Origin of the sequence: Chryseobacterium salivictor, from assembly GCF_004359195.1 — a bacterium.
GTDB lineage: Bacteria > Bacteroidota > Bacteroidia > Flavobacteriales > Weeksellaceae > Kaistella > Kaistella salivictor.
The window spans coordinates 3,056,586-3,114,256 of sequence record NZ_CP037954.1; the positions used below are offsets into that span (position 1 = coordinate 3,056,586).

The following is a 57,671-nucleotide window of genomic DNA, read 5'->3' on the forward strand; positions in this document are numbered from 1 at the left end:
TTCCCAGACCTACGATTCCGCAGACGTTTTCTGTTCCTGCCCGTAAGCTTCTTTCCTGGGGACCACCGGTGATAATTCCTTTTAAGCCTGAAGCTTTTCTGATGAATGCAAAACCACTTCCTTTGGGTCCATGGAATTTATGAGCGCTGCATGAAGCAAAATCTACAGGAATATCGGAGAAATCCAAATCCATGTGTGCCATCGACTGCACCGTGTCCGAATGGAATAACGCGTTGTTTTCCTTGCAAAGCTGAGCTACTTTTTTGATGTCAAGCAGATTTCCTATTTCGTTATTGGCATGCATCAAGGTGACCAAAGTTTTCTTGTCAGAACTTTTCAGTAGATTTTCCAGCTGCTCCAAACTCACATCTCCTTTTTTATCAGGACGGAGATAAGCCACTTCCACTCCTCTTCTTTTCTTCATATCTAAGACCGTTTCTGCTACGCATTTGTGCTCCAGAGGCGAGGTAATAATCCGCTCTACTCCCAAATGATCGACACACGATTTTATAATCATGTTATTGGATTCTGTCCCGCAGGAAGTGAAAATTATTTCTGCCGGACTCACTTTCAGATAATCTGCAATCTCTCTTCTCACGTTTTCGATGAGTATTTTGGCTTCCTGACCAAAACTGTGGGTGGATGATGGATTCCCATAATTGTTTTTCAAAACAGACACCATTGCATCGATAACCTCTTCTGAGAGCGGCGTTGTCGCAGCATTATCCAAATAAATTTTATTCATTTTTACTTTTCCTTTTTTTTAGATTTTTCAGACTTTAAAATTAATGAAAAAATTTAAACTGAGCTTCATTTGCCCAATCCATCATTTCCTGATCACCGGAAGTATCACCGAAAGCGATGGTTTTATCGTATTTTTTGTCTGATATTGCTTTTTCTATTCGGTTTACTTTTTCTTTGCCATAGCAGTTGCTTCCTACAAAATCTCCGGTGAAGATTTCATCTTTAAACTCTGCCTGTGTGGACAGCAGATTCATGTTGAATTTTTCTGCAAAAGGTTTCACCCAAATATCGAGTGAAGCAGAAACGATATAACAGTCTGTTTGTGAATGATCGATATTTTCAATGAATTCCAATGCATTTTCCCTAAAGATTTCAGGGTAATACTGATCAAAAAACTGCTGTGATTTTTTTTCAATTTCCTCCCGCTTCTCTCCTTTGAGAACTGAAGAAATAAAACTCTTTTTCACTTTTTCTGCCTCTAAAAGATTTAATTTCAACAAAGTAAAAAGCGGAATATGTTTAATAAACTGTCTTCTGAATTTTGAAGCATTATAGAATTTGAGATACAGAAACATGGTGTCTTTATACGTTAATGTTCCGTCAAAATCAAAGCAATATAATTTTTTCATTTGTTTTTAAAAATACGTTTTCAGTTAATTCTCTCCTAAAATTCAGGCCTGTTTTTTATCGTACTAAAGTTTTAATTTCTTAAAAATAAACTCCGGAATATTTTTGATGATTACCATGATAATACTCCAAACCGGCAGAACATATACCTCATTTTTTTTATTTTTATAGGCGCTGTAAATTTCTTCCGCTGCTTGTTTTGGGCTTGCAGTCAGTTTAGGATTCAGCGGCAGTCCTTCGGTCATTTTCGTGGCCATAAAACCGGGCTTTACGGTAAGAACATGAACTTTCTTGCTGAACAGGTAATTTCTCAATCCACTTAAATAGGCCGTTAAACCGGCTTTTGCACTTCCGTAAATAAAGTTGCTTTGCCGCCCGCGTTCTCCTGCGACCGATGAAAGAACGATCATGGTTCCGGATCTCTGCCGCTCCATTTTATTGGCGAAAAAATTAAGAACAGGAATCAATTTCGCATAATTGATATCGATGATTTTCTCCGTATTCCTGTTATCGTAAAGCCCTTCTTGTGTTCCTTCGCCGAGATATCCGGTTGCGCAAAAGAGCAGATCCGAAGTGATTTCATCAAAAGTGGTATAATCCACTGGCCGCAGCAAATCGAGTTCGATAATCTCTGACTGCTGAACATATTTTACCTCAAGATGTTTGGCAAATTTCTCGGTGGTTTCTTTATCAGAAGTAAAGAGAAATATTTTCGCAAATTTTTCACCCGCACTTAAAGTTTTCTCAACAAAGGCCTGGGCAACTTCTGAATTGCTTCCTAAAACGATCATAGTTTATTGTGTAATTTCTGGATGTGGAGTCTGAATGCTTTTTAAACTTACTTAATTCCGAAGATTATTGATTGTGAATTCTCTTTTGCTGCATGGAAACAAATTTCGGATTCTGAACATTTTGCAGATAATTGGTCAGCGATGATTTGCTCATCGAATCTTTGGTTAAATAAATTCTGCCGCCAAATTCTTCAACAATATGATCGAGCTGAGCGACCAGTTTCTTCAGTTTCGAATTGACTTTAAAATCCAAAGCCAAAGTATAACCTTCCATCGGAAACGAATTATAGGCTTCCGGCTGATCTTTTCCAAATAATTTTAAAACTGCGAGAAAAGATCCGTTTCCACTTTTGGCGATGGTTTCCAGAATTTTCTTCATTCCTTCTTTTCCTCTTTCTTTGGGGATCACCAATTGATACTGGATAAATCCTTTTTTTCCATAGATCCGGTTCCAGTCGCTCACGATATCCAGAGGATAAAAAAATCGTTCATAATGCACGAAATTTTTAACGTCTTTTTTCTTCTGTTTACTGTAATACAAAAAGTTAAAGAACTTCACGGTAAGGCGATTCAGCACAAAATTGGGAAAGTAGAACGGAACTGACGGGCTGCTGATTTTCTTCAGTTTTAAAGGATTGTCCTGTAATTTCTTTGGCAGTTCATGTTTAAAAGCGTGTTCGCCGCGCATCATCACACTTCTGCCCAAGTTTTTATCTTTTTGGAGACAGTCAATCCAGGCCACGTTATAAGTCCAGGATTCACTTTCGTCAAATAATTTAAAAATTTCATCTAAATTTTCTGCCTTAATGCTTTCCTGGCGGATATAAGAACTTTCAATATTTTTCAATTTAAATTTAGCAGAAAGGATAATTCCCGTTAATCCCATTCCGCCTATTGTTGCCCAGAATTTCCCGGGATTTTCACTTCTCGAGCAATTGAGGATTTCTCCTTTTTCGTTCATTAAAGAAAATTCAATTACATATTCTGAGAAACAGCCTTCTGCATGATGGTTTTTACCGTGAACATCAGAAGCAATTGCTCCACCAACCGTAATAAATTTAGTGCCCGGCGTTACAAAAAGAAAGTAACCTTGCGGAACAATGACTTCTAAAACGTCGGAAAGCAGCACGCCGGATTCACATTCGATGATTCCGTTCAAACGGTCGAAACTGATGAACTTATTCAGTCTTTTGGTAGAAAATATATTTTCAGAAAGTGCTGCGTCACCGTAACATCTGCCATTTCCTCTGGCGATGATGTCGTGATTATCGCGGACATATTCTTTAATTTTAGCAGGCGAATCTTCGGACTTCATTTCTTTTTCCACCACGGGAAAATTCCCCCAGTTCGTCACGGTCTGTTTGTAATCTGGTTTCATTTTTTGAAATAAATTTGTAATAAAAACGCCGCCAACCAAAGCATCAAAGTAACCTGGATGTATCGGTCTTTATAAATAATTTTGGTCGGTGATTCGGTTTTGTTATAAACCAGAGTCTGCTGTAAATAACGTAAAAAAGCAAAAACAACAAAGATGACCGTATAAAAAACTCTGGGATGGAACCGCTGCTGAACTTCCGGCGAAAGGGTAAACATCAGATAACAGACGATTGCCAAAGCACAACTGATTGAAAGTGCGATGTCGGCAAACTGCACATTATAGCCGTCCAGTGATTTTCTTGTTCTCCCCGATATTTGAGCGTTGATCAGTTCACCTCTCCGTTTTCCGATTGCTAAAACCAAGGCCAAAACAAAAGTAAGCAAAATGGCCCACTGCGAAATTAAAATTCCGGTAGCATAACCGCCGGCTAATACCCGGAGTACAAAACCAATGGAAATAATCATGACATCTACAATCGCAACGTGCTTTAGTTTAAACGTATATGCCAAATTCATCACGAAATAAAAACCGATAATACTTGCGAATTTCCAGAAGTTATCCAATAAAAAATCCCGGCTTAGGAACATTAAAACAGCTATCAAAGACAGAAGGATGATTAAAATAATCCTGGCAGTTGATTTTGAGATGGCGCCACTTGCCAGCGGACGGTCTTTTTTGTCAGGATGCTTTCGGTCGGATTCGATATCAGAATAATCATTAATGATATAAATGCTGCTGGCGACCAAGGAAAACATGATAAAAGCAAAAATACTTCTGACTAATAAATCAAAATGGGTAATATTGCCCGAAAAAAAGAGCGGCAAAAAAACAAAACTATTTTTGACCCACTGCTCTATGCGAAGCAGTTTTAAGTATTTCTTCATTCATCTAAAATTCTATTGCGAAATTAGTGAATTTTAAATAAAAAAAAATCCGCCGGAGCGGATTATATATCAGTATTTTAAGATGAGCTTATTGTCCTGATTTAGCATCATTAATCATATTTTCATTTGCGGTAATGGCAAATTCCACTCTTCTGTTCTGTGCTCTGCCTGCTTCGGTATCATTGGAAGCAATTGGATCAGCTTCACCCATTCCCATGGTATTCATTCTCATTGAAGACACACCTTTGGAAGATAAATAACTTTTAACCGCTGCCGCTCTTCTGTCGGAAAGGGCAAGGTTATAAGAGTCTGTTCCTTTGCTGTCGGTATAACCGTAGATATTGATATTGGTATCAGGATTATTTGCCAGAATAGTTGCTAATTTATCAAGGTTTATTTTAGCGTCTGAAGTAAGATTAGAGGAGTCAAATCCGAAGTTGACCATATTTTCTTTCATGGTTACTTTAATTCCCTCACCAACTCTTTCGACTTCGGCACCAGGTAAAGTTTCCTTGATTTCTTTGGCTTGTTTATCCATTTTGTTACCGATAACATTACCGGCTACTCCACCAATAACACCACCAAGCACAGCCCCTAACGGTGCGTTTTTACCCTTACCTAAATTATTACCGAGAACGCCACCTAAGACCGCTCCTGCAGCAGCACCGATTACCGTTCCTTTTTGTTGATTGTTTGAGTTTTTTACAGCCTCACAACTGGTCATCACCATTGATGCGGAGATAAATAGTGCTGCAATATTTGTTTTGTTGAAAATTTTCATAATGTTTATTTTAATATTTTTATTTCATTCCTGTTCTTTCGAAATTGTAAACCACTCTTACATTTTCTCCACCTGAAGGAATATTTTGCTCTAAACTAAATTGATCCGCGGTCTGGCTGATTAAATTTAATGAATAACCTACCGTAACTGCTTTGGCTTTTGAGCCTTCCAACAGTTTCTTGAATTTAAATTCATTACCATTAGTTACCTCAAATTTAATAGGCTGAATAACACTTGGGCAGCTTCCACCACCATTGATGGTATAAGAACCGGTCCAGTTATTTGGGATCAGTCTCCAGTGACTTCCAACAAAGCATTGCGCATCAGCACCTTCATCAAAAGGTTTTACTTTGTAGTTCTTGTCATAGTTTACGCTGGTAATCTCCCAGTCGCCTTTCAGTTTCAAAAATTCTGCACGGCTGGACTGCGCAGTTTTTGCGGTGGAACATGAGACAGTAAATGCTGCTCCGATAATTCCTGCTAATAATAAATTTTTCATAGTAGTTACAATTAATTAGTTTAACACTACAAAAAACCGTGCCAAGTAAACATCAAAAACCAAAAAACCCGAATTAACGGGTTCTTTTTTACTATTTAAATAAAGTCTTATTTAATCAACGAATTACCGTTTAACCTTCTTTTTCTTTACTGCAGAAGGTTTCACTTTTGCAGGAGCTGAATGAGGCGACGGTTTATAAAAATTCGAATAGGCATACTCGGCTGCTTTTCTTACATCGATCACACCGCCCGCTTCAGAAATAAGATCAAATCTGTTATTGGTGTTAGAATTAATCATGGCATTTACCGACGATTTATTTGAAGTTTTCACCAATGCTTCGATCATCTGTGCAGGAGTCAGATTCGGCATATACGCAAGTAAAATAGAGGCAGCACCTGCCACAACCGGCGATGCCATAGAAGTACCCTGCAGATATTCGTACTTACCATCCGGAACGGTAGAGTAAATCTTGTCGCCTGGTGCGAATACATTGACCATTTTTTTATTGTAATTGGAGAAGTCGGCTCTCAGGAACTCATTATCGTTGGTAGAAGCTCCCACAACAATCATATTGCTGATGAAGGGCTGGGCATCATCTGCGTTCTTAAAATTTGTCGGAAAATAAACATGCTCCGCAATATTCTCATTTTCATTTCCTGCGGCTTTCACCAAAAGAACTCCTTTTGATTCGGCATATTTAAAGGCATCCCACACGAACTCTTTCCCCGGAGAAACCGGTTTTCCGAAACTCATATTTAATATTTTTGCACCGTTGTCTACGGCATAGCGGATTGCATTGGCAACATCTTTATCTCTTTCATCTCCATTTGGAACTGCACGTACAGTCATGATTTTCGCCGTTTTATAGCCTACTCCATACTGCACTTCACTGCCCTGCGGCATACCCGCAATAATTCCGGCAACGTGGGTTCCGTGCTGTGCATCAGGACCTTTGTAGTGATTATTCCCATATTTTTTTTCTGAATAATCGTCGTACTTATCTCCAACAATTGAAGCTCTGGGATCATAATCCAAATTATACTGTTTCAGGGCCTGTGGTTCGTAGTTATCCAATGCTTCCTTCATTTGAGCAGTTAAAAATTTCTGTACTTCAGCCGGAGATTTACCGGTAACAGAAGGATCTCTGCTGACCTGCGCTAAAACAGAAACCGCCATTGACTGCTCGGGAGTAGCCGGTTTAATTGCTACCACAGCTTCCTGGGTAAGATTCTGACCGTTGAGCATTGCAATCATCGACGGAATCATGTCGGAGATTCTCTTATAGGTTTCGTAATTCTGCTTTGCTTCAATGCTCTTTTTGGTGAAAATTTCTTTCGACTTCATGTACATATCAAAGTCCGCCGGCATTTTCGCCTGATTGGCTTTGTTCTCTACAGAATTAGCACCTTCGAAAATCGGCTGATATTTTTTAACAACACGGGTTACTTCCATATTATCGACATCGGTATCTCCGTTTTTTCCGCCGATGAAATTCCAGCCGTAGATGTCATCGATATATCCGTTTCCGTCATCATCGATTCCATTTCCCGGAACTTCGTTGACGTTAACCCACCTGTTTTTGATCAGACCGGGATGTTCAACATCTACTCCGCTGTCTAAAACCCCAACGATTACTGTTTTTGGTTTTAACCCTTTGGATTCTAAATACTTGTATGCGTTTTGGGTATTGACCCCATAAATATTGCCTGAGGCAATATCCTGATGATACCAGGTCATCAGATTTTTATCCTTGATCGGATCTAGAGGAGCAGCTGCCTGCTGTGCAAATGATACAACGCCTGTTATAAAACAAGCCGCGATTACTATTTTTTTCATATTATTTCTGTTGAATGGTTCTGATATAAGTCATCGATTCCGGGCCTTTGTTACAAATAAGATCAATGATTGACAGGTCTTCTAAAAAACCATATTTATCTGAAAAAGACTGATAGTAGTCTTCCATGTGATAAGCGGTTTCTGATTTTGCTGAAAACTGATCTCTGTAACTGAGCACCAAAGGTTCTTTGAAGAACTCACTATTCAAAGAATATGCCTTTTCTGTTTTCAGAATTTTCTGAATCACTTTTAAAGCATTAAGATTAAATTCTATCAATGAAGTGGACCGGAACTTAAAGATTTCTTCAAGCTGATCTTCATAGTAGTCAAAATAAGGAGAAGTCTGGTAAGCGGTTTTTATGGATTTCCAATGAAGTTGCTGCCATTTTTCCCGGGTAGAAGTCTGTATTTCTTTTAATAGTCTTGTTCCGTTGTGATTCATCGGAATAATCAGAGACAGTTTTCCGTTGGCGCCATAAATATTGGCTCTATTGCGGTAAGTCTGCTTTGGAAAATGTTCATACTGTTCGAAAATGATCCCGGCATCTTCCTGCAAAAAAACAGAAAACCATGAAATTGGAGGAAGGTAAAATATCGGTAATAAAATAGGCATTGCTCAATACTAAATTTTAGATGAAACATGAAAGACCGCTTCGCTTCCTGATAAAAGACAAAACGATGATTCGAAAAATTAAACGTACTCCTTTAAAATCGAAGTCAATTTCTACGATGTACAAATTTTCTGATCGGGAACGGAACCCCTAGCCCCGATGGAAGCGGCATCCCCCGAATCTGCGGCAGCAGTGAGGGGATACAGCGGACAGCGGGAAACAGCTCCCAAAAACATTACTGCTCTTCTTTTTTCTTTTTAAAGAGTTTCACAATGAAATCCCAGCCGAAAAACAATCCAAGAATTAAAGCCGCAACCCACCAGTAAGAGGTTTTGTGCAGCTCGCCGGTATTGGTCGCTTTGAACATTCTGTCCCAGCGGATTTTGGTGTCTGCCTGATAAGAAGAGCCGCTGTCCTTGAACAGTCCCTGCACACTCAGCCAGGTAAACATGGGTGATCCCACGATATTCTCTTCCGGAACAAAGCCGAAAAACCGTGCATCCAGAGACGCATCCCGGTTATCACCGATCATCATGTAATAATCCTGCTGAATGGTATATTGGGTGGCTTCTTTGCCGTCGATAAATATTTTTCCGTTTTTATTTTCTAAATGATGGTGTTCATATTCTGATATAATCCACTGATATTCGGGTAAAGTGTCCTGATTTAAAGTTACGACATCGCCTTTTTTCGGGATTCTCAGCGGACCGTACCAATCCTGATTCCACTTTTTATTAATGGGGAAAATCGATTGGGTAGTATCGATGTTTTTGGTATAGGCATCTCTGGCCGCATTTGCTTTATAAGAAACCGCTGCGGAATCTTTTTCCCAAATATGTTCTTTGAGGTCGATAATCTGTGGAAGGGCTTTTATTTCTCTCGCGGTCTGATCGGTTAATCCCTGAAAATCATACATGAAACCGTTCTGCGTCTGGATTTCCTGAACCGGTAAAAAGCCATAAGTTTTATACAGTGCCGGGATATCCAGCTGGCTCCCGGTGGTCGCGATGTACTTATGCTGCAACTGCTGGTCTCCTAAAATAACTTCGGGTTTTCCATTAATGAAAAGTCGGCCGGCTCTCATCTCAAGCAAGTCTCCGGCGACGGCGACACATCTTTTCACGTAAGGATCTTTCCGGTCAATGGCCGTGTGCACAGAATCCTGGGGATAATTGAACACTACGATATCGTGTCTCTGCGGTTTCTTTAACTGCAAAATCCTGCTGTAAGGAAGTTTGATGGCATCAACATACGATTTGGGATCATCTTTCGGGTTTCCTTTTTGTCCCGTATCCATAATGGTTCCCTGCAGGAATGGCAGTGCTACCGGCCGCATCGGCATTCTGAAACCGTAGGACCATTTATTTACAAATAAGAAATCTCCGACCAGAAGCGTTCTCTCCATAGAACCGGTCGGAATCCCGAACGGTTGGGTAAAGAAGACGTGAATAATGGTGGCAAAAACAACCGCAAAGGTAATAGAACCGGTAAAAGTATCTTTCTTTTTAGATGCTAATTCTTCTTCTGTCAAATACAGATCGTCTTCTTTCTCCACTTCGGGATCTTTCGAATAATTAACCGCCGCCAAATAAATAAACGGAAGCAGGATCGTCAACAAAGTCTGTACAAAAGACTTTTTGCCGAAATGCCTCATTAAAAACAAATGGAAAGCCGTCATCATAATCGGCCCGACAATCGGAACATACGATAAAACCACCCACCATTTTGAATGTTCAGTTTCTTTTAAGATAATGAAGTAATTATAAAACGGAACAAACGCAAAAAGCGGATTGTAACCCATTTTCTTAAAAAGTTTCCACGTAGAAATCCCCATCAGTAAAGAAAGGATGACAACGTAAATCGAATAGGTAAGAAAGTAATTCATAGTTTATTGCTTATCACTATTAGTTTAGTGTATTTCAAAATTGTTACAGGTTCATGAGTAATGAGTGGTAAGTAATGAGTAATTGCTTATCGCGTATTACTATTACTTATTAAAAAGCACATCGTTCATGGTGAAATTTCCCGTTTTACCGATAATCCATTCAGCGGCAACTACAGCTCCTACTGCAAAACCATTCCGGTTGAAAGCAGTGTGCTTGATTTCGATTTCATCAACATCGCTTTTGTAGTAAACGCTGTGTGTACCGGGAACTTCATCCTGACGAATGGCAAAAATACCCAGTTCTTTGTTTTGGGTTTCATCGAGTTTCCAGGCATCGAATCTTTGGTCATTTTTAATGATTCCTTCGGCGAGGGAAATAGCAGTTCCACTAGGTGCGTCTTTTTTGTGGGTATGATGAATTTCTTCCAACTGCACCTTGTATTCGGGAAAATCCTTCATCAGGTTGGCCAGTTTTTCGTTCAGCGCAAAAAACAAATTAACACCCAACGAGAAATTAGATCCGTACAAAAAAGCCGTATCATTCTGAAGCGCAATTTTCTCGATTTCCGGTTTTTGATCGAGCCAGCCGGTTGTTCCGCAAATCACAGGAATTTTATTTTCCAGGCAGATTTTAATATTATTAAAGGCGGCTTCCGGATGAGAAAATTCGATGACCACATCAGGATTATTCAGGTTTTCGGCAGTAGGAGTTTCGCTTAATCTCGCTACAATTTCGTGACCTCTTTTGGTGGCAATCTCATCAATGATATGGCCCATTTTTCCGTAACCAACAAGTGCTATTTTCATATTTATTTATCGCAGTGCGTTTGTTATTAAATGAATGATCTGTTGTAGATCAAACCTTATTTTACTTTAATCAACGGTTAATGTTTTCCACCACCCCGTCACAAAAGATTTCGTAAGAAAAGAGTTAATAAAAGTTCACCAAATGAAAATCTACAGATTTCCCTCCTCTATGGTCTTCATAAATTACGTTTTTACTTCCAGTTCTTTTCCCTAAAATCTTTTATGACTTTGTGGTTTAAAAAACTTTTATTTTCAGTTACCTCCTATTTTATAATGGTGTAATTTACCTTTAATTAAAAATTATAACTTAAACTCAAACCGGCTTTAGAATTCATCTTTCCGAATTCGTCAAAAATCACGGTGGGTTTTAAGGCCAGATCCGGATCATGTCTTCCTTCATACAAGTGTGCATCTACGACTGCATCTACAATATTCAGGATATACACCAAACCGGTAATGGCGATTGCGTAATCACGCTGTCTTTTTGCCCGGTCCTGGGTTCTGCCCAAAACTTCTTTGGTAACGCCGGGAATATCCGAGAATTCATGCTTTTGCCCGTTTAATTCCGCGACAAAAGCATCTCTGTAACGGTTATACTGTTTTTGATTCCAAAGCGTAATCCCAACTCCGGTGCCGATGCCGCCCCAAACGATGGGAATTTTCCAGTATTTCTTATTGTAATACTGCCCTAATCCCGGAAGGATTGCGGAATACAGACCTGCTTTGGTAGGATTAAATTTCATTACACCCGCAGGCGCATTGGCCTTTTCAATATTGGTAAGCACCTCTATTTCAGAAGGTACCTGTTTTGCAGAAACCGAATCTGTTGGATAATTTTCAACACGGATGGTATCTTTCGGACTGATCTGTGCGAAAGTCATCATTGAAAATAAAACCAAAAATAGTACCTTAAGTTTTTGCATTATTTAAAGTGTGCCAGAATTTGTTCTAACTCTTCTTCATTTTTGAAATCGAGAACGATTTTTCCTTTTTTGCCGTTGGCAGCGGTTTTTATTTCTACTTTAACTTCCAGAATATCGGCTAAATTCTTCTCTACTTTTTTGAAATGATTCGGCAGCTGTGTTTTCGGTTTCTTAACTTCCTCGTTGGGATTTTTCAGCAAATGGGCTTCCTGCTCGGTTTGGCGGACACTTAAGTTATTTTTTAAAATCTTATCAAAAAGTTCCTTTTGCTTTTCCTCCTCTTCTACACTGATGATCGCTCTACCATGTCCCGCAGAAATCTCACCACTCCGGATGGCGTTCTGAAAGTCAGGATTCAAACGCAGCAAACGGATGGAATTGGTAATCGTACTTCTTTCCTTGCCCACTCTCTGGCTTAAATTCTCCTGAGTCATTCCGATTTCCTCCAGCAATCTTTGGTAGGTGAGCGCAATTTCGATGGCATCTAAATCTTCTCTCTGAATGTTTTCAACCAAAGCCATCTCGAGCAGTTCCTGATCATTGACCAGACGGATATAAGCCGGAACGCTTTTTAAACCGGCAATTTTACTGGCCCGGAAACGTCTTTCCCCAGAAATGATTTCAAACCTGTTGCCTTCTTTTCTTAAAGTAATCGGCTGAATGACACCCAAAGTTTTGATAGACTGCGCCAGATCATTCAGTGCCTTTTCATCAAAGTAAGTCCGTGGCTGAGTGGTATTTGGATCAATATCTTCTAAAAAGACCTCCATAATATTGCCGACAAATTTGTCTGCACCTTCATCGGTAGCGGAGTTGACCGTGGCTTTCGACTCGGCGCTCAAAATCGCACCCAATCCACGTCCCATTGCTCTTTTCTTGTCTTTCATTGTTAAAATATTTTCTTGATTTTTAAAGTTTAAATCAACCCTTAAAAATCATTGCTTAGTTACTTATTAAATTTTCGTTTTTCAGTAAAACTTCCTCAGCCAACTGAAGATACTGGATGGCGCCTTTACTTTCTGCATCATAATTCAAAATGCTTTCGCCAAAACTCGGTGCTTCACTTAAACGGACATTTCTGCTGATAATTGTTTCAAAAACCATTTCCGGGAAATGCAGGTGAACTTCTTCTACTACCTGATTGGACAATCTTAAACGGGAATCGAACATGGTGAGCAGCAAACCTTCAATATCCAAATCTTTGTTATGAATATTCTGAACGTTTTTTATGGTATTAAGTAATTTACCCAAACCTTCCAGCGCAAAGTATTCGCACTGAATGGGGATAATCACCGAATCTGCCGCTGTGAGGGCATTCACCGTAATCAATCCTAAACTTGGTGCGCAGTCGATAATAATATAATCATAATTCGCTTTGATCGACTGTAATGCTTTTTTGAGCATATACTCCCGGTTTTCACGGTCGACCAACTCAATCTCAGCAGCCACCAAATCAATATGCGACGGAATAATATCCAAATTGGGAGAAGCTGTTTTCTGAATGCATTTTTCAACTTCTACACTGTGTTCCAACAGGTGATAGGTAGAAAAAGTTGCATCTTCAATCCCTAATCCTGAAGTTGCATTTGCTTGAGGATCTGCATCGATAATCAGAATTTTCTTTTCCAAAACTCCCAGTGCTGCAGCGAGATTTACCGCAGTCGTGGTTTTACCTACGCCGCCTTTTTGATTAGCGATCCCTATGATTTTAGCCATTATATAAAAATTTAATGTCCAAAAATACACTTTTTTCTGATTTTTAAATGATTCCCAAACCCCTGAATAAAGTTAAAGTATTATAAATTAATGGTTTAGCCCTAAATAAAATTATCCACAAAACAAGGTATTTTGTGGATAAGTCAGATCTTTTTTTCGGTAACTGCCTGTTTATTCGAACTGCATAGAGATTGGGAACTTGAAATAACTTCTCACATTCTCGCCATTTAACTTTGCAGGCACCCATTTTCCTTTCACGGATTTAATGGTTTTTATTGCTTCGCGGTTGAAATCCGCGTTGGGTCCGGTAGCTTTCACTTCGCTGATAGAACCGTCTTTTTCAACAATGAAAACGATGGTTGTTTTTAAAACTTCACCAGTTCCGTCGATCGCAGAACCGTCAAACTGGTTCACCACTTTATTTCTGAAGACATTGATTCCACCCATAAAATTGGCTTCCACATCAACCGTTGTTTTTGGTGAATTATCGACCGGTTTTAGAATACCGGTTTCCGGATTTTTCACCGGAACATCCTGAACTGCAGGCGGTGTATAAGTAGTGACAGGCGGATCACCAATAATGTCCTGAGTGCCCGGCACGGCATTGATATAGTCTGATTGCTTAGGCATTACTTTCTCCACCGGCGGATTTTTTGCCGGAGTCGGAACTGTCGAATCTAACGTATTCACCGGAGTTTGAACCGGAGGACTTGTGTGTACAGGTACAGGAGGTTTTTCTGCTCTTTCCACCTCTCTCATGATATAAGGTGGCGGGATTTCATCAGTGATTATTTTCCCTGTTGATTTAAAAGCATTGACCATTAAAGGGGAGATCGCCATCATCGCAAAAACGCCTATTCCGATCAACATCGATTTTGTTAAAATATGATCTGCTTCATTTCTTAAAACATAAGCGCCATAGTTCTTGTTTCGGTGTTCGAAAAGAATTTCATCCAGTTGAAACTCTTTGTTTTGGAGTAAATTTCTCATCACAATATTATTTTAAAGGGTTAAAGGTAAAAATCAACTGATAATTATTAGTTTAATATATTATCGTATTCAATGATTAGTTTTTATCAAAATACAAGCCAATTTTTTAACAATAAATAAAAGAAACCATTCAAAACATAACAGATGTATAATTTTAACCTACCAACAGCAAAACCACCCTTTGCAGAGTGGTTTTTACTTTATATTTTTCAGAAATTTCTTTAATGCCCTTAAAATAATTCTTTCCGGATAATATTCTGACTTCTTTCAGGACCGACTGAAACAAGATAAACATTGATTCCCAAATAGTTTTCAATGAATTTAATATACTTTTTGGCATTTTCCGGCAGCTCATCGTAACTGCGGACTTTGGTAATATCTTCGTCCCAACCTTCCAGTTCTTCGTACATCGGTTCATAATTGTACAACTTCGTGGTGGAAGAAGTAAAATAATCGATGATTTTCCCGTCTTCGGTTTTGTACTTCGTTGCAATTTTTATTGGTGAAATCCCGGAAAGAACATCCAGTTTGGTAATCACCAGATTATTGATCCCATTAATCATGGTGGCGTGTTTCAGCGAAACCAGATCGAGCCAGCCCGTTCTTCTCGGTCTTCCTGTGGTCGCCCCAAATTCGAAACCGATCTGTCTGATTTTTTCACCCAATTCATTATCAAGTTCCGTTGGGAAAGGTCCTTCGCCAACTCTTGTGGTATACGCCTTTGCTACTCCGATTAAATTCTGAAGACTTGTTGGCGGCACTCCTGCGCCTGAACAGACTCCTCCCGTTGTTGGCGATGAAGAGGTGACGTACGGATACGTTCCGAAATCAATATCCAACATTGCAGCCTGTGCACCTTCGAACAGAATATTCTTTCCGTCGTGGATCGCCTGATTTAATTCAACTTCGGTATCAACGATCCGGTGTTTCAGCTTTTCTCCCAATTCTAAAAACTCATTATAGATTTCTTCAAATTCTAAAGTTGGTTTTTCAAAATATTTCTCGAAAAGCGAGTTTTTAATTTTTAAATTTTTTCTGATCTTCTCCGCCAGAACTTCAGGATTCAAAAGATCGACCATCCGGATGCCCACTCTTGCAATTTTATCCTCATAACAGGGGCCGATTCCTTTTTTGGTGGTACCGATGTACGTTCCGCCTGTTTCCTCTTCACGGTACGTATCGAGCAAAATATGATATGGCATGATCACATGCGCTCTTCTGCTGATAAAAACGTGATCGGTACGCATGCCTTTTTCTTCGATCTGAGCGATTTCACTCAAAAATGCTTTCGGGTTGACCACGACTCCGTTGGCAATGATACATTTTCCTTTGCACTGCAAAACTCCCGATGGAAGCAGGTGCAGAACAAATTTTTCTTCGCCCGCATATACGGTGTGTCCGGCATTGTCTCCTCCCTGAAAACGCACTACATAGTCCGATTTTGCTGATAAAACGTCTGTGATTTTTCCTTTGCCTTCGTCGCCATACTGAAGACCAACTACAACGTAAGTTGCCATATTTTACTTTTTATTTAGATTTCTACAAAAATAGTTTTTATAATAATCTTGAACAAAATTTAGACATGAAATATTCACCGCCTTTATCGATGGTCTGGATTTACACCATTCTCTTTCAAATTATTTCCTTAAATTTGCACTTTAGAAAAAACATATGAATATAGTTAAAATTCACGATAAAGAATTCGTCCCCTACTTAAAAAACGACGAAATTCAGTCCATCATTAAAGAACTTGCCCTAAAAGTATATGAAGATTACAAAGATGAAGTCCCGGTTTTTATAGGGGTTCTCAACGGAGTAATTATGTTTTTTTCTGATTTCCTGAAACATTATCCGGGAGAGTGCGAGATCGCTTTTATTCAGATGAGCTCTTATTCCGGCGGATTACAGTCGACAGGAATTGTCTATAAGAAAATGGACCTGACCAAGGAAGTAGAAGGCCGCCACATCATCCTGATGGAAGACATCATCGATACAGGAAACACCATTGAAAGCCTGTTTGAATACTTTAAAAACACCCAGCGACCGAAATCTTTAAGAGTAGCCTCTTTATTATTAAAGCCGGATGTTTACAAAAAAGAATTCAAAATCGATTATGTCGCCAAAGAAATCCCGAATAAGTTTGTCTTAGGTTACGGACTTGATTATGATGAATTAGGAAGAAATCTTCCGGATTTATACCAATTGTCTGAAGGAAGAATAAATCACTAAAAAAATAAATCTGATAAGTAATATGATAAATATCGTTCTATTCGGTCCTCCAGGAAGCGGAAAAGGTACGCAGGCGCAGAATTTGATTGAGAAATTCAATTTAAAACAAATTTCTACCGGCGACTTATTCCGCTACAATATGAAAAACAACACCGAATTGGGTGAATTGGCAAAATCATATATCGACAGAGGCGAATTGGTTCCGGACCAAGTGACCATCGATATGCTGACCGATGAATTGAAAAAACCATGTGACGCACAGGGATTTATTTTCGACGGTTTCCCAAGAACAGCCACCCAAACAGAAGCTTTGGAAAAAATTGTTAAAGAAATTCTAAACAGCGATATCAATATCTGTCTTTCTTTAATTGTAGAGGATAAAGTTTTGGTTGAACGGCTTCTGAAAAGAGGAGAAACCAGTGGAAGAACAGATGATTCCAATCAGGAAATCATCAGCAACAGAATTAAAGAATATTACGCAAAAACTGCAGAAGTTGCCGAATTGTACAAACAACAGGGAAAATATGTAGAAGTAAACGGAGTTGGAGCCATCGATGAAATCTCTGAAAAGCTTTTTGCGGAAGTAGAAAAAATAAAATAAAAAACCGTTATTGCGAGTGCAGTAAAGCAATCTGTTGAATTGGATTGCTTTGTCGTTTTCTCTTGTAATGACTAAGAAACCAATTATGTCAAATTTCGTAGATTACGTAAAAATCCATTGTACAAGTGGTCATGGCGGTGCAGGATCTGCACACCTTAACCGTGAAAAATATGTTCCCAAAGGGGGTCCCGATGGTGGCGACGGTGGCCGTGGAGGTCACGTAATTTTAAGAGGAGATTCACATGAATGGACTTTGCTTCCTTTGCGTTACACGCGCCATATCAAGGCAGAACGCGGTAAAAACGGGAGCAAAAACCAGTTAACCGGCGCTTACGGTGAAGATGTTTACATCGACGTTCCGCTGGGAACCATTGCCAAAAATGAAGAGGGAGAAATCGTTGCTGAAATTTTAGAACACGGCCAGGAAATCATCATTAAACATGGTGGAAAAGGCGGTAAAGGCAATGAGCATTTTAAATCTTCCACCAATCAAACGCCAAGATATGCGCAACCCGGACTTCCCGGTGAAGAAGGATATATTACTTTTGAATTAAAACTACTTGCCGATGTAGGTCTGGTAGGTTTTCCCAATGCCGGAAAATCGACTTTACTGGCCGCCGTTTCTGCAGCTAAACCGAAAATTGCGAACTACGCTTTTACGACCTTAACGCCCAATTTAGGAATTGTAGATTACCGGAATTACAAATCATTCGTGATGGCAGATATTCCCGGCATCATCGAAGGCGCAGCAGAAGGAAAAGGGCTGGGGCACCGGTTCTTGAGACATATTGAAAGAAACTCCATTCTTCTGTTCTTAATTCCTGCCGATTCCGAAAGTCATTTTCAGGAGTTTAAAATTTTAGAAAACGAATTAAAGGAATACAATCCGGAACTTTTGGATAAAGATTATATTATTTCGATCTCTAAGGCAGATTTATTAGATGATGAACTGAAAGCGGAAATCTCGAAAGAATTCCCGGAAAACAAACAGCCTATCTTCTTTTCAGCCGTTACCCAGGAAGGTTTAATGGAGTTAAAAGATGCCATTTGGAAACAGTTACACGGATAATTAATAATTTTTTTTCACACAGTAGGTTTGGATTTTCCAGACCTATTTTTTTTTGGAACAATAGTTGAAACCCTCTATTTAAAATAAACGTATGAAATACCTTTTCTCTTTATTAGTATTAACCCTCCTGCTCAACTGTTCCACCAACAGAGGTCCGGCGGAGTATGCAACCATTCAGTATGAGGCCGGTGCCTGTTTTGGTTTCTGCCCCATTTTTAAAATGACGATTAATAAAGACCGCACCGCAGTTTTCGAAGCAGAACGTTTTAATTTTTCACGGGATACGCAGTCTCAGGAAAGTGAAGGAACTTTTAAAGGGAAGATCGGTCAGCAGAAATACGATGAATTAACCGCTTTATTAAATGCTTTGCAACTTAAAAATTTAAAAGAGGATTACGGAAATAAAAATGTGACCGATTTACCAACCTCGTATTTAACCATCAGTTATCAGGACGGAAGCTTCAAAAAAATTCAGGATTACGGAAAACACGGAACGCCGGAACTGGTAAAACTATATCAATTTTTTGAAGAATTAAAGACGAATCAAACCTGGACAAAAATCGACTGATTAATCCAACAGGGAATCTCTTTAAATTTTATCATTTCAATTGGGTAAAATAGGTGATAAGAATGAGCAAGCGCCTCCTTTATGAGCTTAATTACCGCAATAGGTTCCATCTTTAAAAAACTTTGTGACTTTGTGGTTAAATAAAATTTGTGACTTTGTGGTTAAATAATATTTAGTAATTAAAAATGCTAAAAATAAAAAAACTATCTTTGCACCACTAAATTCCTTCTTTGCGGAAGGATTTTTTATGGACGTAGTCATTCTAGATGAATCCGCTTCCTGCGGAACTGAAAACCCAAAAAGTTTTTTTACTTCATTTTTCTTCGTTACATATACTATAGAATGACACGAGTTTCATTTTAATTAAAAAATATTTCATTTGAATTTTACCGACTTAAACTTAATTGATCCTATCGCAAAAGCGCTTAAGGAAGAGGGTTACACCCAACCAACACCTATTCAGCAAAAATCGATTCCCCACATTTTACAAGGCAGAGATTTACTGGGAACCGCACAGACCGGAACCGGAAAAACAGCAGCATTTGCCATTCCGATCCTCCAGAATTTAGCCACTAAAAACGTTAAAAGCAATCACGTCAAAGTTTTGATCCTAACCCCAACCCGGGAATTAGCCATTCAGATTGATGAGAGTTTTAAATCGTACGGAAGACATTTGAGATTACGAAATCTCGTGGTTTTCGGTGGTGTAAAACAGGCCGCACAGGAAAATGCCCTGAAAAGAGGCGTTGATATTTTAGTAGCCACACCGGGAAGGTTACTGGATTTTATTTCACAGGGAATTATTTCACTGAAGCATCTTGAAGTTTTCGTTTTAGACGAGGCAGACAGAATGCTCGATATGGGATTTGTGCACGATGTGAAGAGAATCATCAAATTACTTCCCCCAAAAAGACAAACCCTTTTCTTCTCGGCAACGTTCCCGGAAGAAATTAATAAACTGGCGAGTTCCATGCTTACCAATCCTGTAAAAGTGGAAGTAGCACCCGTTTCTGCAACCGCAGATACCATTCAGCAGAAAGTATATTTTGTAGATAAAGACAACAAACTCGATTTGTTAACCCATATTTTACAAAATGACATCCGCGAATCTGTTTTGGTATTTTCAAGAACAAAACACGGCGCTGATAAAATCGCAAGAAAGTTGCAAAGTCACAAAATTTCCGCAGAAGCCATTCACGGAAACAAATCCCAGAATGCAAGACAGAATGCACTTTCCAACTTCAAGTCCGGAAAAACCAGGATCCTGGTGGCAACAGATATTGCAGCCAGAGGAATCGATATCGATGAACTGAAATATGTCGTTAACTTCGAATTGTCCGACGTTTCTGAAACCTATGTTCACCGTATCGGAAGAACCGGAAGAGCCGGTGCAGAAGGAAGTTCGATTTCTTTTGTTGATGGGTTGGATCTTGTCAATTTAAAGAATACAGAGAAACTGATCGGTAAGAAAATTCCGGTTGAGAAGGAGCATCCTTTCCATACTGAGAATTTGGTTGCTGAGAAAAGAGATTCTAACAACAAACCATTTAGACCAAGACCACCCCAAGGAAATTCTGCGAGCGGTCACAGTAAAAAGCCGAATAATAAAAGTAATTTCACGAGAAACAGATAGTTTTTTTCATCCCGTTTTAATAATGGGACTGAGCAAAACGAAGAAAGTGTCTCAATACTCCAACTAACCCTCAGAGATTCTAATATTTGAACCCTATGCTCGAACAGGAGTCCGTGAGAAAACCATAAAAAAAGCCGTTTCATATAGTTATGAGACGGCTTCTTTTATTTGGGCTTCTTTTCAGGATTTTGTGGGGTATTAAAAACCGAATAAACAACAACTTTTTGTTCTTCAATTTCAAAAATGATCAGATATGGGAACTTTCGAATGTAGGCTTCACGATAACTTTTATACTTACCTTCGAAGTGTTTGGGGCTTTCACAAATTCTTTCAAAATATTGATCCAGTTCTTTCAAAAATTTCTCGCCCAATCCAAACTTTTTGCTTTCGTAATACAAATAAGCATCAATAATCTCTAAATCTGCTTCTTCTACAATTTCCAGTTCGTAAATCATTTTACGGCTGCTCTTGCTTTGGTTTTTACTTCTTCCCAGGTATAGGATTTGGATTCCCCTTTTAAATGTCTTTCTTTCCTGTTGTCCAATTCTTCATAAAAAGAGTCGGGATTCATTGGCGCTGTTTCTTGCTCAGTTAAGATGATTGCATTGATAATCCTTAAAATTCTTTCATCGGCATGATCAATAAATTCATGAATTTTTTTTCTAATATCCAATGTAGTTTCCATTTCTAAGGTGTATTTATACTTTCAAATGTACTAAAATTTATCTTATCCGATGGAACTGTTTGACTGTATTTTGCGCGATCTACTTAGAAAACATCCGCAATGTATTTTCCGTCGTAATCCTATCAATTTCAGAAAAGTCTTTCCCGTAAATATTCACCAGTTTTCTGGAAATTCTGCGGGCGGTCACAGTAAAAAGCCGAATAATAAAAGTAATTTTTCGAGAGGAAAATAGCTTTTCGCTAAAAAAAAACATTTGCCACGAACCCGCGAATTAATTATTTGTGAATTCGTGGCATTTTTTATAGATTTCGTTTGTTAAAAACCGGATTTGCATACATTTCTAAAAGCGCTTGATTCATACAATTATTATTTTTAATAATGCTTAAATTCATTCTTTTGATAAAGAACTGCTTTTCATTCTCAGTATAATATTTCGAATATAGGGTGCTGTTTTTTAGTAAATCTGCAGCAATGTAATTACTTGGCCAAAGTTGAAAACATATGCCACGAACCCGCGAATTAATTATTTGTGAATTCGTGGCATTTTTTATAGATTTCGCTTGTTAAAAACGGGATTTGCGTACATTTCCAAAAACGCTTGCTTCATACAATGATTATTTTTAACAATGCTTAAATTCATTCTTTTGATAAAGAATTGCTTTTCCTTTTCAGTATAATATTTCGAATATAGGGTGCTGTTTTTCAGTACATCTGCAGCAATATAATTACTTGGCCAAAGTTGGTAACCCTCTATAATTTTTTGGGTTAAAACCTCTGCCAACTGCTGTATTTGCTTATTAGAATTGGAAACCGCGTTTTCAATATCCGTATAAATCTCATCTTCTATCTTGCCAAAATGCAGGTGAATTCTTTTCTTTTGGCCAGAGACGCCCGTCATAATATTGAGAAAATCTTCGTTTTTGTGCTTTTCCTGATTCAGTTGATCTGCGCACATTTTTTCAACTTTCAATTTGTCTGTCGGGTCTAACTCATACGAAATAGAAACAGGTACTACTTTTAATTTTTTAAAATAGGAACAAGGTTTACTTTGCGCATCAAACATCGAAATCATTTTCAAAACGCCAACCTGGGTGAAATCATTACCATCTTTAGCACGACCTTCCCGCTGCGCAATCCAAACCGAGCGATGTTCACTGGTTAATAACTGGAAAATATATTCAGATAAAAGTTTGCTGTTTTCTAAAAGTTCCCTTGGCGCTGCACTACGTTTTACAAAAAAATTACGGTTTAGTTTTGCCAAAATAAGGTACAAATCTCTTTGCACCAAATTATCTCCAATAACCGATGCTGTAAGATTTAAACCTTTCTCTAACAAAGCGAAATTTAACAAACACGTGTCTAAAAGAATATCCCGGTGATTGGAAATAAAAAGATACGATTCATTTTTATTCAAATTTTCTGCTCCGGAAATCGTAAATCCGTCAGAACTTGCTTTCAAAACATTCTTGATGCTTGGGTAAATAATGGCTTTCTGAAAATCTTCGATCGAATGAATATCGCCAACAATCTGCTGTATTTTTTCATCTGAAATATTGGGAAGACTATAATGCAGAAGAAGTTTCATCATAGGATGGCGCATTATAAAGCGTATTGCAGGATTCACTTCTTCGGGATGATAAAATCTTATACTGTCGAATTTCTCTTTCATGATCTTTCTTTACCTATTAAAAATGCGACCTGCATTGTCCGTTGTAATCTGCCCGATTTCAGAAAAATCTTTATTATAGATATTCACAAGTTTTCCAACCACCAAATCCAGATAAGAACTTTCATTCCTTTTGCCACGGTGCGGAACCGGCGCCAAATAAGGCGAATCGGTTTCCAGGACTATTTTATCTAAAGGAATCTGATCTAAAAACTGATCGATTTTTCCGTTTTTAAAGGTGACTACTCCACCGATTCCTAAAATGAAATTCAAATCCATGGCTCTTTTTGCCTGAGCCAAATCTCCGGAAAAACAGTGGAAAATACCGCGCAGTTTGGGATTTTTTTTGCGGTCTAAAACTTCAAATGTCTCGTCGAAACTTTCTCTGGTGTGAATCACAATCGGCAGATCTCTTTCAACCGCCCAGTCGATCTGCTGTTCGAAAGCGTTCACCTGAATATCCAAAGTCGTTTTATCCCAATACAGATCAATACCAATCTCTCCGATCGCGGCAAACGGCCTTTTGTTTAAATATTCTTCAACCAGTTTGAGTTCCTGTAGCCAGCTTTCAGGTTTTACATAACACGGGTGAAGTCCCATCATGGAGAAAATCCGGTTCGGATACTCCCTTTCCAAAGCGAGCATTTTTTCGTGGGTTTCAGAATTGATGGCGGGCAGATAGAATTTGGAAACTCCTTTTGCAAGAGCTCTGTCGATCATTTCTTTTCGGTCGTTATCGAATTCTTCGGAATATAGGTGGGTGTGGGTATCGATCATTGGGGTCTGAGTTACGTGTTATTTTAAATGAAAATTTGAACCATTAAGCAAGATGAAGGAATTAAGATCATTAAGTTTTAAAATGTTTCGGATTTAATTAGAGCCATTTAAAATTTCATTCAAACTGATTCTTTACTAGTTTAGGCAATTTTTTTTAACCACAAAAGTCACAAAAGAAGAATACCGAAATCTGAAAATCTTTGTGAACTTTTATTCATCCTCTATTTCCTTTAAACTTTTGTGACTTTTGTGGTTTTGTCTCTTTGGTTTTTTATTTTACATCTATCACGGTTTTCAAAATATTTTATGTTTCACTTTCGCCTGCTGTATTGAAATCCTTGCTTTCAGCTTTTCTAAAAACTCCTGGTATTTCGGATTTTTTTCATCAGAGGTTTTATGGTCTAAGGATTTGGCGATTTTTAAATTCTCCTCGATGAAATCCATGGTCTCATCGGAAAAATAAGCATTCCCGAATTTCTCCCAGATATACCTGACCGCCTGATTATTGGGATGAATCAAATCTTCTTTGTAAAAACGGTAATCGCGCAAATCGTCCATTAAAATTTCATAAACCGGCAGGTAATGGCAGTTTTCAAATTGTGGCAACATCTCGTGAATGGCGGTAATCAATTTCGATTTGCTCAGATTGTTTTCCACCATTCCGTCTTTGGTGTGGCGGACGGGCGAAACGGTAAACAAAATCTGAACGTTCGGTTTCGCAATATCTTTCAGATTAACGATGGTTTCATACATCGCATCCGTCAGTTCAAGATTCGTCAGCAGTCTTTTTTCAAAATACTTTGCCGGAATTTTATGACAGTTCGCCACGGGTTTTTTCTTCGGCAAAAATTCATAAATAAAGGAAGTTCCGTACGTAATTAAAATCCAGTTCGTATTTTGTAAAAACCGGTTGCCGGTCTCAATCTGCGAATTTATTTTTTCTAAAGTCTGATGAAGAAACCGGGAATTAAAGGAGCTGTGATGGTCCAGTGAAATCACTTCTTCATTGAAACTGATCAGATCGGACTCTTCATACCATCGGGCATCGTGTAATTTTTTGACCGCATGATTAATGGAGAACGGGTTAAAAATGGTCCCGAAAGGATTATTAAAAGTTTGTAACTGTCCGCTCTGAAGCAGATCACTCATTTCAGTGGCAAAGCAGGAACCGATGGAAAAGATCTGGTCTTCAACTTCAATTTTAATCTCGGAATTTGGAATCTCTACTTCTGTTCTAAATTTCATTGGTTAATGTGATGATGTGATGATGTGGTGATTTGATGATTTGATGATGGGGTGATGTGATATTACGGTGATGGGATGATATGATTTTCAAAGATTTTTTTACCGCAAAAGTCACAAAAGTTTTATTTTAACAGTAAGTCAAAAGTCTGCAAAATGCATACGGTATATAAAGGTTAACTTTTAATCTAAAAGATATGCACTCCACTCACCTGTTTATTTAAAACAAAATAACCGCAAAATTTGAGGTGATATTTTACTTCTTTTTTTCCTGTCTATAATAACCATTTTAATATACCATCCAAAATAAATCTTAATTTCCCTTCATCTCTTAATGTTTCAAAATAAGCGGTCTGTTTTATTTAATAACCGTTTAAGCTATTTTCCGAAGGACCTCTTAATTTTCTTAATTTCTTCATTACCTCTTAATGTTGAAAAAAATAATGTTAAAAAATAAACGGTCTGTTTTATTTAATAACCGTTTAAGCTATTTTCCGAAGGACCTCTTAATTTTCATAATTTCTTCATTACCTCTTAATGTTGAAAAAATAATGTTAAAAAATAAACGGTCTGTTTTATTTAATAACCTTTTAAGCAATTCCTTTTCACGTTCCAGTGATGTTTCAAAAAAAGCGGTCTGTTTTATTTAATAACCGTTTAAGCAATTCCTTTTCACGTTCCAGTAAGGTTTTTAAAAATAATTTCCGAAGAAATCTTAATTCCCCTTCATCCCTTAATGGTTAAAAAAAGACAAAAATTAAAGTTCTGAAAACCCCTCTGCGTTAAAATATTCACCTGAACAGATTCCCAGCAAAAGCCAGCTGCTTTCATTTCTTTGATTTAAATAATGCGTTAAGATTCTCTTCTCAATAAATAGTTCGCCAGCTCAATAAACGGTTTTTTCTTTTCGTCGGAAACACCTATTTTATTCAGGTATTGCTGTGCCAGCTCGTTGTGCTCCTGGATCAGATGCAGGGTCTTCTCATCCACTTTGGTACGGCGGAAAATCTTTTCTACACTATAGACTTTATCCACATTATCGGTTTTTTTGGAATACCAGAATTCGAGTTCTTTTCGTTCTTCCTCGGTGGCATGTTCTTTGGCTAAAAGATACAGCACCGTTTTTTTATTTTCATAGATATCACCGGCGTGTTTCTTACCAAACTGTTCCTGGTTTCCGAAAACATCCAGATAATCATCCATAATCTGGAAAGCGATTCCCACGTGTTTCCCGAAATTGAATATCGCTTTGGCATCTTTAAAATCTGCCCCGGCGATTAAGGCACCGATCTCAAACGATGACGCACTTAACACCCCCGTTTTATAGGTAATCATTCTGATATAATCATTGAAAGTCACTTCTTCCTGAGTTTCAAAATTGATGTCATACTGCTGGCCTTCGCACAACAGTAAGCCTGTATGAATGAAAACGCGCATACACGCTTTGTATAAGTTGGGTTCTAAATTTTCAAAAAACTTAAGGGCTTTGAACATCAGGGCATCTCCGGAAAGAATTCCCGTATTGATTCCGTGCAGGGTATGAATGGTGGCCTTTCCCCGTCGCAGAGGAGCTTCATCCATAATATCATCATGAATCAGCGTGAAATTGTGAAAGAATTCGATGGCCAAAGCGGGTTTAAGGGCTTTCTTTAAATCACCGTCAAACATTTCACACGCCATCAAAACCATCATGGGGCGAAGTCTTTTTCCGCCGTGGGAGATAATATAATTCATGGGAGCATAAAGTTCCTCAGGTTTATCCTTGAAGACATATTTCGTGATTGCACTGGCAACCATCCCCTGATACTCATCTAAAAACTGCATAAATTTCTTGTTTGCGCAAAAATACAATTTAAAAAAGTTTTGACCTTCAAAATCAACCACAAAAATTGACCACACCGAATGAAAGGAAGAAAATTTAAAAAGAGAACACCACAAGAGCAGACAAGGCAGCTTTTTAGGACATTGCCCTTTTTTGATCTTTTTAAAGACTTAAAAAATATAGCTTTTGTGCCTTTTGTGGTCTTCAAAACAAATGTAAACAGGCTCTAAAATTCGCTCTGTTTTATTAAAAAAACTGCGGTCTGAAAATTTATCAGAGCGGCTTTCAGTTACAGATGACCTTATTCGCCTCCTTTCACCACGCTGGTCCGAGCGTCTCGCTCGTACCCATAATAATTATAAATTTACATCAATTTCTAAAATTTTTGATAATCATCACAATAGTTTCTTGCACTGCGGTATTGGATTGCAAATCCGCGCCAGAGTGCATTTGATTTTTCAACAAAACCTTCAATTATAAAACGAAATTCTATCGACTTAGGAGATTTTTGCTTTAAGAAAAATTGAGATTTCTTCCCATCCAAATCTTTAAACACGCATAACGCCTAAAAATCCCCTTTGTCCGAAGCGCGGCCATAATCTCGGTTTCGAAGCGGTACTTTGTTTCCGCGCGAGTCTCGTCTTAGGGACGAGATAAATTTTGGGGATTTTCTAAGAAGAAATCTTCATATTTTAGCAAAAAGATCCAGTCTTGACCTTTTTGTTACTTTTTGTGTCAAGACAAAAAGTAAAAGAATAAATCCCACACTGGTCCGAGCGTCTCGCTCGTACCCATAATAATTATAAATTTACATCAATTTCTAAAATCTCCTGATAATACATCACAATAGTTTCTTGCACTGCGGTATTGGATTGCAAATCCGCGCCAGAGTGCATTTGATTTTTCAACAAAACCTGAATTTAAAACGACTTAGGAGATTTTTGCGTTAAGAAAAATGAAAATTTCTTCCCCTCCAAATCCATCAACTATCAATGCCTAAAAATCCCCTTTGTCCGAAGCACGGCAATAATCTCGTTTCTCAACGATACTCTCTTCCCGTGCAAGTTTGGGGATTTTCTTGGAAGAAATCTTCATTTTTTAGCAAAAAGATCCAGTCTTGACTTTTTTGTTACTTTTTGTGTCAAGACAAAAAGTAAAGAATAAAGAAAAATCAAACTCATTTGCCCCAACCCTTACTTCGGCTTCGCTCAGCATAAAAAAGGGAGTGCATTTGATTTTTCAACTAAACCTGAATCGAAAAAAAAGTTTAAAAAGAGAACGCCAATAGAGCAAACAAGGCAACATTTTACGACAGGTTCTTATTTAATCTTTTGATAGCCTTAAAAAAAATACCGCTTTTGTACCTTTTGTGGTTTTCAAAACAAATGTAAACAGGCTCTAAAATCCACTCTGTTTTATTAAAAAAAACTGCGGTCTGAAAATTTATCAGAGCGGCTTTCAGTTACAGATGACCTTATTCGCCTCCCTTTTCCGCAACGCGGCCCCGTCATTTACAGCTTGCCGAAGAAGTGATGCTCGGTCTGATAATAATGTTCCACATCTGACAAAGCATCGGCATTCTTCAGCAGGATTTCGAAATGATGCAGAAACTCCTCCAGCGAACTGTAAAGCACCTTACTGAGAGGCGATGTAAAATAGATTTCGCCCAAAACCAGTCCATCCTCTTTTGCGGCGGCATACCAATCCAGAATGGCGCCTCCGCCATTTTCAAGATAATTGGAAACCTCATTCACGATATGATCAAGATGAGCCTGCACCTCTTCAGAATCGGGGGAAAGAATCAGTTCATCATCATTTTCATCATCGGTGATCCTTTGCTTCCTGACTTTGTTGGCGTATCTTTTCAGCGGGTCGACCAGCAGCACCTCCAGTTCCTGCGCCACCCCTTTAACCATGGAATAGGCTTCATAAGTCTGTTTCATGGCATTCGCTTTCTCCCGGTCATGATAACCATCCGTAACCTGCTGCACAAGACGGTCAACGAGCAGCTGATTATACCGCAGGCCATAATAACCGTCATAAAAAGCCAAAATTTTCTGCACTTTTTGTCCGACTTCCAATACATTATCGAGTTTTTTCTTTTGTGGGACCGCAGCATTAAAGAAAATAGTAACGTCGATATCATAAAGGTCGATCAATTTTTCAAGCACATCAAAAGAAGGTTTGGTATGGCCGGCCTCCATCTGCGTCAGGGCACTGCGGCTGATTCCCAGCGACGCTGCAAACTCGTTCTGCGTCATGTCATGCTCTAAGCGGATGTGTTTGATCTTCTCGTTTGTTTCCATTTAAAAACTTTATTTTAATTTTTGTATCGATTTAAAAACAATTTACTATATTTGTACAGCTGTAAAGATACAGACTATTTTTTTTCACACAAAATATTTAACCTTAAAATAACAGACATGACCTAAAAAAAAGACGAACCGACCACCATTCCAGGTTCAACAATCAGCACACTGCTCCGCTCCCCAATGGCAAAGGCGCGGCTAAACATTAATTTTTAAAACAAAAGAATATGATTAATTTTAAAGCCGTTGAACGGCGAAATCCGCTACTGCCGGATGATCCTAAAAAGTTCTACCCCCAGGTAAAAAGTACAGGGGTAGTCGACATCAGAATGATTTCTGAAGAACTATCAGATGCCTCCACGCTAAACAGTGTAGACATCCGGGCCGTATTGTTCGGTCTTGAAAAATCCCTCCTCAAATACCTGCGGGAAGGATATATTGTTAAATTTGGAGACCTGGGAACTTTCCGTCCTTCATTGCGGGGCACCGGCGCTGAGACTGCCGATGAATTAACCGCTTCGAGTGTAAAGAAGATCCGGATTATTTTCTCCCCTTCTCCGATTCTTAAACATACCGTGGCGACTGCCGTGGTCAAAAAAATTCAGGCCTCCTAAAAACCCTGAACCGCTTTTGAAGCTCCCGGACTGCCATCCGGGAGTTTTTTCTGGCTATAAAGTTAAGCATTATTATCAAATTTCGTACTTACGGAATTTTTTTTTGCCCTGATGAATTTATTTTTTGGTCTAAAGGACTATTTTTTTCGTCCTGATGAAATTATTTTCCGGTCAAAATTCATCACAATTAATTTCCCAATCCCTGAAGAGTGTATTTTTGAAGAATTTTCCACCATTTTAGGGTCGGAGAAAAAGAAAATTTCTCTTTTTTAAGCAAACTTAAACAGCTCTTAATTTACCTTAATCCCTTAATGGTAAAAATAAAAAATAACTACTATTACTGATTATTTACTTAAAAGAAGCCACGTAAAAAGCAAAGGAATCAGTTTACTTAAAGGAGTACTTTTCATCCTGATGAATCTATTTTTTTTCTTAGAGTCTGTGATAAAATTCATCAAAACCAATTTCCCCAATCCCTAAAGGGTGTAATTTTGATGAATTTTTAAGGAATTTCCCGCTAATTAAGGTCGAACTTCAAACTTGCGCAAGCGAGTACAGTGTAATTGCAAGGGCACGGATTGTAAATCCGCGCCGTCGAGTTCAACAGGCTATCATTTGCCTAAGGTAGATATTCGATTTCTTGTCTTCCAGACAAAACGACTCTCCGATATTGTAACTGGTTCAGTAAAAATTTTCCTGATGACTCATGTCATCCCGTATTTATGATGCAAAACGCTCAGTAATTTATAGATTATAGAAACATCCCTGTAACAAAACCCGCAACCCGGCAGCCATCCAAGCCCCATCACAAGTGACACCAGATTAACTACGCTACCCATTTGCATCGTGTAACTTCCTACACGCAGCCACCACAACTTCCAACCCATTCACAGCAAAAAAAAAAAAAAAAAGATTCGGCTCCTACAGAGCCGTACCATTGTTGGTTAATTATTTCTTCTACACAGATACCGCTCCTACGGAGCACATTCATCACTCATTATTCATTCACCATGCCGGGTATCCATCTGAAAATGATAAAATAACGATGTGGATACCACCCCGACCCTTCGGGCCACCGCTCCAGACACCGGGAAGTGGGCTTTCTCCTTTTTTGGCTTCCCCTCTTGCTTCACAGATTGCCGCAATCGACATTAACCAAATTCACCATTTGCCATATCCTAGTACCCAGAACATCGTACCCTGTAACTCGAACCTCGTAACTCGCATCGCAACTCCTACCCTGTAACCCTCTACCCAAAAAAAATAACCCCAAAACAGTATTTTCACCCGCCTTCCTACTTTACTGTATTATTTTTTCTCCAATGAACTATTCTCATAAAAAAAAGCTTTAAAAGCCGAAAATCATTAAAAAAACAACCCTTTTGATCGCAAACTATTCAAGAAAACAAACCAACATCCAGCAAAATTCGCACCTCACTACCCTGTGAAAGTACTTTATTTTTACTATTTTTGCGAACTTTAAGTATACTATGACAAAGATCAAAAATATTTTTCTGGCGGCCACGCTCATCGGTATGGCTTTTTCCTGTAAACCCAAAGAAAATATGGTGTATATGGAAAAACAAACGACAGAACTGGACCAGGAAGTGAAGCAGGCGGTTTTTGAAGGAAGCCATCTACAAGCTGGAGATCTTTTGGATATCAAAGTGACGGCTTTTGATGACAACGCAGTGCGTCCTTTTAACCTTCATTCGATGAATCAGTCGGGAAACATGATTGAAACACCATCTAATCAGACACCACAAAATAATCCACAGGGCTATTTGGTCAGCAATGACGGCTTTATCATCTTCCCTGTGTTGGGCAAGATCCAGGTGCAGAACAGGACCATGTCGCAACTTCGCGATGATCTGGAACACCGCCTTTTAGAATACCTTACCGACCCTCTGGTTTCCATCCGACAGTTAAACTTCAACATTACCATATTGGGCGAAGTAAATAAACCAGGACAGTACACCAGCCCCTCCGATAAAGTAACAGTATTTCAGGCTTTAGGGATGGCGGGGGACATGACACCGGGTGGTGAACGTACCAAGGTAAAACTGTTGCGGCATGAAAACGGAACTGATAAGACTTACATGGTCGATCTTACAGATAAAAACATTACATCCTCGCCCTATTACTATATGCAGCAGAACGATGTTCTTTATGTCGAACCTGACAAAAACAGTCAGATTGCCGCCAACGCAAACCCTAACCGGAACCTCTGGTTTCAGATTGGTGGCGCTGCATTGGGGGTAATTTCCTTAATCATTGGTTTAACAAGATAATTTTTACGATGAAGAATGAATTCACTGAGGAGGAAGACCACTCTTCCTTTGACCTGCAAAATGAACTGAACAAATATTTAAAAAAATGGCTCTGGTTTCTGCTTTCGCTGATTGTTGCTTTTTTTCTGGCCTGGCTCTATCTCCGCTATACCCCGAAACAGTACGCCACCAATGCCTCCATTCTCGTATCAACATCAGATAAGAAAAATACTTCCATCAGCATGGAGGATTTTTCCAACCTTTCTCTGGGTGGGAATTTAGGGGCAGCCAATCTCCAGGATGAGATTGCGATCATGAAATCGAAACCGCTCCTCTATGAAGTGGTGAAAAAACTGAATCTTGACTTTCAGGTATTAAATGAGGGCCGGGTCATTACGACCAACCTCTATGATGAAGTCCCTGTTTTTGGTCATTTGGAAATCTCAGATCCAAAAAAATTCAAATCCCAGTCTTTCTCTTTTACTTCGGTTAACGCGAAACAGTTCACTTTAAAACAACAGGACGGTCCGGAAAAAACCCATCAGTATGGCGATAAAATTTCCTTACCGCATGCTGCCTTTACGCTGTACCGGAAACCATTGGTGGACTTTAAATTTCCGTTAACCCTGAAGCTGGTACATCCTGCCCTGATGGTGAATGAGCTTGAAAACAGAATTGTCGCCACCCAGGACAGTAAAAACAAATCCAGCATCATCGCCTTGACCTATGTCGGTAAAATTCCCCAAAAATCTGAAAACATCCTTAATGAACTGATCAGACAGTATAACAAAGACGCTACTGAAAGTAAAAATTTAGAATCGCAGAATACCGCCACTTTTATCGATGGCCGGTTGGATTTGATTACCAAAGAACTGGGAAATATCGAAGATCAGAAAGCGACCTTTAAAAGAAATAACCAGATTACCGATTTAGTGACTCAGGCCCAGCTCTCTGTGCAGAATGCCAATGAAGCCACTAAAAAAATAATGGACGTGGGTACCCAGCTGGAAATGGTGAATTCAGTCCTGACTTATGCCAACTCGGCGAATAATGAGCAATTGCTTCCCAGTAATTTAGGAATGCCCTCCGGCCTGGACAATGTGATCAACGAATACAACCAGTTGGTGTTAACGCGCAATAAAACCTTGCGACAGGCGACCAATTCAAATCCGGCGGTCATCCAGTTCAACCGCGACATTTCCTCCATGCGCACGGTCATTAAGGAAAACCTTCAGAAATCACGCCTGTCACTGCAGTCGAATATGGCGGCACTGCAACAAAAGGTGAATGAAAACAAAGCCGCTGTGGCACAGTTCCCCGGTCAGGAAAAGATTTTCCGAAACATCGACCGACAGCAGAACATCAAAGAAGCACTGTATCTTTTTCTCCTTCAAAAAAGAGAAGAGACATCCATCTCCTTAGCAGTAACCACGCCGAAAGCGCGCGTGGTAAACCCAGCCTATACGGGCCTTTCCCCTGTCTCCCCCCAAAACTCCAAAATATATTTAATTGCTTTAGCGTTAGGCTTGGCCTTGCCTTTTCTTTTATTTTACCTCTATTTCTTTTTTGATACTAAAATTACGAACAAAAGCGATATTTCCCGTGTTTTGCCTAATATTCCTTTATTGGCGGAAATTCCCACGGCAGATAAGGAGGCGGGTGATCTCGTGATGAAAAATGACCTTTCGATTTATGCGGAAGCGTTCCGGATCCTGACCACGAATTTAAAATTCATGCTCACCAGAATCGGGGACAGGGCCCCTGTAATCCTGGTCACCTCGTCGGTCAAAGGAGAAGGGAAAACGACTGTTTCGATGAATTCCGCCTTAATTTTAAGCTCCAACAAAAAGGTGGTGCTGATTGGGGCCGACCTTCGGAATCCGCAATTAAAGAGGTATATTCCGGCAGCCGTCCTGGGATTGTCTGATTATCTTTCAGACCCTAGCATTTCGGTGCAGAACATTATCAATACTTCAGGGCTCACCTCCAATTTAGATATTATTGATTCGGGTTCTATTCCGCCCAATCCTACAGACCTGTTGGAGGATGGCCGTTTAAAACTGCTGATCGATGAATTGGTGATGCGCTACGATTATGTGTTAATCGATTCCGCACCCATGATGATGGTGAGTGATTCTTTCCATATTTTGGCCCTTGCAGATGTGTTGGTGTATGTGACCCGGGCGAAATACACCGAAAAACAGCTCCTCAATTATGTAAAAGTAGTGGAAGCAGATGAGAATGTTAAAAAAATAGGGATCGTTTTAAATGATGTTGATAAAGAAGAACTTCGGTATGGCTACGGTGGAAAATATGGCTACGGCTATTATACCGATGAGAAAAAGAGTTTATGGAAAAGGTTAAAGGATAAATTCTGATGACGGTCTGTATTGATAAGAGCCTGTTTAAATGGGCGCACAAAAAGAAATTTTCTTTTTCCCCGACCCTAAAGGGTGGAAAATTTCTCAAAAATTCATCAAAATTACACCCTTTAGGGATTGGGGAAATTAATTTTGATGAATTTTAAACAAAGGCTCTAAAATAAACAGATAATTAATTAAAAACACAAGATGCTCGATTTTAAAAATTTGAAAGACAAAAAAGTGCTCGTCACAGGCGGTGCCGGTTTTATCGGTTCCAATCTCTGCGATGCCCTGCTGCACCATGGAGCGCTTGTGACCTGTCTGGATAATTTTGCCACCGGCAAAAGAGAAAATATTGAACCCTTTCTTTCCGACGGAAAATTTACTTTAATCGAAGGCGATATCCGGGACTTAGACACCTGCCATAAAGCCTGTGCCACTCAGGATTTCGTCCTTCACCATGCTGCCTTGGGGTCTGTGCCCCGTTCCATCAATGATCCCATCACCAGTAATGAAGTCAATGTAGGCGGTTTTCTGAAAATGTTGGTGGCTGCCAAAGATGCAGGCATTCAGAGATTCGTCTATGCTGCCAGTTCTTCAACCTATGGAGACTCTGAATCTTTACCCAAAGTGGAAGACATCATCGGCAAACCTTTGTCTCCCTACGCCATCACCAAATATGTGGATGAACTCTATGCTGACGTCTTTAAAAGAACCTATGATTTCGATACCATCGGGCTCCGTTATTTTAATGTCTTCGGCCGCCGTCAGGATCCAAACGGTGCCTATGCCGCAGTAATTCCAAAATTCGTCACGCAGTTCATGGCGCACGAATCCCCGACCATTAATGGAGAAGGCGAATATTCCCGCGATTTTACCTATATTGATAATGTGGTTTTAATGAACCTTCTGGCATTGACTTCTGAAAATCCAGAAGCGCAAAATCAGGTCTATAATTCGGCTTTTGGCGAAAGAACGACTTTAAATGATTTAGTCAAATATCTTAAAGAGTATCTAGCAGAGTTTGATCCCAAAATCGCTGATATCGAAGTGAAGTATGGCGACTACCGGAAAGGCGATGTCCCCCACTCTTTAGCCAGCATCGATAAAGCGAAAAATTTACTGAATTACAATCCTCAGTTCTCCATGAAAGACGGTCTGAAAGAAGCCGTCACCTGGTACTGGAATCATTTAAAACAAAAGGATGAAGTATAAATTGACCATTGTAGGCTTGGGCTATGTCGGTTTGCCCTTGGCAAGACTTTTCGCTACGAAATATCCGGTGGTTGGATTTGATATTAATCAAAACCGTGTCCAACAGATTAATGACGGGAAAGACAGTACACTGGAGATTTCTGATCAACTTTTAAAATCTGCGCTGATAGCGGATAATCCTTCAAAAGAAGAAAAAGGCCTGTACTGTTCTTTTGACTTAAAAGATATTGCAGATTCCAATATCTACATCATCACGGTACCCACACCAGTGGATAAAAACAACCGCCCGGATTTGACCCCTTTAATTAAAGCGAGTGAAACGGTAGGAAAAGTGATTAACAAAGGTGATATCGTGATTTATGAATCGACGGTGTATCCTGGCGCTACCGAAGAGGACTGTATTCCTGTAGTGGAAAAAGTTTCGGGGTTGAAATTCAATGTGGATTTCTTTGCCGGTTATTCACCGGAAAGAATTAATCCGGGGGATAAAGAGCATACCGTAGAGAAAATCCTCAAAGTAACTTCCGGTTCTACGCCGGAAATTGGAGTGATCGTAAATGATATTTACAAATCGGTGATTACCGCCGGTACTCACTTGGCACCAACGATAAAAGTCGCTGAAGCCGCGAAAGTCATTGAAAACTCACAGCGTGATATCAATATTGCATTTGTGAATGAACTCGCCAAAATCTTTAATCTGATGGACATCAATACGCATGACGTTTTAGAAGCGGCAGGAACCAAATGGAATTTCCTACCTTTCAAACCAGGCTTGGTTGGCGGACATTGCATTGGTGTTGATCCTTATTACTTGGCCCAGAAAGCCCAGGAATATGGCTATCATCCCGAAATTATTTTAGCCGGAAGAAGACTGAATGATTCCATGGGACAGTATGTCGCTTCGCAGGTGATTAAAACCATGATTAAGAACGGGATTTCAGTTAATAATGCAAAAATATTAATGCTCGGTATTACTTTTAAAGAAAACTGTCCTGATGTACGGAATACGAAAATTGTTGATGTGATTGCTGCGTTGGAAGATTACGGCACCAAGGTGTCCACTTACGATCCCTGGGCAAATGTTGCTGAAGTACAAAAAGAATACGGTATTGAAAGCACTTCCGAAATTCCAAAAGAAAAATTTGATGCCATTGTTGTGGGAGTGGCACATAAAGCGTTTTTAGAACTTGATTTAAATAAGTTTAAAAAAGACAGAGCTGTTGTTTATGACGTTAAAGCAATATTGAAGAAATGTGAAGGAAGGTTGTAATGGTGAAGTGAGGTATATACCTAAATTTTAAATAAGTACTTATAAAACAATAAAAAGATGAAAATTCAAAATAAAATATTATTAATCACCGGCGGCACCGGCTCATTTGGCACTGCAGTCCTCAACCGCTTTCTACATACCGATCACTTTAAAGAAATCCGTATTTTTTCGCGGGATGAAAAAAAGCAGGACGACATGCGGAACCTTTACAAAAACGATAAGATCAAATATTATATCGGTGATGTCAGAGATTACGCAAGTGTAGAACCCGCCACCAGAGGCGTTGATTACGTATTTCATGCTGCTGCCTTAAAACAGGTGCCTTCCTGTGAATTTTTCCCAATGCAGGCGGTAAAAACCAATGTCGAGGGAACGCATAATGTCATCCGTGCCGCTGCAGCCAACAAAGTGCAGAAGGTAATCTGCCTCTCCACCGATAAAGCAGCCTACCCGATCAATGCCATGGGAATTTCAAAAGCCATGATGGAGAAAGTCGCCGTAGCGGAGTCCAGAAATCTGACCGAAACCGTTGTTTGTTTAACGCGTTACGGGAACGTGATGGCATCGCGCGGGTCGGTCATTCCGCTTTTTTTAAATCAAATTCAGAAAGGAGAAGAAATTACCATCACCGATCCTAACATGTCCCGCTTTTTCATGTCTTTAGATGATGCCGTAGATCTGGTGTTATTCGCTTTTGAAAACGCCAATGCCGGTGATCTGTTTGTCAATAAGGCACCTGCCGGAACAATTGGCGATCTGGCAAAAGCACTCATGGAACTTTCAGGAAAAGAAACGCCCATCAAAGTAATCGGTACCAGACATGGCGAGAAACTCTACGAAACGCTCTGTACCAGAGAAGAAATGCTGAAGGCCGAAGATATGGGTGATTTCTACCGGATTCCGTCCGATAACAGAGATCTGAATTATGCGAAGTTTTTCTCTGAAGGCGAACAGGATATTTCGGTGATTGAAGATTACCATTCCCATAATACCCACCAACAGGGCGTAGAAGGATTAAAAACGTTAATATCGACCCTACCCTTAATCCGCAAAGAAATTTTCGGCGAAGAGGTGACCAATCCTTATTAATGATATTGATGGAACCTCGTTTAATCAAAGGCAGCTGCCACCAGGATCATCGGGGAACAATTTGTTTTAACAATGAGTTCAATGCGTTAGGCATCAAAAGAATGTACACCATTCAAAATGCCGAGACTCATTTCGTCAGAGCCTGGCAGGGTCACCAAACGGAACAGCGATGGTTTTCTGCAGTGGCCGGTTCTTTTATCATCAAACTGATCAAAATAGATTCCTGGGAAAATCCGGCAAAAGATCTGCCTCTTGTAGAATTGGTGTTAAAATCAGAAAGTCTGGATGTCCTGCATGTTCCAGCCGGTTATATAAGTTCAATCCAGTCACTTGAAGCAGATTCGAAATTACTCGTTTTTGCAGATTACATTTTAGGTGAAATTGCGGATGAATACCGCTTCCCAGCCGATTATTTTAATTAAAACACTTCATGAAAAAAATAGGAATTACCGGACAGAACGGTTTCGTAGGATCGCATCTTTATAATACTTTGGGCTTGCAGCCTGAAGAATATGAAAGAATCGATTTTAAAAAAGAATATTTTGAACAGCCAAATCAGTTAGATGAATTCGTAAAGAAATGCGATGTCATTGTGCATCTTGCGGCGATGAACCGTCATCCTGATCCGGAAGTGATTTACTTCCAAAATATAGAATTAGTGAAGCAGTTGGTGGCCTCCTTAAAAAGAACCGGTTCCAAAGCGCACCTTTTATTTTCCTCTTCTTCACAGGAAGAAAGGGATAATCTCTACGGAAAATCCAAAAAAGAAGGCCGCTCGCTCCTGGCGGACTGGGCCAAAGAAAATGGCGGCACCTTTACCGGAATGGTCATTCCCAATGTTTTCGGCCCTTTCGGAAAACCAAATTACAATTCCTTTATCGCGACCTTCTGCCACCAGCTCACCCATGGTGAAAATCCGGTGGTGGACGTTGACGGCGAAGTGAAATTGATTTATGTGGGCGAACTGGTTCAGGAAATCATCAATCAGATTCAGACCGCCGAAAACAAAGAGCACTACCCTGTTCCTTTTACCATTTCGATGAAGGTCTCTGAAGTTTTGGCAAAACTGGAGCATTACAAAAAACTGTATTTTGATCATGGGGAAATCCCGGAATTGGTCACCAATTTTGATTATCAGTTGTTTAATACGTTCCGGTGTTATTTCGATATCGCCAGTCATTACCCGGTAAAATTTAAGCAGAATATCGATGCCAGAGGTGCCTTTGTGGAAGTTATCCGCTTAGGAATTGGCGGCCAGTGTTCTTATTCGACCACCGTTCCCGGAATTACAAGAGGCAATCATTTTCATACCCGGAAAATAGAAAGGTTTGCGGTGATCAAAGGCAAAGCACTTATTCAGCTGAGAAAAATAGATACAGACGAAGTTCTAGATTTTTATCTGGATGGAGATGAGCCCGCATATGTGGATATGCCGGTTTGGTACACCCACAATGTCAAAAATATTGGGGATGAAGAACTCTTGACCATCTTTTGGATTAATGAGCCTTATAATCCGGAGGATGCGGATACGTATTTTGAAAATGTGTAAAGCAAAATCAATATCTAATTTTAAAGATAAAATGAAAGACAGATTAAAAGTAATGACGGTTGTTGGTACCCGTCCCGAGATTATTCGATTATCAAGAGTGATGGCAGCTCTGGACGCTTCAGAAGCAGTTGAACATATCATTGTGCATACCGGACAAAATTATGATTATGAATTAAACCAGATATTTTTCGATGATTTGAGTATTAGAAAACCTGATTTTTTCCTGAATGCAGCTCGAGCGACAGCTACCGAAACAATAGGCCAGATATTGATTAACATTGATCCATTACTGGAGAGTGAAAAACCAGATGCTTTTTTAGTTTTAGGAGATACAAATTCTTGTTTATGTGCCATTCCTGCCAAAAAAAGACAAATCCCGATTTTCCACATGGAAGCGGGAAACCGCTGTTTCGATCAGAAAGTTCCTGAAGAAACCAATAGAAAGATTGTAGATCACGTATCGGATATTAATTTGACCTACAGTGATATTGCTCGGGAATATTTGTTAAGAGAGGGTTTACCTGCCGATCGGATTATTAAAACGGGTTCTCCAATGTTTGAGGTTTTGAACCATTATCTTCCTTCAATTGAATCTTCCGATGTTTTGGAACGTCTTGAATTAGAAGAAGGAAAGTTTTTTGTAGTCTCTGCACATAGAGAAGAAAATATCAACAGCGATAAAAATTTTAAAGGCCTCATGGAAAGCCTCAATCTGATTGCAGAAAAATATGATTATCCCATTATTGTGAGTACGCATCCACGCACCCGAAATATGATTGATAAAAAAAACATAACGATGCACGAAAAAGTTCAGTTTTTGAAACCACTAGGATTCAATGATTACAATGCGTTGCAGATGAAATCTTATGCTGTTTTATCGGATTCAGGAACAATTTCTGAAGAGTCATCCATTCTGAATTTCAGAGCATTAAACATCAGAGATGCACATGAACGGCCAGAAGCAATGGAAGAAGCATCTGTAATGATGGTGGGATTACATCCAGAACGAATTATGCAGGGATTAGTACAGCTGCACAATCAAAAAGTAGGAAAAGAAAGAAATTTTAGGTCTGTTGCTGATTATTCTATGCCTAATGTCTCTGAGAAAATGGTACGTATAATTTTGAGTTATACGGATTATGTGAAACGTACGGTATGGGGCATTCAAAACTAAAACACTATGAAAGTTCTTCAAATTAATACTGTCAGTGGATACGGCAGTACGGGTCGTATTGTTGTAGACTTAACCAAGGAAATGGTTAAGCAGGGAAACGAGGCTTTCATATCCTATGGACAAAAAGACTCTAAATACAAAAACAGTTTCAGGATAGGTACATTTTTAGAAAATAAATGTCATAATATTCTTTCCCGGATTTTTGACAGACAAGGTTTTTATACCAGTAGAGGAACAAATAAATTAATTAAATATATTAATGAAATAAATCCCGATATTGTACATTTACACAACCTTCATGGCAATTATATTAATATAAATATCCTTTTTAAGTTTTTATCACAATCAGAAATACCGGTCATTTGGACACTGCATGACTGCTGGCCTTTTACTGGTCATTGCGCTTATTTTGATTACGTTGATTGTAACAAATGGATAAAAGGATGTTATGAATGCCCTTTATCTAAATCATATCCTCCAAGTATTATTCTGGACAATTCAAAATCAAACTACAATATAAAAAAGAAAATATTCAACGGACTAAGTAACATGACCATTGTAACTCCATCGGAGTGGCTTGCCGGATTGGTTAAACAATCCTTTTTATCAAAGTATGATGTCACGGTAATAAACAACGGAATTGATACCAATACATTTGATATAAAAGACGTTAACGCATTAAAAATCAAACTGAGACTTGAAAATAAAATTGTGCTCCTGGGAGTTTCAGCGGAAGGATTTGAGAGTAGAAAAGGGTTGAAATATTTTATAGAACTGGCAAAATCGCTTACCAGCTCATATCAGTTAATTTTAATTGGAGCAACTAAAAATGATTGTAAGCAATTACCCAACAATGTAATTGCAATAAGCCGTACAAATAATGCAAAACAGTTGGCAGAATATTACTCCCTTGCAGATATTTTTTTAAATCCCACCTTGGAAGATAATTTTCCGACCACCAATCTGGAAGCATTGGCTTGTGGCACTCCTGTGATTACATTTAATACCGGCGGTAGCCCGGAAGTGGTTGATGAAACGACTGGAATTGTTGTTGACAAAATGGACAGTAAAGGGCTTTTAAACGCCATCTTACTCATGAACAGACAATTTAAAAAAACAAATAGCTTAAATTGCCGAAAAAAAGCGGTTGAATATTACGATAAAAAACGAATGTATAAAAAGTACCTCGAATTATATCATTTGAAAACAGAAGTAAAATGTTAGCATATATCTTTATTATATTTTTTATGGTTTTTCTGCGCGTTTTTGTATTCAACAGCTGGCAAATGAGGGACAAGGAAAAGCTGATGTTTACGATATTAGCGCTTATTCCTATAACTGTCATTTCTGGATTTAGAAACGAAAAAATAGGTCCGGATACCGAGAATTATAAATCAATGTTTCAAGATATTGCAGATGGTAATTATGATGATAGAATTGAACCAGGATATATATACTTTAATAAATTATTACAGTTTTTCACTTCCGATTCTCAGTGGCTTTTTATTATTGTGGCGGTATTTTTGTCAGTTTCTATCGGTACTTTTGTATATAAAAATGCCAGAGACCCCTTTTTGGCTATTTTGTTTTTTGTTACCCTGGGACTTTTCCAGTTTTCACTAAGTGGGATAAGGCAAACCATAGCAGTAGCAATCACGCTTCTGTCCATGGAACTGATCAAAAAACGGAAATTATTCTGGTTTTTGGGTCTGATATTTTTAGCCTCTATGTTTCACAAATCTGCTTTGTTTTTTATCCCCGCCTATTTTATTGCTCATAGAAATGTAACGGTGAAAAATGTCATTATTTATTTCTTCGGGTTTACAGCAATATATTTTTCAGCCGAGTTTTTCCTGTTAAAAGCAGCGGATATTCTCGAATTGAATTATGGCGTTGAAGAAACGAATAATGGAGGCGTATTTTTTTCAATAGTCTTACTTATTACTGTTTTAGGATTTAGGAATAGGAAACGAATTGTTGCTGTTCATAGTAATAGTAATAAAGGCATCAAAAGTTCGAATATTATATTTATCAATTTGAATTTTATCAGCCTCTTGCTATGGGCGATCCGTTTAGTCAGCCGGACTGCCGAAAGGCTTACCTTTTATTATATGCCATCCACATATCTGCTTCTCGAAGAATACGTAAGTTCGATAAAAACCAAAAAAAACCGACTTAATGCTTATATTATAATTACTGTAATGGCTGTGACTTTGTTTATATACCGGATTAAGAGTGATAGCAGTCTAGTGCCATATAGCTTTTTTTAACTGAGAACGTTTAAAATGTTCTTTTTAAAAATTGCTGGAATCCATATACATTTATGATTATTATATTGAAATATTAGAATTGAAAAAAATGAACAATCCTAAAATAAAAATCCTTTTTCTTATTAATACACTCACTGGTGGAGGAGCAGAAAAAGTTCTGGTTGATTTGGTCAATAATTTAAATCCTGAAAAATATGATGTTACAGTTCAAACTGTTTTCGACAAAGGCGTAAATAAGAAATATTTAAAACCGGAAATAAGATACAAAACAATTAACAGATTTCAAAGCGAGTTGCTAACTCTCATATGGGGTTATCTTGTTAGTTTTGTATTACCAGCAAGGTTGATTTACAGAATTTTTATTAAGGAAAATTATGATTATGAAGTTGCTTTTTTAGAAGGTGTTCCAACTAAATTAATTGCCGCGTCAACAAATATTAATTCTAAAAAGTATGCTTGGGTGCATACCGATATGTCAATGAATTATGGTCTTGAAAAAGTATTTAAGACATTAGAGGATCATAAGCGAAGTTATAAACAGTTTGAAAATATTTTTTGTGTTTCTGAATCCGTAAAAGAAGGTTTCATAAAATTATTCGGATGGTTTGAGAATTTGAGTGTTATCTATAATCCGGTAGATAATATTAACATATTATCTAAGGCAAATGAAACTCTTATTGAAGTTGCCATTCCGGATTGTATTAAATTCGTTGCAATTGGCAGACTAACTGAACAAAAAGGATTTGAAAGGCTATTGACGGCCTGTAATAAATTGGTTGTTGAAAAGTACAATTTTTCATTATGGGTACTTGGTGAAGGAGAGCAACGAGAAGTATTAGAAAAGTATATTTTAAATAATAACTTACAAAATCATGTGTTTCTTCTAGGATTTCATGAAAATCCATACAAATTTATTAAAGCAGCTAATTATTTTGTTTCCTCTTCATATACGGAGGGTTTTAGTACTGTTGTAACTGAATCTGTAATTATAGGTACACCGGTAATAACAACTGATTGCGCAGGAATGAAAGAAATTCTGGGCGAATCTGAATTTGGCTTAATTGTTCCAAATTCAACAGAAGGGTTATATGAAGGGTTAAAAAAACTTTTAACCAATAAAGAAATATATTTGAAATATAATGAAGCTGTGAAAAAAAGAAAGGATTACTTTCAGTTATCACAGCGAATGAAAGAAATAGAAACAGAATTTAAATAATTATGGACAAACTACCATACTTAGTAGACGTACCAGTTTTACTTGTATTTTTTGTGCGCCCCGATACATTGCAGCAAGTTTTTGATCAAATCAAAAAAGCACGTCCAAGTAAATTATATTTGTGCCAGGATGGACCACGCTCAAATCGGTCGGATGATATTGAAAATATAAATAAATGCAGGAAAATAGTTGAAAATATTGATTGGGAGTGTGAAGTTCATAAAGATTTTGCAGAAGTGAATTATGGCTGTGATCCAAATATTTATAGAGCTATTAATTGGATTTTTCAAAGTGAAGAACGGATGATATTTCTTGAAGATGATTCAGTACCAGCCTTAAGTTATTTTGCATTTTGTAAACAAATGCTTGACAAGTATAATGATGATAAACGCATTTCAATAATATCTTCATTTAATCTTGCTGAAAAATGGAATGTTCCATCAGATTACTTCTTTACCCAAGCAGCAACTTTGTCCGGTTGCTGGGGTACATGGAGAAGAGTGTGGGAAGAAAGAGATGAAACCCTAGGTTTTACTGATGATGAATATTTCAAGAAATTATTCCACGGGTTTTACAATCAAGGACATTTGGCTTACAAAGATTTTAGTGACTTTAAACTAAGAAATAGAGAGTTTAAAGAACAAGATAAAATAACTTCTTTTGAAGTACTTATTGGATCGGCAAGATTACTTAATTCTAGTCTGGCCGTTATGCCATCTAAAAATATGAATTGTAATATCGGCATGACAAGTAATGCAACTCATGGTACAGCCAATCTAAGCCATTTAAATCGAAAACTGCAAAAAATATTTTATATGAAAGTATATGAAGTGCCTGAAAACTTAAATCATCCCAGATATATGATCCCGGATATGGCTTATTCGAAAAAAGTTGCTGACATAATAGGGGCAAAACGATATATTTCAACTTTAAGAAAAATTGAAATGAAACTGCGACGTTTAATTTTTAAATAATTTAATAGTAATGATTTCTAATACATCTGAATATTTATACTATCTTGAATGTGACAAAGTTGCATTAAGTATGGAGTCTAAACGTCCCCGATATAAACACGATATTATATGGACATTCCAACGACTTTTAAGAAAATGTGAATATTTTGAAAATACCAAAAAAAGTTTTTTCTTAACCTTGATAAATAAGTATCACAAATATAGATATGTTTCCATGAGCCAGAAACTTGGATTTTCGATTGGGTTTAATACTTTTGGGCCTGGATTGTCTATAGCCCATTATGGAAGTTTGGTTGTTCATAGCAATGCTAAAATAGGTGTAAATTGCAGAATTCATGAAAATGTTACCATTGGTGCTAGTGGAGGCTCAAATAAAGCTCCAATTATAGGTGATAATGTATTTATTGCATCTGGAGCTAAGATTATCGGTGATATCACTATAGCCGATGGTGTTTGCATTGGGGCTAATGCGGTGGTGGTGAAAGACATCCTGGAGCCTAACGTTACTGTTGGTGGAATACCTGCACGTAAAATAAGTAATAATAATTCCGATAAATACTTAATTAAAGCAACTGAAATAGTAAAACGCAATGAGTAAACAAAAAGAAATTCTTAAACCTCACTACCATACACTGCAAAGAGCTGGAAAGAATGAATTTACCTAAAATAACGATAATTGTTGCAGTTTATAATACCGAAAAATACCTGCATAAATGCATCGAAAGTATTATAAATCAAACTCACCAAAACCTGGAAATATTTCTGGTTGATGATGGCTCTACAGATGCAAGTTCAGCTATTTGCGATGATTATGCTAAAGCTGACAAACGTATAAAGGTATTGCACAAAACTAACGGGGGACAAGGTAGTGCGCGTAATTTAGCATTAGAAGCAGCAACAGGCGAATGGATAGGGTTTGTAGATTCGGATGATTGGATAGATGTAGATATGTATGAATTTTTATTATCCAAAGCCTTAGCAGAAAATGCCGATATTGCGGAATGCGGATGGAAAAAAGTGAATGTTGATGGAAGTGTTGAATTCACAACGCCTCCTAAAAAAACAATTATAGATAGAGAAAAAGCCATGCATGGGTTGGTATATGGCGGTGTTGAAGGCGTAAACACGAGTGTTTGTAATAAAATCTTCAGAAGATCTTGTATTGCCAATATTAGGTTTCCGCAAGTTAGGGCTTATGAAGATGACGAGTTCATTCATAAAGTGATCTGGAATGCTCGAAACATCTCGATAAACGGTGAAGCAAAATATAATTATCTATCACGCCCCGAAAGCACCATGACTGCCGGATTTAATTTAAACAAACTGGCATTAATCACAGTACAGGAAAATATATGTGAGTTTTTAAAAGAAAATGCAACTCAATATTTTTATAAAGCACAGAAAACACTATGTTCAAAGCAATTTTATATAATTGCTTGTTTATTGAACAATCCGGAGTTAGATGATCATAAATCAATAGCTTTTCAAATTGAACAAGATGTAATGGCGTCTTACAAGTCTTATATGAAGAATCCAATAATGGGAAATAATAAGTTTGTTCTTCGATTGTTTACATTTGCGCCTTCAATTGGAAGAGCTCTTTTAATATATAAATTTTAAATTATTCTAAAAATGAAAAAATATTTTCTACATAGTAATGGAGATGCGAAAAATCACGGTTGTGAAGCAATTATTCGCGGCACTGCTAACATTCTTGATTTGAATGAATTAAATGCTGATTATATATCTTATGATTCTCCAAATGAATTACAATATGGGTTAGATAAAATAATTAAAATAATTTCCTGCTCAAGAGATTTGCCTAAAAACAAATCAATTGATTATTATTTTACCAGATTTATTGAGAAATTTAGTCCTGATTATTATAGCAGAAGAGTGGTTGGATGCACGATTCGGAAAATAGAAAATCATTCAATTGCTATAGCTCTAGGAGGGGATAACTATTGTTATGCCCAATCTTATAAGTATTTGGCTTATATAAATAAGTCAATAAAAAAGAAAGGAATGAAATCTGTTTTATGGGGTGTATCAATTGAACCAGATATCTTAAAACTTCCTGATGTGCAAAATGATATGCAGCGCTACGATATGATATTTGCGAGGGAATCAATAACCTACGATGCTTTAATAGAAGCAGGAATAACTAAAAATGTATTTTTGTCGCCTGATCCTGCATTCGCTTTGGAAACTATTAAATTACCGCTCCCTGATGGATTTGTTGAAAATAATACAATTGGAATAAATGTAAGTCCATTAATTCAGTCTTACGAAAAAGGGGATAATATTACATTGAAGAATTATTTTTCGTTAGTTCAGCATATCATTGATAACACTGACTTTCAAATTGCATTGATCCCGCATGTTGTTTGGAGTTATAATAATGATTTAGAAACTTTAAATGAAATTTATCAAAAATTCAATACTACTGGACGGGTAGTTGTTATTGGAGATCATAATTGTATGGAGTTGAAAGGATTTATTGCAAGATGTCGTATGTTTATTGGAGCCAGAACTCATGCCACAATAGCTGCTTATTCTTCTATGGTGCCCACTTTAGTTGTTGGGTATTCCGTTAAAGCTCGTGGAATTGCTAAAGATATTTTTGGTTCTCACGAAAATTACGTAATTCCGGTGCAATCTTTACAAGAAGAAACCGATTTGACTAATGCTTTTATCTGGATGCAAAAAAATGAACCATCTATCAAGATGCATCTAAATTCCTTTATACCTGATTATAAAAAAAAGGTATGGGAAGCAGGAAAAGCAGTAAATCAACTAACATAAAATAAATAGCTAAAACAATGAATTCCTTTAGCAAATTAAAAAAAAGCATTCTTTTTATATTACCCACCTACGACCCGTTAAATAACATGCGAGGGCTCAGTGTAAGAAAAGTTGCTAAGCAATTAACTATTAACAATGTTAATGTTCAATGCATAACGTTTAAAGAAAATTCTGCATCACTTAGCTATGAGTTAAATGAAGGAGTTAAAATTCACCGAGTTAATCAAAGATTTTTAGTGCGTTTGATTAATGATAGTAGTAATAGTCTTGAAGGATTAAAATTTAAAACTGGTATTTTTTTATCTAGAATACAAGGTTTAATTATGGCTCCATTTTGGCCTTTACTCTCCATTTTCGAAATTTTCAGATTGTATAATACAGCAGAACAAAAACATCTAAAAGAAAATTTCAGCTGCGTTATTGGCTGTTACAAAAGAGTTGAAACGCTACTCGCTGCTCTTTTCCTTAAAAAAAAGTATCCCGAAATAAAATTTATAGCGTATACGTTGGATTGCATGTCTCGCAGTTTAGTTCCTAAAATATTAAATACTAACATTGCTTTACATTCAGTCAAGCGTTGGGAGAGATTTATTTTTTCAAAGGCAGATTATATCTGTATTATGCAATCTCATCAAAATCATTATAAGCAAGAGGAATATAAAAGATTTGAGAGTAAGTTTGTAATAATGGATATACCATTATTCGAATTAAACGATACAAATCCTAATGTTGATTTGAATAAAAAAGGAGAGAAAATTAATTTGGTTTTTACAGGGTCAATGTCTGAAAGTACTGCAGACCCAAGTTATTTTATCAAAATATTGGAAAGTGTTGACGATATGGTATTTGAATTTAATATCTACGGAGGGACGTCTTCTGTAACGATTTCTAATAATATTAAAAACTCGTATTTATATGGCAAAAAGATATTTTGGCATGGAGTTGTGTCTCCCGAAAAGGCGGCTCAAAAACAAAAGGAAGCAGATATACTTATAAGCTTTGGAAATGATAACGAATGTATGATTCCATCCAAAATATTCGAATATATAGCACTAAAAAAGCATGTAATGCATTTTTATAAATCTCTTACTGATTCTGCATTACCCTATTTTGAAAAATACGGGAATGCCACTTTAATACAAGAAGAACAAAAAATAAGCAGTGATGTTTCTCAAAAAGTAATGGATTTACTAATGAATATTCCTGATGTTAAAATTGATAATGATTTGCTTTTAGAAAAGTTCTATAACAATACCGCGGAACCCATGGCAGATTTTATAATTAGTTTATTAAAAAAATGATTTTCTATAAAAATCAAAAGAATTAGTAGTTGTGGAAAACATAAAAAGTAAAGTCCTTTCAGGCCTGTTCTGGCAATACCTTCAGCGTTTTAGTACGCAGGGTATTCAGCTTTTAATATCAATCATATTAGCCCGTCTTTTATTGCCTAAAGATTTTGGGGTGATAGCGTTGATAGGAGTATTTATCACTATGTCAAGTGTATTAATTGATAGTGGTTTTTCAAATGCGTTGATACAAAAGAAGGAGGCTGATAATAAGGATTTCAGTTCGGTATTTATATTGAATTTGGTATTGTCATTATTTCTGTATTCTGTCCTATTCTTTATTGCACCGTGGGTTGCTCAGTTTTATGAGGAACCTTTGTTGACGCCCGTACTGAGAGTTATTGGTTTGACCATTGTACTGAACGCACTCACCATCATACAGACGGTAGTGCTATCGCGGGAAATGCAATTTCGTAAAAGTTTCAATATTAATGTCGTCAGTACCATTATTTCTGGTTTCATTGGCATTGGTATGGCTTATAGTGGATATGGAGTATGGAGTTTAGTTTTCTCTCAACTTACTGCCAGGATTGTCAGCACTGGGTTGCTCTGGTATTATATTCGCTGGAAACCTGCGCTTATTTTTTCTTTAAACAGAATAAAAATCCTGTTTCATTATGGTTCGAAAATATTATTAGGGGCGCTTTTTAACACCCTGTATAATAATGTATATGCCATCGTAATAGGCAAGCAATACAATAGTACCGTTTTGGGCTATTATAACCGAGGTGCATTAATGCCCACTCTGGTGGTTGACAGCATATCCAATAGTTTGGGTGCAGTAATGTTTCCGGCGCTTTCGGCTCATCAGAATGATAAACCTGCCATAAAGCGCATGGTAAAGCGTATGCTGCAAAATAGTGCGGCCATCGTGTTTTTTTTAATGGCAGTACTTATTGTGATTGCGGAACCTCTAGTAAGTATTCTGCTTACCGATAAATGGCTGCCCGCTGTGCCCTATCTGCAGCTGGTAAGTATAACGGTTGCTTTTTATCCGCTGATTGCCATCAATGCTTCAGCCATTACCAGTGTCGGAAAAAGCGGCAAGTATCTTCAGGTTACAATGATAAGTAAACTGCTGTCATTGGCACTTATCGTAGCGGCGATTCCATTTGGGGTATACACTATGGTTGTTGCCGGTGCTGTAGCTTCTTTTGTTTCTACTTTTGTAAGTGCCTGGCCAAGCAAAGCTGCCATAGGATATTCTGCATTTGAACAATGGAAAGATGTGTTGCCTATTTTTATTTTGGCAATAGTATCTGGTTTAGCAGCCTGGCCGGTAAGTTATTTGGGATTAAATCACTGGGTTACACTGTTTGCACAAAGTGCAATTACATCACTGATCTATTTCACGGGGGCTTATTTATTAAAGTTACAATTGCTGATTGATTTGCAGCAATTAATCAAACAGAGAAGATAGTTTATTATTGTAGTATGAAGTTAAAAGTCCTTTTAGTTTCCCGCAATGCCTGGGATAACAAAGCCGGAAATACCTATAGTAATTTTTTCCAGGAATTTAAACCGGGTCAGTTGGCTCAGGTATATTGCCGTGATGAGTTACCAGACAACGAGTTGTGCGAAAATTACTTTTGTATATCCGAAAACAAACTGATAAAATCGCTTTTCAGTAAGCAAAATGTGGGTGCTGTTTTAAAAAAAAATGAAGCCGCTGAAAACATTGAATTGCAAAAAGCTGCAGAAAGCGGCAACAAATTGTATGGGTTCTTTCGCAATCACCGTTTTACCCTACTGCTATGGCTTCGGGAATTAATATGGCTTTCCGAAAATTGGAAAAGTGAAGAACTGGATAAATTTATCAGGGAATTTAATCCGGATGTTATTTATACTGATGCTCATGATACATTCTATACGTACAGGGTGCTGCATTATGTCCGGAAAGTGGCCAATGCACCCTATGTAATGTTTCATGCTGATGACCACCTCACTTACCGTAAATTTTCTTTAAGCCCGCTGTTCTGGATCAATCGTTTTATGCTGCGCCAATATGTTAAGAAAGCCATCAAACAAGCCGCAATTAATTATTGTATTATTGATGAACAGCGTACCATTTACAACAGAATTGTACCCAATGCCTATAAAATATTGAATAAATGTGCCGACTTTAGTGGCGACTATAAAGAAGAGGAAATTCATAAACCGGTAAAAATGATTTATGCCGGTAATTTGCATCTTGGCCGCTGGAAGACTTTGCAAAAACTTGCAGAAGCAATAAAAGTGATCAATAAGGACAGTAGTAAAATTCACCTGGATATCTACACCGGAAAGTCGGTAACCGAGGCAAAACTAAATAAGATAAAAATTGACAGTGCAATTACGCTACACGATTTTATTCCTTACGAACAATTAATTGAAATTCAAAAAAAATCCGACATTCTGTTACATGTAGAATCGTTTGATCTTAAAGAAAAATTACTAACCTTTCTTTCGTTCTCCACCAAAATTGTCGATTTCTTTGAAATGGGTAAATGCATACTGGCCATTGGCTGGAAAGAGTCGGCACCTATAAAATATCTTCTGGAAAAGGATGCAGCCGTAATCGTTTCAGAATATGATGATATATTGAATAAATTAAATTCATTTGTTGAAAATCCAGAAATTATTCGAGAATACAGCAGAAAATCATACAACTGTGGCAAAGCATTTCATTCCAAAGAAAAAATGTTGGGAATGTTCAAAAACGATTTAATAAAAATAGCAGAAACAAAACCGGATGAAAATTAAAGAATATTATCTATTATGAGAATTTTACATGTTATAAATATCTATTTCTCACTATCTTATTTAGGCAATCAGTTTAAATATTTTTCAGGAAAAGGCTATAAGCAATTTCTCATTTGCAGTCCTTCTAAAGAACTTGAAAAATACAGCAAAGAACAGAATATTGAGTCTCTTCAGTTAAAAATAAATAGAAGTATCTCAATATTTCAGGACTTATATGCTGTAATTAGAACATGTATCTACATAAGAAAAAACAAAATAGATATCATAGTTGGCCACACTCCCAAAGGAGCATTAATTGCGATGCTTTCTGGATTTATAATGAGAGTACCAAAACGGACTTATTACCGTCATGGCCGTGTTTACGAAACGATGACGGGAGTAAAAAGAAAATTGATGATTTTGATAGAAAATCTTACCTCCTTTTGTGCTACTGATATTGTAGTGGTAAGTAATTACCTTTATCAAAAAGGTATAGATGATCAATTGAATTCAGTAGAAAAACAAATAGTATTGGGTAAAGGCACGTGTGGAGGTATTGATACGGTTGAAAAATTCAATCCACTTTCAATTGACTTCAACGAATCTCGAAAATACATGAATAAATATGGTTTAGAATCTACGGATTTTGTGATTGGTTTTTGTGGCCGTATGGTTAAGGATAAAGGCATCATTGAATTTGTTGAAGCATTTAATATCTTACAGAAAAAATATCCGGAAAGAAAAATAAAACTGCTTTTAGTTGGCGATTATGAAGAAAGAGATGCATTGCCACAATCTACCATTAATGAAATAAAAAATAATCACGATATCATACGTACTGGGTTCATTTTTGATAAAATTGAATACTTCTATTCACTGATGGATCTTTTTGTGTTGCCTTCCTATAGAGAAGGATTTGGAATGGCACTGATAGAAGCATCTGCCATGGGTATTCCTGTCCTTGGCACTGATCACACCGGATGTATGGATGCGCTGATCAATAATAAAACGGGTTATTATATAAACAATTCAGTAAAAGGTATTGTAGAAGGTGTTGATAAAATTTTAAATCACCCTGATCCCAAACTTTTAGGAGAAAATGGCAGACAGTTTGTAACTGCAAATTTTGAAAATTTAAAACTTTGGTCCGAAATTGAGACAAAATTATATCTGTGATGCCAATGTTGTTATCTAAAAAGTAGGGAGTAAAAGCAAATAGATTTTTAAAAACAACCCGGTATTGTAACTTGAACGCCAATCTCTTTTGATGGTTTATTAACCAATTTGAGACAATTTATTGCAGCATACCAAAACAGGCAACTTAGATCATCAAAACGTTTGATTATCCATCTGGCAAAATTGCGAGAAAGGTGGTTTCCAATTCAAAACTTTAAACTAAATTAAGGATCAACTATCTACCCAACGATGTTAAAAAAGGACTTCAAATAACCATCAAAAGTTTTCAAAAATAATGGAATACCCAATCGTACTTATTGCTCTACTTCTCTGCATTCAGCTTTATTTCGCCATCGCGAAAAAATACAACATCGTCGACAAACCCAATGAACGAAGTTCCCACACCCGCATTACCCTGCGCGGTGGCGGGATGATTTTTCCCATTGCCTACCTGCTTTTTATGGGCTATGAAGTGCTGTTCAACCACTATGCATTTTACCTGGATAATGCGCCCATTCCTAATTTCTGGCTCTTCGGTCTGGGACTCTTATTGATCTGTGCCGTCAGCTTTATTGATGACATCATCGATCTGTCGAGTAAAATCCGGCTGATCTTCCATTTCATTTCGGTCACCTTACTGCTTTATTTTTTAAATGCATTCAAATTACTCCCTTTTTGGGCTATTCCAATGTGTTATATCCTCATCATCGGCATCCTCAATGCCTATAATTTCATGGATGGGATTAACGGGATATCAGGACTTTACAGTGTCGTATTGCTGGGTTCCCTATGGTTTGTCAATCAATATCTGGTAGAATTTGTTACACCGGATTTCATCATTTATCCCATTATGGCGGCGGTCGTTTTTCTCTATTTCAATTTCCGGAAAAGAGCCAGATGCTTTCTCGGAGACATTGGGAGCATGGGCATCGCATTTTGGATCCTGGCGCTGCTCGGCTTATTGATCATTAAAACCGGTGAATTGAAATACCTGCTTTTTCTTACCGTGTATGGTATTGATGTGATTTCAACCATTGCAGAACGGCTAAGACTGAAAGAAGACATTTTCAAACCCCACCGCAGACATCTGTACCAGCTTTTTGCCAATGAACAGCAGGTCGATCACCGGCTCATCAGTTTTGCCTACGCACTTTTACAGGTCGTCATCTGCGGCATCATCATCAAAGAAGACCGTTTGGGCCTGTGGTTATTTCCGCTCATAGCACTGCCATTGATGGTGTTATACCTTATATTGAAATACCGATTAAAAAACACCTCCACCATGTAAATATTTATTCCCTAAATTAAATTACAGTTTAATGCAGGCTGGCATCTTTCAGACAGTATCACATAAAAGAGTTAATGGATAGTAATAAAATATCTTTATTCTGCCCTTTACCAGGTAAAATCAAAGATTCAACGTCGGAAACCTTTACCCTTTCTTTCTTATTGTTTTAAAGGAATTGGTGATTACGACGACCTTAAAAAAGTGAGAAAAACAGTCCATTTGTAACTGAAATCTGGGTTTCTTTCGCGATGAAATTAAAAATTTTCATGATGATGAAGAAGGCCATTGATGCATCAAAAAATTAAAATAATTTGTCTAAGGGCGAGTTTTGAAAAAATGCGGTACGGCTAAAAACACTTTTCTAATAACAAATAAAATGAATCAACCCGTTATCGATCTCCATTGCGATCTCCTCTCCTATTTAACCCAGCCGGATTCGCACCTTTACAATACCGAAGATATCGGTTGCGCCATTCCTTACTTAAAAAAAGGAAATGTGAAATTACAGGTTATGGCCCTCTTTGCAGCAGTTGAAGAAAAGAGCCATCAGTTTGGTTTAAAGCAAAGTGAAATTTTCCGGGATTTAAATACCCAGGAAAATGAATTATACCGTTTTGAAAAAAAGCATCTGGGCAATTTCACCACCGCCGAAAAAATTGGAATGATTGCCGCAGTTGAAAGTGGCTCCGCATTTTGCGATGAAAATATCACGTTGAAACAGGGATTTGAAAATCTGGAAAAAATCATCGCAAATGTTGGAAACCTCCTTTACATCAGTTTTACGCACCACGCAGAAAACAGGTTTGGCGGTGGAAACTGCTCCGCAGCGGGTTTAAAAAATGACGGAAAAGCAATGATCGATTACCTGCATAACAGAAACATTGCCATCGATTTTTCGCATACTGGTGATGCTTTGGCGTATGACATCCTCAATTATATTTCTAAAGAAAACATCAGTGTTCCCATCATAGCAAGTCACTCCAACTACCGTCCGGTTTTTGACCATCCGCGGAATCTGCCGGATGAGGTAGCCCAAGAAATCATTCACCGGAAAGGATTGATTGGTCTCAACTTCGTGCGCGCTTTCGTGAATCCGGAAAAAGCACACCGTTTAAATGACCATCTGGCACACGGAATTGAACTGGGCGGCGAAAATGCAGTCTGTTACGGCGCCGATTATTTTTACACCAAAAGGCATCCGGATCAGTCGAGGATTCCGTTTTATTTTGCGGAGCACGGAAATGCGGCTCGTTATCCGGAAATCAACACAGCCTTTGAAAAGCAGTTTGGCGCCTGGCAGACCGGTAAAATAAGCAGCCAGAATGCGCTGGATTTTATTAAACGTCTTTGGAAATAGGTGATGCGATGATTTGAGGATGGAACAGGAGATTCAAAAAATGTAAAATCTTAAAATAAAACAATGGCTCAGAAATTAAAAGATAATGACGAAAAATATTTACGCAGATGTCTGGAGCTTTCCAGCGAAGCCGTAACAGCAGGAGATGAAGCCTTCGGGTCCGTTTTAGTAAATAAAAACGGAGAAATTATTGCCGAAGCCCGGAACCGGGTAAATGAAAAAACCGTTCTAGCACATCCTGAAATTGAGCTGGCATACTGGGCTGCAGAGCATTTATCGGATGAAGAAAGAGCAAAAACAACCCTGTACACCACAGGAGAACACTGTCCCATGTGTTCTGCCGCGCACGGATGGGTGGGCTTGGGTCCTTTGGTATATTTGAGTTCCGCAAAGCAACTCGGTGAATGGCAGAAGCAGTATAATTTTCCGGCTGCACCTGTTAATTTTTTACCGGCAGAAGATATCATTAAAAATACAGAAGTTCGCGGTCCGGCCATAGGTCAATTATTAGAAGAGATCAAAATGCTGCATCAGAAAGTCTGGGCCAAAAAATAAAATCGCTGCATCCTCCATTTTTATACCGCAGTTTACCCAATGCAGCCTAATGGAGATGAATATCTTCTGGTTGCTGAACTGTCATTTCTGCCACCAGCCTGTGGGTTGGCTTCTACCTATCTAAGGATAATGGCATAAAAATGAAGGCTGGGGAATCCGGATATAAGAAAAAAATACGAAAACACCGGTAAATTTTAGCCACCTCAACACTTCAACTTCACTTATCGAAAAGGGTTATGGGTATCATTTAATCGTTGTTAGAGCAAAAAATAATGAGTTTTAGGAACACGCTATCAGATTAGGATTTTTCAATCGCCGATCTAAATATATTAGCAATACCTTAAAATATAAAACGCATTAACTTATTTTTAACAAGGATATGGCACTAATATTGGTTAAAACACAGTACAACAAATTAAAAAATTATAGTATGAAAAAATTAGTTTTAGCCATAATTTTCTTTGGTGGCCTGACCGCAGCTCAAGCGCAGCAGACCACACCAAAAGAAAAAGATGAAGTAAAAAAGACCACCACCATTCCGCAGGAAATTCATAATATTGTGGATCCAAAACACCCTGAACACAGCGGTTACAAGGTTAAGAAAAAAACCAGAAAAGGCAATAAATATGTAAAGAGAGTGAACACCGAAAATAAAACCGCCACTATCAAAACTAAAAAAGCCGGTGAAATGGAAAAAAACGTAAAAACAGTTCCGATTAAATAAATTCAGAATTGTTTTGAAATAAAAAAGGTGCAGATCTAAAATCTGCACCTTTTTTTTTATAGGGGTTTTACCTGTTCCAAAAACCATGATTTAATTTCGCCTTCCAAATCATTTTCTAATTTTTCCCTGCACCAGTCATGGTATGTGTTGAGCCAGTTTCTTTCGGGATCAGTTAATAATTCCGTGGCAATCACGTTTTTGTCGAACGGACAGATGGTTAAGGTTTCAAATTCGTAGAACGTCCCGAAATCTGTGGTTTCCACTTCTTTTACAGCGATGAGGTTTTCATGCCGGATTCCGTAATGGTAATCATAGTAGTAGCCGGGTTCATTCGACAAAACCATTCCCGGAATCAGTTCCTGCGGGTTCATGTCTTTCCGGATATTTTGCGGACCTTCGTGAACATTCATAAAGCTGCCTACGCCATGTCCGGTTCCGTGGTTGTAATCTTTCCCTTCCTGCCAAAGCGCCATCCTCGCAAAAGCATCAAGCTGTACGCCACGGGTTCCTTTCGGAAATTTCACCATCGAAAGCTGGATCAATCCTTTTAACGCCAAAGTACAATTGTGCCTGAATTCATCCGAAGCGGTTCCCAGGGCGAAAGTCCGGGTGATATCAGTGG

54 protein-coding genes (2 of these 54 cut by a window edge) are annotated in these 57,671 nt (G+C 38.0%); 30 read left to right on the top strand and 24 right to left on the bottom strand.

Going from position 1 to position 57,671, the window contains the following annotated elements:
* The 16 genes from NBC122_RS13920 to NBC122_RS13995 all read right to left on the bottom strand — a co-directional run.
* Positions 1–745, bottom strand: the 5' portion of a protein-coding gene (locus NBC122_RS13920) for a cysteine desulfurase family protein (RefSeq protein WP_133440947.1). 431 nt of this gene lie to the left of the window's left edge; 745 of the gene's 1,176 nt are visible here — the first part of the coding sequence; it begins with the start codon at positions 743–745; its stop codon lies off the left edge, out of view.
* Between the two features lie 40 nt (positions 746–785).
* On the bottom strand, positions 786–1,373 hold the full coding sequence (locus tag NBC122_RS13925) for an HAD-IB family hydrolase (RefSeq protein ID WP_133440948.1): 588 nt from the start codon (positions 1,371–1,373) through the stop codon (positions 786–788).
* Positions 1,374–1,436: 63 nt separating this feature from the next.
* A complete protein-coding gene (locus NBC122_RS13930) occupies positions 1,437–2,162 on the bottom strand; it encodes an SDR family NAD(P)-dependent oxidoreductase (protein ID WP_133440949.1) in 726 nt (241 codons plus the stop codon).
* Between the two features lie 64 nt (positions 2,163–2,226).
* Positions 2,227–3,540 carry an FAD-binding oxidoreductase gene (locus tag NBC122_RS13935; protein ID WP_133440950.1) on the bottom strand — a complete coding sequence of 438 codons (1,314 nt, stop codon included), beginning with the start codon at positions 3,538–3,540 and terminating at the stop codon, positions 2,227–2,229.
* Positions 3,537–4,424 carry a decaprenyl-phosphate phosphoribosyltransferase gene (locus tag NBC122_RS13940; protein WP_133440951.1) on the bottom strand — a complete coding sequence of 296 codons (888 nt, stop codon included), beginning with the start codon at positions 4,422–4,424 and terminating at the stop codon, positions 3,537–3,539. Before NBC122_RS13940 ends, NBC122_RS13935 begins: the two co-directional genes overlap by 4 nt.
* A gap of 88 nt (positions 4,425–4,512) precedes the next feature.
* Entirely contained in the window at positions 4,513–5,205 is a 693-nt protein-coding gene (locus NBC122_RS13945) for an OmpA family protein (RefSeq protein WP_133440952.1), read from the bottom strand.
* Between the two features lie 19 nt (positions 5,206–5,224).
* Positions 5,225–5,704, bottom strand: a complete 480-nt coding sequence (locus tag NBC122_RS13950; protein WP_133440953.1) for a lipocalin family protein — start codon at positions 5,702–5,704, stop codon at positions 5,225–5,227.
* Positions 5,705–5,827: 123 nt separating this feature from the next.
* Positions 5,828–7,540 carry a S8 family serine peptidase gene (locus tag NBC122_RS13955; protein ID WP_133440954.1) on the bottom strand — a complete coding sequence of 571 codons (1,713 nt, stop codon included), beginning with the start codon at positions 7,538–7,540 and terminating at the stop codon, positions 5,828–5,830.
* 1 nt (position 7,541) lies between these two features.
* Entirely contained in the window at positions 7,542–8,153 is a 612-nt protein-coding gene (locus NBC122_RS13960; RefSeq protein WP_133440955.1) for a WbqC family protein, read from the bottom strand.
* A gap of 233 nt (positions 8,154–8,386) precedes the next feature.
* Complete coding sequence (gene lepB, locus NBC122_RS13965) at positions 8,387–10,036, bottom strand: signal peptidase I (RefSeq protein ID WP_133440956.1); 1,650 nt, start codon at positions 10,034–10,036, stop codon at positions 8,387–8,389.
* A 102-nt stretch (positions 10,037–10,138) separates the two neighbouring features.
* The gene (dapB, locus tag NBC122_RS13970) at positions 10,139–10,843 is read right to left on the bottom strand and encodes a 4-hydroxy-tetrahydrodipicolinate reductase (RefSeq protein ID WP_133440957.1); all 705 of its coding nucleotides are present in this window, start codon (positions 10,841–10,843) and stop codon (positions 10,139–10,141) included.
* Positions 10,844–11,136: 293 nt separating this feature from the next.
* Positions 11,137–11,766, bottom strand: a complete 630-nt coding sequence (locus tag NBC122_RS13975) for a DUF5683 domain-containing protein (RefSeq protein WP_133440958.1) — start codon at positions 11,764–11,766, stop codon at positions 11,137–11,139.
* Positions 11,766–12,653 carry a ParB/RepB/Spo0J family partition protein gene (locus NBC122_RS13980; protein WP_133440959.1) on the bottom strand — a complete coding sequence of 296 codons (888 nt, stop codon included), beginning with the start codon at positions 12,651–12,653 and terminating at the stop codon, positions 11,766–11,768. Before NBC122_RS13980 ends, NBC122_RS13975 begins: the two co-directional genes overlap by 1 nt.
* A gap of 55 nt (positions 12,654–12,708) precedes the next feature.
* A complete protein-coding gene (locus NBC122_RS13985) occupies positions 12,709–13,482 on the bottom strand; it encodes a ParA family protein (protein ID WP_133440960.1) in 774 nt (257 codons plus the stop codon).
* A gap of 171 nt (positions 13,483–13,653) precedes the next feature.
* Entirely contained in the window at positions 13,654–14,472 is an 819-nt protein-coding gene (locus tag NBC122_RS13990; RefSeq protein ID WP_133440961.1) for an energy transducer TonB, read from the bottom strand.
* A 230-nt stretch (positions 14,473–14,702) separates the two neighbouring features.
* Positions 14,703–15,989: an adenylosuccinate synthase gene (locus tag NBC122_RS13995; protein WP_133440962.1), complete on the bottom strand. Its 1,287-nt coding sequence runs from the start codon at positions 15,987–15,989 to the stop codon at positions 14,703–14,705.
* Between the two features lie 154 nt (positions 15,990–16,143).
* Between NBC122_RS13995 and hpt the strand changes: the two genes are divergently transcribed.
* The 5 genes from hpt (at position 16,144) to NBC122_RS14020 (ending at position 20,572) form a co-directional block, all read left to right on the top strand.
* A complete protein-coding gene (gene hpt / locus NBC122_RS14000) occupies positions 16,144–16,701 on the top strand; it encodes a hypoxanthine phosphoribosyltransferase (RefSeq protein ID WP_133440963.1) in 558 nt (185 codons plus the stop codon).
* Positions 16,702–16,723: 22 nt separating this feature from the next.
* Complete coding sequence (locus NBC122_RS14005) at positions 16,724–17,302, top strand: adenylate kinase (protein WP_133440964.1); 579 nt, start codon at positions 16,724–16,726, stop codon at positions 17,300–17,302.
* A gap of 85 nt (positions 17,303–17,387) precedes the next feature.
* The gene (gene obgE / locus NBC122_RS14010) at positions 17,388–18,371 is read left to right on the top strand and encodes a GTPase ObgE (RefSeq protein WP_133440965.1); all 984 of its coding nucleotides are present in this window, start codon (positions 17,388–17,390) and stop codon (positions 18,369–18,371) included.
* 91 nt (positions 18,372–18,462) lie between these two features.
* Positions 18,463–18,939, top strand: a complete 477-nt coding sequence (locus NBC122_RS14015) for a DUF6438 domain-containing protein (protein ID WP_133440966.1) — start codon at positions 18,463–18,465, stop codon at positions 18,937–18,939.
* Positions 18,940–19,318: 379 nt separating this feature from the next.
* On the top strand, positions 19,319–20,572 hold the full coding sequence (locus tag NBC122_RS14020) for a DEAD/DEAH box helicase (RefSeq protein ID WP_133440967.1): 1,254 nt from the start codon (positions 19,319–19,321) through the stop codon (positions 20,570–20,572).
* A gap of 164 nt (positions 20,573–20,736) precedes the next feature.
* Here the strand turns inward: NBC122_RS14020 and NBC122_RS14025 are convergent, their stop codons facing one another.
* The 6 genes from NBC122_RS14025 to NBC122_RS14055 all read right to left on the bottom strand — a co-directional run bounded on the left by NBC122_RS14025 (position 20,737) and on the right by NBC122_RS14055 (position 26,766).
* Positions 20,737–21,027, bottom strand: a complete 291-nt coding sequence (locus NBC122_RS14025; RefSeq protein ID WP_133440968.1) for a type II toxin-antitoxin system RelE/ParE family toxin — start codon at positions 21,025–21,027, stop codon at positions 20,737–20,739.
* Positions 21,024–21,257, bottom strand: coding sequence for an addiction module family protein (locus tag NBC122_RS14030; RefSeq protein ID WP_133440969.1), 234 nt, complete (start codon positions 21,255–21,257; stop codon positions 21,024–21,026). Before NBC122_RS14030 ends, NBC122_RS14025 begins: the two co-directional genes overlap by 4 nt.
* 547 nt (positions 21,258–21,804) lie before the next feature.
* Positions 21,805–22,926: a 1-acyl-sn-glycerol-3-phosphate acyltransferase gene (locus tag NBC122_RS14040; protein ID WP_133440970.1), complete on the bottom strand. Its 1,122-nt coding sequence runs from the start codon at positions 22,924–22,926 to the stop codon at positions 21,805–21,807.
* A gap of 9 nt (positions 22,927–22,935) precedes the next feature.
* The gene (locus tag NBC122_RS14045) at positions 22,936–23,700 is read right to left on the bottom strand and encodes a TatD family hydrolase (protein ID WP_133440971.1); all 765 of its coding nucleotides are present in this window, start codon (positions 23,698–23,700) and stop codon (positions 22,936–22,938) included.
* Positions 23,701–23,994: 294 nt separating this feature from the next.
* Positions 23,995–24,945 (bottom strand): GSCFA domain-containing protein, encoded by a 951-nt coding sequence (locus NBC122_RS14050; protein WP_133440972.1) that lies wholly within the window; start codon positions 24,943–24,945, stop codon positions 23,995–23,997.
* Positions 24,946–25,794: 849 nt separating this feature from the next.
* A complete protein-coding gene (locus NBC122_RS14055; RefSeq protein WP_133440973.1) occupies positions 25,795–26,766 on the bottom strand; it encodes a polyprenyl synthetase family protein in 972 nt (323 codons plus the stop codon).
* A 78-nt stretch (positions 26,767–26,844) separates the two neighbouring features.
* On the opposite strand from NBC122_RS14055, the gene NBC122_RS14435 reads away from it, so the two are divergent.
* Positions 26,845–26,994 carry a hypothetical protein gene (locus NBC122_RS14435; RefSeq protein WP_165983227.1) on the top strand — a complete coding sequence of 50 codons (150 nt, stop codon included), beginning with the start codon at positions 26,845–26,847 and terminating at the stop codon, positions 26,992–26,994.
* A 1,281-nt stretch (positions 26,995–28,275) separates the two neighbouring features.
* On the opposite strand, the gene NBC122_RS14060 is transcribed toward NBC122_RS14435, so the two are convergent.
* The gene (locus NBC122_RS14060; RefSeq protein WP_133440974.1) at positions 28,276–29,070 is read right to left on the bottom strand and encodes a helix-turn-helix domain-containing protein; all 795 of its coding nucleotides are present in this window, start codon (positions 29,068–29,070) and stop codon (positions 28,276–28,278) included.
* A 230-nt stretch (positions 29,071–29,300) separates the two neighbouring features.
* On the opposite strand from NBC122_RS14060, the gene NBC122_RS14065 reads away from it, so the two are divergent.
* From NBC122_RS14065 to NBC122_RS14180, 24 genes are all read left to right on the top strand, one after another.
* Positions 29,301–29,687, top strand: coding sequence for an HU family DNA-binding protein (locus tag NBC122_RS14065; RefSeq protein WP_133440975.1), 387 nt, complete (start codon positions 29,301–29,303; stop codon positions 29,685–29,687).
* Positions 29,688–31,177: 1,490 nt separating this feature from the next.
* Positions 31,178–31,978 (top strand): polysaccharide biosynthesis/export family protein, encoded by an 801-nt coding sequence (locus NBC122_RS14070; protein ID WP_133440976.1) that lies wholly within the window; start codon positions 31,178–31,180, stop codon positions 31,976–31,978.
* Between the two features lie 8 nt (positions 31,979–31,986).
* Positions 31,987–34,335 (top strand): GumC family protein, encoded by a 2,349-nt coding sequence (locus NBC122_RS14075; protein ID WP_133440977.1) that lies wholly within the window; start codon positions 31,987–31,989, stop codon positions 34,333–34,335.
* A gap of 192 nt (positions 34,336–34,527) precedes the next feature.
* A complete protein-coding gene (locus tag NBC122_RS14080) occupies positions 34,528–35,535 on the top strand; it encodes an SDR family oxidoreductase (protein WP_133440978.1) in 1,008 nt (335 codons plus the stop codon).
* Positions 35,525–36,805, top strand: a complete 1,281-nt coding sequence (locus NBC122_RS14085) for a nucleotide sugar dehydrogenase (protein ID WP_133440979.1) — start codon at positions 35,525–35,527, stop codon at positions 36,803–36,805. Before NBC122_RS14080 ends, NBC122_RS14085 begins: the two co-directional genes overlap by 11 nt.
* Positions 36,806–36,862: 57 nt before the next feature.
* The gene (locus NBC122_RS14090; protein WP_133440980.1) at positions 36,863–37,894 is read left to right on the top strand and encodes a polysaccharide biosynthesis protein; all 1,032 of its coding nucleotides are present in this window, start codon (positions 36,863–36,865) and stop codon (positions 37,892–37,894) included.
* An 8-nt stretch (positions 37,895–37,902) separates the two neighbouring features.
* The gene (locus NBC122_RS14095; RefSeq protein WP_246012399.1) at positions 37,903–38,316 is read left to right on the top strand and encodes a WxcM-like domain-containing protein; all 414 of its coding nucleotides are present in this window, start codon (positions 37,903–37,905) and stop codon (positions 38,314–38,316) included.
* 8 nt (positions 38,317–38,324) lie between these two features.
* Complete coding sequence (locus NBC122_RS14100) at positions 38,325–39,443, top strand: polysaccharide biosynthesis C-terminal domain-containing protein (protein ID WP_133440981.1); 1,119 nt, start codon at positions 38,325–38,327, stop codon at positions 39,441–39,443.
* 31 nt (positions 39,444–39,474) lie between these two features.
* A complete protein-coding gene (gene wecB, locus NBC122_RS14105) occupies positions 39,475–40,617 on the top strand; it encodes a non-hydrolyzing UDP-N-acetylglucosamine 2-epimerase (RefSeq protein ID WP_133440982.1) in 1,143 nt (380 codons plus the stop codon).
* Between the two features lie 6 nt (positions 40,618–40,623).
* Complete coding sequence (locus NBC122_RS14110) at positions 40,624–41,841, top strand: glycosyltransferase (protein ID WP_133440983.1); 1,218 nt, start codon at positions 40,624–40,626, stop codon at positions 41,839–41,841.
* A complete protein-coding gene (locus tag NBC122_RS14115; protein ID WP_133440984.1) occupies positions 41,835–42,887 on the top strand; it encodes an EpsG family protein in 1,053 nt (350 codons plus the stop codon). The genes NBC122_RS14110 and NBC122_RS14115 overlap by 7 nt, the downstream gene beginning before the upstream one ends.
* Before the next feature lie 88 nt (positions 42,888–42,975).
* The gene (locus NBC122_RS14120; protein ID WP_133440985.1) at positions 42,976–44,103 is read left to right on the top strand and encodes a glycosyltransferase; all 1,128 of its coding nucleotides are present in this window, start codon (positions 42,976–42,978) and stop codon (positions 44,101–44,103) included.
* A gap of 2 nt (positions 44,104–44,105) precedes the next feature.
* Entirely contained in the window at positions 44,106–45,077 is a 972-nt protein-coding gene (locus NBC122_RS14125; RefSeq protein WP_133440986.1) for a glycosyltransferase family protein, read from the top strand.
* A gap of 10 nt (positions 45,078–45,087) precedes the next feature.
* Positions 45,088–45,675 (top strand): serine O-acetyltransferase, encoded by a 588-nt coding sequence (locus NBC122_RS14130; protein ID WP_133440987.1) that lies wholly within the window; start codon positions 45,088–45,090, stop codon positions 45,673–45,675.
* Between the two features lie 53 nt (positions 45,676–45,728).
* Positions 45,729–46,697: a glycosyltransferase family 2 protein gene (locus NBC122_RS14135; protein ID WP_133440988.1), complete on the top strand. Its 969-nt coding sequence runs from the start codon at positions 45,729–45,731 to the stop codon at positions 46,695–46,697.
* 12 nt (positions 46,698–46,709) lie between these two features.
* Complete coding sequence (locus NBC122_RS14140; protein ID WP_133440989.1) at positions 46,710–47,882, top strand: polysaccharide pyruvyl transferase family protein; 1,173 nt, start codon at positions 46,710–46,712, stop codon at positions 47,880–47,882.
* Positions 47,883–47,899: 17 nt separating this feature from the next.
* Positions 47,900–49,183 (top strand): glycosyltransferase family protein, encoded by a 1,284-nt coding sequence (locus NBC122_RS14145; RefSeq protein WP_133440990.1) that lies wholly within the window; start codon positions 47,900–47,902, stop codon positions 49,181–49,183.
* 31 nt (positions 49,184–49,214) lie between these two features.
* Positions 49,215–50,648 (top strand): lipopolysaccharide biosynthesis protein, encoded by a 1,434-nt coding sequence (locus NBC122_RS14150; protein ID WP_133440991.1) that lies wholly within the window; start codon positions 49,215–49,217, stop codon positions 50,646–50,648.
* A gap of 14 nt (positions 50,649–50,662) precedes the next feature.
* Positions 50,663–51,970 carry a glycosyltransferase family protein gene (locus tag NBC122_RS14155; RefSeq protein ID WP_133440992.1) on the top strand — a complete coding sequence of 436 codons (1,308 nt, stop codon included), beginning with the start codon at positions 50,663–50,665 and terminating at the stop codon, positions 51,968–51,970.
* Between the two features lie 15 nt (positions 51,971–51,985).
* A complete protein-coding gene (locus NBC122_RS14160) occupies positions 51,986–53,125 on the top strand; it encodes a glycosyltransferase family 4 protein (RefSeq protein WP_133440993.1) in 1,140 nt (379 codons plus the stop codon).
* 295 nt (positions 53,126–53,420) lie between these two features.
* A complete protein-coding gene (locus tag NBC122_RS14165; RefSeq protein WP_133440994.1) occupies positions 53,421–54,413 on the top strand; it encodes an MraY family glycosyltransferase in 993 nt (330 codons plus the stop codon).
* Between the two features lie 376 nt (positions 54,414–54,789).
* Positions 54,790–55,770, top strand: coding sequence for a dipeptidase (locus NBC122_RS14170; RefSeq protein WP_133440995.1), 981 nt, complete (start codon positions 54,790–54,792; stop codon positions 55,768–55,770).
* Between the two features lie 63 nt (positions 55,771–55,833).
* Positions 55,834–56,325: a nucleoside deaminase gene (locus NBC122_RS14175; RefSeq protein ID WP_133440996.1), complete on the top strand. Its 492-nt coding sequence runs from the start codon at positions 55,834–55,836 to the stop codon at positions 56,323–56,325.
* A 430-nt stretch (positions 56,326–56,755) separates the two neighbouring features.
* On the top strand, positions 56,756–57,049 hold the full coding sequence (locus NBC122_RS14180) for a hypothetical protein (protein ID WP_133440997.1): 294 nt from the start codon (positions 56,756–56,758) through the stop codon (positions 57,047–57,049).
* Positions 57,050–57,105: 56 nt separating this feature from the next.
* Here NBC122_RS14180 and NBC122_RS14185 read toward each other — a convergent pair whose 3' ends face one another.
* On the bottom strand, positions 57,106–57,671 hold the 3' portion of the coding sequence (locus tag NBC122_RS14185; protein ID WP_133440998.1) for an aminopeptidase P family protein. Its footprint extends 1,207 nt past the window's final position; the window shows 566 of its 1,773 coding nt (coding positions 1,208–1,773); its start codon lies beyond the right edge, outside the window — the gene reads right to left on this strand; the stop codon is at positions 57,106–57,108.

Excerpts from the sequence above, each read along its gene's own strand:
- NBC122_RS13945 (WP_133440952.1), bottom strand. The coding sequence starts at position 5,205 with ATGAAAATTTTCAACAAAACAAATATTGCAGCACTATTTATCTCCGCA.
- NBC122_RS14030 (WP_133440969.1), bottom strand. The coding sequence starts at position 21,257 with ATGGAAACTACATTGGATATTAGAAAAAAAATTCATGAATTTATTGAT.
- NBC122_RS14120 (WP_133440985.1), top strand. The coding sequence starts at position 42,976 with ATGAACAATCCTAAAATAAAAATCCTTTTTCTTATTAATACACTCACT.
- NBC122_RS13960 (WP_133440955.1), bottom strand. The coding sequence starts at position 8,153 with ATGCCTATTTTATTACCGATATTTTACCTTCCTCCAATTTCATGGTTT.
- NBC122_RS14085 (WP_133440979.1), top strand. The coding sequence starts at position 35,525 with ATGAAGTATAAATTGACCATTGTAGGCTTGGGCTATGTCGGTTTGCCC.
- NBC122_RS14140 (WP_133440989.1), top strand. The coding sequence starts at position 46,710 with ATGAAAAAATATTTTCTACATAGTAATGGAGATGCGAAAAATCACGGT.
- NBC122_RS14155 (WP_133440992.1), top strand. The coding sequence starts at position 50,663 with ATGAAGTTAAAAGTCCTTTTAGTTTCCCGCAATGCCTGGGATAACAAA.
- NBC122_RS14110 (WP_133440983.1), top strand. The coding sequence starts at position 40,624 with ATGAAAGTTCTTCAAATTAATACTGTCAGTGGATACGGCAGTACGGGT.
- NBC122_RS14145 (WP_133440990.1), top strand. The coding sequence starts at position 47,900 with ATGAATTCCTTTAGCAAATTAAAAAAAAGCATTCTTTTTATATTACCC.
- NBC122_RS14075 (WP_133440977.1), top strand. The coding sequence starts at position 31,987 with ATGAAGAATGAATTCACTGAGGAGGAAGACCACTCTTCCTTTGACCTG.
- NBC122_RS13995 (WP_133440962.1), bottom strand. The coding sequence starts at position 15,989 with ATGGCAACTTACGTTGTAGTTGGTCTTCAGTATGGCGACGAAGGCAAA.
- obgE (WP_133440965.1), top strand. The coding sequence starts at position 17,388 with ATGTCAAATTTCGTAGATTACGTAAAAATCCATTGTACAAGTGGTCAT.
- NBC122_RS14005 (WP_133440964.1), top strand. The coding sequence starts at position 16,724 with ATGATAAATATCGTTCTATTCGGTCCTCCAGGAAGCGGAAAAGGTACG.
- NBC122_RS14180 (WP_133440997.1), top strand. The coding sequence starts at position 56,756 with ATGAAAAAATTAGTTTTAGCCATAATTTTCTTTGGTGGCCTGACCGCA.
- NBC122_RS13975 (WP_133440958.1), bottom strand. The coding sequence starts at position 11,766 with ATGCAAAAACTTAAGGTACTATTTTTGGTTTTATTTTCAATGATGACT.
- NBC122_RS13990 (WP_133440961.1), bottom strand. The coding sequence starts at position 14,472 with ATGAGAAATTTACTCCAAAACAAAGAGTTTCAACTGGATGAAATTCTT.
- NBC122_RS14170 (WP_133440995.1), top strand. The coding sequence starts at position 54,790 with ATGAATCAACCCGTTATCGATCTCCATTGCGATCTCCTCTCCTATTTA.
- NBC122_RS14040 (WP_133440970.1), bottom strand. The coding sequence starts at position 22,926 with ATGAAAGAGAAATTCGACAGTATAAGATTTTATCATCCCGAAGAAGTG.
- NBC122_RS14015 (WP_133440966.1), top strand. The coding sequence starts at position 18,463 with ATGAAATACCTTTTCTCTTTATTAGTATTAACCCTCCTGCTCAACTGT.
- NBC122_RS14045 (WP_133440971.1), bottom strand. The coding sequence starts at position 23,700 with ATGATCGATACCCACACCCACCTATATTCCGAAGAATTCGATAACGAC.
- NBC122_RS14165 (WP_133440994.1), top strand. The coding sequence starts at position 53,421 with ATGGAATACCCAATCGTACTTATTGCTCTACTTCTCTGCATTCAGCTT.
- NBC122_RS13980 (WP_133440959.1), bottom strand. The coding sequence starts at position 12,653 with ATGAAAGACAAGAAAAGAGCAATGGGACGTGGATTGGGTGCGATTTTG.
- NBC122_RS13935 (WP_133440950.1), bottom strand. The coding sequence starts at position 3,540 with ATGAAACCAGATTACAAACAGACCGTGACGAACTGGGGGAATTTTCCC.
- NBC122_RS14435 (WP_165983227.1), top strand. The coding sequence starts at position 26,845 with ATGAAAGGAAGAAAATTTAAAAAGAGAACACCACAAGAGCAGACAAGG.
- NBC122_RS14050 (WP_133440972.1), bottom strand. The coding sequence starts at position 24,945 with ATGAAATTTAGAACAGAAGTAGAGATTCCAAATTCCGAGATTAAAATT.
- NBC122_RS13985 (WP_133440960.1), bottom strand. The coding sequence starts at position 13,482 with ATGGCTAAAATCATAGGGATCGCTAATCAAAAAGGCGGCGTAGGTAAA.
- NBC122_RS14125 (WP_133440986.1), top strand. The coding sequence starts at position 44,106 with ATGGACAAACTACCATACTTAGTAGACGTACCAGTTTTACTTGTATTT.
- NBC122_RS14070 (WP_133440976.1), top strand. The coding sequence starts at position 31,178 with ATGACAAAGATCAAAAATATTTTTCTGGCGGCCACGCTCATCGGTATG.
- NBC122_RS13925 (WP_133440948.1), bottom strand. The coding sequence starts at position 1,373 with ATGAAAAAATTATATTGCTTTGATTTTGACGGAACATTAACGTATAAA.
- NBC122_RS14130 (WP_133440987.1), top strand. The coding sequence starts at position 45,088 with ATGATTTCTAATACATCTGAATATTTATACTATCTTGAATGTGACAAA.
- NBC122_RS14135 (WP_133440988.1), top strand. The coding sequence starts at position 45,729 with ATGAATTTACCTAAAATAACGATAATTGTTGCAGTTTATAATACCGAA.
- NBC122_RS14090 (WP_133440980.1), top strand. The coding sequence starts at position 36,863 with ATGAAAATTCAAAATAAAATATTATTAATCACCGGCGGCACCGGCTCA.
- NBC122_RS14080 (WP_133440978.1), top strand. The coding sequence starts at position 34,528 with ATGCTCGATTTTAAAAATTTGAAAGACAAAAAAGTGCTCGTCACAGGC.
- NBC122_RS14160 (WP_133440993.1), top strand. The coding sequence starts at position 51,986 with ATGAGAATTTTACATGTTATAAATATCTATTTCTCACTATCTTATTTA.
- NBC122_RS14100 (WP_133440981.1), top strand. The coding sequence starts at position 38,325 with ATGAAAAAAATAGGAATTACCGGACAGAACGGTTTCGTAGGATCGCAT.
- NBC122_RS14115 (WP_133440984.1), top strand. The coding sequence starts at position 41,835 with ATGTTAGCATATATCTTTATTATATTTTTTATGGTTTTTCTGCGCGTT.
- NBC122_RS14065 (WP_133440975.1), top strand. The coding sequence starts at position 29,301 with ATGATTAATTTTAAAGCCGTTGAACGGCGAAATCCGCTACTGCCGGAT.
- NBC122_RS14095 (WP_246012399.1), top strand. The coding sequence starts at position 37,903 with ATGGAACCTCGTTTAATCAAAGGCAGCTGCCACCAGGATCATCGGGGA.
- NBC122_RS13930 (WP_133440949.1), bottom strand. The coding sequence starts at position 2,162 with ATGATCGTTTTAGGAAGCAATTCAGAAGTTGCCCAGGCCTTTGTTGAG.
- hpt (WP_133440963.1), top strand. The coding sequence starts at position 16,144 with ATGAATATAGTTAAAATTCACGATAAAGAATTCGTCCCCTACTTAAAA.
- NBC122_RS13950 (WP_133440953.1), bottom strand. The coding sequence starts at position 5,704 with ATGAAAAATTTATTATTAGCAGGAATTATCGGAGCAGCATTTACTGTC.
- NBC122_RS14060 (WP_133440974.1), bottom strand. The coding sequence starts at position 29,070 with ATGGAAACAAACGAGAAGATCAAACACATCCGCTTAGAGCATGACATG.
- NBC122_RS14055 (WP_133440973.1), bottom strand. The coding sequence starts at position 26,766 with ATGCAGTTTTTAGATGAGTATCAGGGGATGGTTGCCAGTGCAATCACG.
- lepB (WP_133440956.1), bottom strand. The coding sequence starts at position 10,036 with ATGAATTACTTTCTTACCTATTCGATTTACGTTGTCATCCTTTCTTTA.
- NBC122_RS13940 (WP_133440951.1), bottom strand. The coding sequence starts at position 4,424 with ATGAAGAAATACTTAAAACTGCTTCGCATAGAGCAGTGGGTCAAAAAT.
- dapB (WP_133440957.1), bottom strand. The coding sequence starts at position 10,843 with ATGAAAATAGCACTTGTTGGTTACGGAAAAATGGGCCATATCATTGAT.
- wecB (WP_133440982.1), top strand. The coding sequence starts at position 39,475 with ATGAAAGACAGATTAAAAGTAATGACGGTTGTTGGTACCCGTCCCGAG.
- NBC122_RS14175 (WP_133440996.1), top strand. The coding sequence starts at position 55,834 with ATGGCTCAGAAATTAAAAGATAATGACGAAAAATATTTACGCAGATGT.
- NBC122_RS14025 (WP_133440968.1), bottom strand. The coding sequence starts at position 21,027 with ATGATTTACGAACTGGAAATTGTAGAAGAAGCAGATTTAGAGATTATT.
- NBC122_RS13955 (WP_133440954.1), bottom strand. The coding sequence starts at position 7,540 with ATGAAAAAAATAGTAATCGCGGCTTGTTTTATAACAGGCGTTGTATCA.